This window comes from Neobacillus sp. plas4 (assembly GCF_057221695.1).
This window is the reverse complement of record NZ_CM170152.1, coordinates 5,966,566-6,024,236: the sequence shown is the minus strand read 5'-3', so window position 1 is coordinate 6,024,236 and position 57,671 is coordinate 5,966,566. Positions and strand designations below refer to the sequence as shown.

Sequence of the window (57,671 nt, the reverse complement as noted above, 5' to 3'; positions counted from 1 at the left end):
AATTAAAAAAGATATCAGGGATACGACCATTCCATTGGGAGCTGCCTTACATAAAGATGGTTCAGTTATTGGCGGCGTACTGAAAATTATCTTTTTGTTTGGTATTTTTGATATGAATAGTTCAGGTATTGGGAATTTCTTTTTAATTATTAGTGTTTCACTTCTAGTCGGAGCCGTGATGGGGGCCATCCCAAGCGGCGGAATGATTGGTGAAATGTTAATCCTAAGTTTATTTGGATTCCCGCCAGAAGCTTTACCGATTATCGCAGCGATTAGTACACTAATTGACCCGCCGGCGACCATGCTGAATGCCAGCGGAGATAATGTTGCCGGGATGATGATTTCGCGATTGGTAGAGGGTAAGAATTGGCTGAAAAAAGCGTCATAAAAATAAAGGGTGCTCCCATTCGGAGCACCCCTAAATTTATTAGATTACACCTTGTGCAATCATTGCGTCTGCTACTTTTAAGAAGCCAGCGATATTTGCACCGACAACAAGGTTGCCAGGATATCCATATTCATCCGCTGCTTTCATACTGTTACGATAGATGTTAGTCATGATTTCATGTAGCTTCGCATCAACTTCTTCAAATGTCCATGCTAATCTTTGGCTATTTTGAGCCATTTCTAGAGCAGAAACCGCTACACCGCCGGCATTTGCAGCTTTCCCTGGTGCAAACAGGATATCACTTTCTAAAAATATTTCAACAGCCTCAAGTGTAGATGGCATGTTTGCACCTTCACCAACAGCCTTTACTCCGTTTGAAACAAGGACTTTTGCTGCTGATTCATCAATTTCATTTTGAGTAGCGCAAGGTAGAGCAATGTCACAAGGAATGGACCAGATACCGCTGCAGCCTTCGAAATACTCGGCTTCTGGGTGCTCAAGAACATATTCACTGATTCTTTTTCTTTCTACTTCTTTTATGCGTTTAACAGTGTCAAGCTTAATACCGCTTGGGTCATATATATATCCGTTTGAATCGCTGCAGGCAACAACCGTTGCACCAAATTGGAGTGCTTTTTCCATCGCATAGATTGAAACATTTCCTGAACCGGAAACGACTACGGTGCTTCCTTCAAAGCTTAATCCTTGGTCCGCTAACATTTCCTGAACAAAGTAAACTGTTCCATAGCCAGTTGCCTCTGTACGTGCCAAGCTTCCGCCATAACCAAGTCCTTTACCTGTTAACACACCTGCTTCATAGGCACCGCGAATTCTTTTGTATTGTCCAAACATATAGCCGATTTCTCTAGCGCCTACTCCGATATCCCCTGCAGGTACATCGACATCAGGGCCGATATGTCGGTAAAGTTCGGTCATGAAGCTTTGCGTAAAGCGCATGATTTCTGCGTCTGACTTGCCTTTAGGATCAAAATCAGCTCCGCCTTTACCGCCGCCGATAGGCTGGCCGGTTAATGAATTTTTAAAAGTTTGCTCAAAGCCTAAGAATTTAATAATGCTGGCATTAACCGATGGGTGGAAGCGTAAACCTCCTTTATATGGGCCAATCGCACTGTTATACTGTACACGAAAGCCACGGTTTACTTGAGGCTTCCCATTATCATCTACCCAAGGAACTCGAAAGGAAATGACTCTTTCAGGTTCAACAATTCTTTCTAGGATACTTTGTTCCATGTATTTAGGATGTTTAACAAAAACAGGAATAAGTGAGTCGAAAATTTCCCTAACCGCTTGTTGATACTCGGATTCATAAGGATTGCGGATCATTACTGTATTGAACACTTCATTTACATATTGAAGTGCTTCACTTTGATTATCTTGTTTCAGTTGCTCGATTGTTTTCATTGCAACCCCTCCAAATTTTTTAAATTATTAGATTATCGAATAAGGTTATTTTATAATTAAATAATAATCTAAACAATCTTGATTATAGATAAAATCCATCTCACAATGAGATGAATCGAGGTGAGTACGTTGGAATTACGCCAAATTCAATATTTTATGGAAGTTGCAAAGCGTGAGCATGTAACGGAAGCCGCATTAGAGCTGCATGTAGCCCAATCCGCTGTTAGCCGGCAGATTTTTAATTTAGAACAAGAGCTAGGTGTCGACTTGTTTATTAGGGAAGGGCGAAATGTTAAGCTGACGCGAATCGGACAGATATTTTTAGAACATATGGAACAAGCCATGAAGGTAATAGATGAAGCGCAACGGGAAATTGAGGAATACTTAGATCCGCTGAAAGGTACAATACGCATAGGATTTCCAACGAGCCTTGCTTCTTATACACTTCCAACCACCATTTCTGCCTTTCGGGAGCACTACCCTCAAGTGAAATTTCAATTAAAACAAGGCTCATATAAAGAGTTAATTGAAGGTGTCAACCATGGCGAATATGATATGGCATTAATTGGTCCTGTACCAAAACATGAGAAGCACCTGACCGGCACAACCCTTTTTACAGAAAAAATTGTTGCCTTACTGCCTTTAAGTCACCCTCTATCCGACAGGAATTCAATAAAATTAAGCGAATTGCGTGAGGAATCCTTTGTACTGTTTCCAAAGGGATTTGTTTTACGGGAAATCATTGTCAATGCCTGTGAACAGCTAGCATTTCAACCCAATGTGTCATTTGAAGGGGAAGATATTGACTCGATAAAAGGATTGGTATCAGCAGGGCTCGGAATCACGTTAATCCCTGAAATCACACTAGTTGAGGGAATCCCGAGGTCTACTGTTAAGGTTCCGATTACGGAGCCTGATGTCACCCGTACGGTCGGTGTCATTATTCATAAGGAACGGAAAATGCTCCCTACGGTTAAGCTTTTCTATGACTTTCTCAAGGATTTCTTCTCGATTCTGGACCGTTACCAGAGATAAAAAGAAGCCAACCTTAATCGGTTAGCTTCTTTTTTTGATTATGCTTTTTGTTCAGTCAGTTTCGTAATTTCGATAATCGTGTTGGTGGCTTTGATCATGTTATCGACGGATATAAACTCATACTTGCCGTGGAAATTCTCCCCGCCTGTAAAGATATTTGGTGTTGGCAGTCCCATATAGGATAGCTGGGAACCATCCGTACCGCCGCGGATTGGTTTGATCAGCGGTTTAATATCAAGGTTCTCCATTGCCTGCTGGGCAATGTCAACAATCTCCATGACAGGTTTGATTTTTTCACCCATATTGTAGTATTGGTCTTTCATGTCTAGTTGGATCGTATCTTTGCCATGCTTTTCATTTAGTTGGTTGACAATGGTTTGGATGGTCGTTTTTCTGTTTTCAAAGATTTCTTTGTCATGGTCGCGAATAATATAGTACAGCTTCGTCTGCTCGACATCACCGTTAAAAGAAATCAAGTGATAGAACCCTTCATATCCTTCTGTATGCTCCGGCGCTTCTAAAGCGGGCAGTTGGCTATGTAATTCCATGGCGATTTTCATTGAATTTACCATTTTGTCTTTTGCTGAACCCGGATGAATATTGGTTCCTTTAATGGTAATTTTGGCTGCGGCCGCATTAAAGCTTTCATATTCTAGCTCCCCAAGCGGTCCACCATCAACGGTGTAGGCATACTTGGCATTGAAGGCTTTAACGTCAAATTTATGCGGGCCTCGGCCAATTTCCTCATCCGGCGTGAACGCAACGCGGACCTTGCCATGTTTGATTTCTGGGTGCTGGACCAGGTAAGCCATTGCGGTCATGATTTCGGCGATTCCTGCCTTATTATCAGCACCGAGAAGTGTTGTGCCATCCGTAGTGATAAGCGTATGCCCTTTATAGCTTGCAAGTGCAGGGAAATCCTTTGTCGACATGGTGACAGTTGGGTTTAGTGTGATGTCGCTGCCATCATAGTTTTCTACGATTTGCGGGTTCACGTTTTTGCCGGTAAAGTCGGTTGCCGTATCGACGTGCGCGAGGAATCCAATCGTTGGCACCTCTTTATCCGTATTGGACGGTAACGTCGCCATGACATAACCATTTTCATCAATCGTAACTTCCTGCATTCCAATCGACTTTAACTCCTCCACCAACATATTGGCTAATGTGAGTTGGCCCGGTGTAGAAGGACAGTTTTCATTACTCTCATTCGACTGCGTATCCACCTTCACATAGGAAGTAAATCGTTCAATCATCTCATTCTTCACGTATGCAGCACTCCCTTTTGATTTTTTACAACCTTATAATAGCATTTTTATGGGGGTGGGCGGAAATTTGTATGAGGGGGGGGTTGGTTGGATGGGTTTGCTGAAAATAGGTATCCTGTTTTTTCAATACTGGCGGATAGCGAGAAATACTGGCGGATGTCGGGAAATACTGGCGGATGGCAAGAAATACTGGCGGATGTCGAGAAATACTGGCGGATGTCGAGAAATACTGGCGGATAGCGAGGAATACTGGCGGATGTCGAGAAATACTGGCGGATAGCGAGGAATACTGGCGGATAGCGAGAAATACTGGCGGATAGCGAGAAATACTGGCGGATAGCGAGAAATACTGGCGGATGTCGAGAAATACTGGCGGATGTCGAGAAATACTGGCGGATGGCAAGAAATACTGGCGGATAGTACGAACTACCGGGAGAAAACAACATATGATACCTATTTTTCATTAAAATCCATCCTATATGTCCTGTCCTTAAACGTTCCACAGGTAATATAATTCATACTTTGCAGAATACGCTTAGCTGTATGAATGTCCACCCCTAAAAAATCCCGGCACTCCCTATTCGTGATACTCCTCTTCACTACTAAAAACCACTCTAACAATGTCTTCTCATGTGCAAGATGATTATTGACCTTGCAGTGTGGACAGTGCCATGTTCGTGGCAGCTTAGTCATCCCTATCCTACCACAGTCTAAACATCTTACACCCGGTATGATGTCACTAGCTGGAATTTGATATGATTCACAAATCGGTTTTGGAATATAAGTACGATCGCATTTCTTCATTTCCGCATACAGCCAGTTAAAGGTGTTACTAGAAAGCTTGTCCCCTTGCTGTGAAAGGCCTTTAAAGTATGGTGGAATCATTTTAGGAAATAGCAAGGTTGTATTCGCTGGGGGGATTTCCACATGTTGTTTCGGATAGGCTAAGACAATAGCACCAAATAGAGGTAAATGGATATTCCTTTCCTCTAACCAGGATTCTAATAGTTCAAGATTCCGTTCCAATTGAACAACTGGACTTTCATAATAGTTTATTTGCCCATTTTCTTTTCTTTGGATCAGTTGAGGGGGATTTTCCTTGAATTCTAGGGTGCCGGCCATGTTTTTGGTTTCTAAAACAAGGCCAAAGTAAGGTGTTTTTAATAAGTGGTCGATTTGAAAGTAGCTATCTGAAGAGAGTGATAAGTCGTGGAAAATGTTGTTTTTAAAAGGAAAAGTATACTTTTCAAGAACTTCGGCTACCTGTTTCTCTCCGCCAATTCCTGCTTCAATTGAAGCTTGTTTCCCAGATAATACAGAAACTGTAGGGTGAGTGTTCGGTAACCTTCCCTGTGCATAAATCAGCCCTGTTAATGTAAGTGAATCAGATCGATTTATTGTACTAATATTTTTCACCTCCACCCGCATCCTAGCACATCTCCACAGGTAAATATATAAACTTCATAATTTTGTAAAAAATATAACTTATCCACCATTGACCAGTGTAGTCAATGGGAGTACACTGTGATTGACTACACTGGTCAACGCTCGTGATGAAAGGGGGCTGCTAATTGTTTTCGAAGTTTTTTAACCTGGAAAAGGAAAAACAAGATCGAATTATAAATGCAGCAATAAAGGAATTTGCCCAGAAGGGATATGACAATGCCTCAACCAATGAAATCGTTAAGGAAGCAGGTATTTCAAAGGGACTTCTTTTCCATTATTTTAAAAACAAAAAGCAGTTATTCTTCTTTCTGTTTGACTATTGCTATAACGTGGTTGCGGATGAATTTTATCAAAAAGTTGATTTAACCGAAAGAGACTTTTTTAAAAGAATTCGCCAAGCTGTGAAAATAAAAATGAATCTGCAAAGTGCATACCCTGATATCTTAACCTTTATCCAAGAGGCGTTTATGCAGGATTCCGCTGAAATAAAAGTAGAGTTTGATAAAAAGAAACAAGAACTGAATGCAATTAACACAGAAATCATCTTCGAGGGGATTGATTTGTCAAAGTTTAGAGACGATCTCGATGTTAAGAAAGTCTTGAAGATTATTTCGTGGACCTTTGAAAAAATGAGTGATGAAGAGCTTGCCAAGGCAAAACAATCACCTGGACATCAAATCGATTACCAAAACGTCTATAAAGAAGCTGAAGAATATTTTGAGATTTTAACAAAATGTTTTTATAAATGATAGGGGGCTGTGACGATGAATGTGATTGAGATTAAGAATCTAACAAAGACGTACGGCACATCAAGAGGAATCAGCAATGTCAGCTTTCAAGTTGAAGAAGGGGAGATTTTTGGTTTTATCGGGCCAAATGGTGCCGGGAAATCAACGACCATAAGAACCCTCCTCTCACTTATTTACCCTACCAGCGGCAGTGCGACGATTTTTGGTAAAGATTCCGTTCAATTTGCTCCGGAAATTAAAAAGGAAATTGGTTATTTACCTTCTGAAGTTTTTTACTATGACAATATGAAAGTAAAGGATCTATTAAACTATTCAGCTAGTTTTTATAAAAAAGATTGCCGTAAGAGAATAAAGGAATTGGCTGAAATCATGGATTTAGACCTCAGTAAAAAAATTGACGACCTTTCACTGGGAAATAAAAAGAAGGTCGGAATTGTTCAAGGTCTGCTCCACTCACCAAAACTGATTATACTGGACGAACCAACAAGCGGACTAGATCCGTTGATGCAGCAGAAATTCTTTGAATTGCTCGAAGAGGAGAACAAAAAAGGTGCCACGATCCTCTTATCCTCTCATATCTTATCCGAAGTTCAACGGCTATGTAATCGGGTTGCGATCATTAAAGAAGGACAGATTGTTACCGTTGAGAAGATAAGCACCCTAAAAGAAAACACCTATAAAAAGTTCAAAATAGAAACAAAAGCGGAGCTGGACTCGGATTACTTCAACCTAACCGGAGTAAATAAATTAGAGGTGAAAAACAGCGTAACAAGTTTTTTATTTAAAGGGAATATTAACGACGTTATGAAAAAAATTGCTGCAATTGATATTACGAATCTATGGATTGAAGAGCCGGACCTTGAGGAGATTTTTATGCACTACTACGAAAAGGAGGCCTAATGCCATGAATATTTTGTTGCATGAATTGAGGGCGTACCGAAAGTCGACTATCATTTGGACGATATCTCTGGTGGGCATTGCGGCGCTGTTTATGTCATTTTTCCCTTCCTTTACAAAGGATACAGAGGAATTTACAAAGCTGCTTGAAGGGTATCCTGCGGCACTCCGAGAAGCATTTGGGATTAATCTTGAAAATTTCTTTTCCATTCTTGGTTTCTACTGCTATGGGCTATCGTTTGTTACACTCTGCGGCAGTATCCAGGCTATGAATCTAGGTACTAGCATTGTCAGCAAGGAAGTCAGAGAAAAAACAGCTGATTTCCTGCTGACTAAGCCTGTAACCCGTACAATAGTTTTGTCGAATAAATTATTGGCGGCACTGATTTCCATTATACTAACGAATATTATATATATCGGGGCTGCAATCCTGCTCGCCTTCCAGGTAACAACAGAGGATTTTAGTATTGAAACATTTATCCTGCTTTCCCTGACCGTGTTTCTTGTACAGCTAATTTTTCTAGCAATAGGAATATTTATTTCAGTCGTCGTTCCAAAGATTAAATCGGTGTTGACGGTGTCACTCGCGACTGTTTTTGCCTTCTACTTTTTGGGGATGTTCAGTTCTGGTGATGAAGCAAAACGATATCTTTCTCCATTTAAATATTTTGACACTGCCTACATTATGGATAATTCAGGCTATGAAGCTTCCTTTTTGGCAGCAGGAGCAGTTGTGATCGTGACAGCGATCGTGGCAAGTTATTTTATTTATGCCAAAAAGGATATTCACTGTGTTTAACATGCCCTAAGGAGAGTGATGGAAGGATGAATATTTTTTTAAAAGAAATGAGGGCTCATCGAAAGTCCCTGTTATTTTGGTGCATTGGTGTTTTTCTCATGGTTGCATCGGGGATGGTGAAATATGAGAGTTTAGCTTCCTCTGGCCAGCCCATGAATGAAATGCTGGCTGGAATGCCAAAATCACTGCTCGCTGTCTTAGGAATCGGCGAATTTGATATTTCAACAGTAGCTGGTTATTATGGCCTTCTATTTATCTATTTGTTACTAATGGCAACCATCCATGCGGCAATGCTGGGAGCAACAATGATTTCAAAAGAAGAGCGGGATAAAACGTCGGAGTTTTTATTTGTAAAGCCTGTTTCTAGGAATCAAATTATTACAGCAAAATTGCTGGCAGCATTCGTAAATATCCTCCTTTTAAATCTAGTTACCTTGCTATCATCACTTGTATTGGTTGGAAAATACAGCAACGGTGAAGTGGTTTCCGGCGATATAGCCATCACCATGGCAGGTATGTTTATTTTACAAACATTGTTTCTAGTAATAGGTACTTCGCTTGCTGCAGTAATAAAGAAATCCAAAAGATCTGCCTCCATGGCAACCGGGATTCTTTTGCTTACGTATGTGATTTCGGTGGCGATTGATTTAAATGAACATTTCGAAGGGTTGAAATACCTTACTCCATTTAAATATTTTGAAGCAAAAAATCTGATGATTGAAGAAGGGTTTGAGTTAATCTTTGTTATTTTGTCTGTTGGATTGATTGCAGGACTTACCGTTATAACCTTTGTCTTTTTTAAAAAACGAGATTTAAATGTGTAAGAAGTTTTAATAATGTAGTGATAGTGTTAAAATGGTAAAAACCGAATTGGTATAAGGAGGAAATTACTATGCAAAATGAAAACAATACACTGCCGCCAAAAACTTGCTCGATTGAAAGATTGGTTACGATGGAATCGGATGTTAAAAAGGTGCTCGCAGGAGAAAAGACTGCTACACGCCGGAATGGCAGATATGCCGATCCAGGAGAGATCATGACGCTCGAAGGACGTCAATTTGTCGTGGAGCGTGTCTATTCGCAAAGCTTGGGGGAATTGACGGATGATGACGCACGCCGCGAGGGCTACCCTACGGTTGAAGAGTATAAGCAATCGATTCTTGCCTACCACCCTGGAATGCCTTGGCTTCCGCAAATGCGTGTTTGGGTCCATGAATTTCGCCCTGTCCAAGAATAAGAAAAAGTATGGGTTCTATTCATAGGACTCATACTTTTTTTGCTATAATAGCCTTATTATCGTTTAAATTGGCTTTAGAATTTTAACAACAATTCTTAACATAACAGCCTTATCAAAAGATTTCCAAACAAATGTCGGGGTGAAAGGATTTATGGGGTTTTTGGCAAAATACATAAGAAAATATTGGAAGTCTTTTAGTTTAGCAGTTTTATTTTTAACCTTTGAAGCCATTAGTGATTTGTTAATGCCAACAATTATGGCGAAAATCATTGATGTCGGTGTTGCAGGGAGAGACTTGGATTATGTGTTGAAAATGGGCGGTGTCATGCTCCTGATCACGTTGTTTGGTGCCGTTTCTGCCTCGATTAGAAGTATCCTTGCCAGCACGGTTTCCCAAAGCTTCGGTGCGGAGTTAAGGTCTGATTTGTATAGAAAAATTCAAACCTTATCGTTCAAAAATATTGACCGCTTTGAGCGTGCTTCCTTAATTACGAGATTGACCAATGATGTGACACAGATTCAAGTTTTTGCAAACGGTTTAATGCGTATTTTTGTTAAATCCCCGCTATTAGCCATTGGGGGCTTAATCATGGCAACGCGGTTAAATATCCATTTATCGGTTGTGTTGGCAGTAGTGGTTCCCATTGTTGCTGTTTTTATTGTTCTAAATTTACGGCTTGGGTTCCCTCGATTTGCGAAGGTTCAGAATGCGCTCGATCGAGTTAACAGTGTGATGCGTGAGTATTTATCTGGCGTGCGTGTGGTGAAGGCGTTCAACCGCTTTGATGTCGAAGACGGCAAGTTTGACTATGCAAATGAAGAATTCAAAAAGCAATCGATAGCCGCTACAAGGCTGATGGCAGTGTTCAGCCCTGCGATTATGCTTACAGTCAACCTTGGGATTGTCGCCGTTCTCTGGATTGGCGGCTTTGGCGTTTCCAATGGCAATGTTCAAGTTGGACATATAATTGCCTTTATTAACTACATGACCCAAATTCTGTTTTCTTTAATGATGATTTCTATGGTGTTTAATATGTTTGTTCGTGCAAAAACGTCAGCTGTAAGGGTGAGTGAAGTATTTGCCCTGGAGGATGACCTCACATGGAATGAAGAAGGATCCCTCCCTCCTCTTGAAAAAGAAAAAGGAAGGATTGAATTTAATCATGTCTTTTTTTCCTATGAAGGAACAAGTGGTGAACCCGTATTAAAAGATATAAACCTTACATGTCTGCCGGGAGAAACCATTGGTATTATTGGCTCGACAGGCTCGGGAAAAAGTACATTGGTAGGGCTGATACCACGCTTTTACGATGTGAGTGCGGGAAGTATAAAAGTGAATGGTGAGGACATTCACCTTGTTGACCCTAAAGTGCTTCGAGACAAGATTGCCTTCGTCCCGCAGAAAACGATTCTTTTTACCGGGAGTGTGGAGGAGAACATTAAATGGGGGAAAGAAGACGCCTCAGTAGAAGAAGTTGAAAGAGCAGCAAAGATTGCCGGAGCACACGACTTTATTAGCGCTTCCCCTGAAGGGTATCAAACAAGAATTGGTCAGGGCGGGGTAAACTTTTCTGGAGGTCAAAAGCAGCGATTGTCGATTGCCAGGGCTTTGGTCAAAAATCCGCAAATTTTAATTTTAGACGATAGCACCAGTGCTGTTGATGTTACCACGGAGGCCAGAATAAAAGCTGGACTAAAAAAATATGCACAAGGGCTAACCTGTCTCCTCATTGCTCAGCGGATTACTTCAATTATGGACGCGGATAGAATTGTTGTCATGGACCACGGGGAAATCGTTGGAATGGGGAAACATGAGGAATTATTAAGAGACTGTAAGGTTTACCAGGAAATCTATCAATCCCAAGTTGGTAAGGAGATGGCGCTCTAATGTCAGCACAATCAGATCAAGCACGTAATACGCCGCCTCCACTATCGATTCCGGGAAGGCCAATGGGAGGCGGCCACCGCCGAGGAGGACCGGTTGTAAAACCGAAGAATTTTAAAGAGACGATACGAAGGTTATGGCATTATTTTGGCAATGAAAGAAAGATGCTTAGTCTTGTCTTTATCTTTATTCTTTTTAGTTCAGCATTAGCTCTGCTCTCTCCTTTTTTAATAGGAAAAGCTGTTGATGCCATTGGGTTGGATAAAAAGGTAGATTTTCAATTCCTTGAACTGATGGTGATAATTTTAATAACAGCTTTTATACTAGACGCAACACTCTCCCTTTTGCAGGGCTGGTTAATGGCGGGTGTCTCGCAGCGGATTGTGAAAAGATTGCGCAACGCCCTTTTTGTTAAGCTGCAAAAGCTTCCTGTTGCTTTTTTTGACAAGCGGACACATGGAGAATTAATGAGCCGGCTTTCAAACGATATCGATAATGTCAGCAATACGATTTCTCAATCGACGACTCAGCTAATGTCAGGGGTTATTGTCATTATCGGTTCATTTATCATGATGTTAATATTGAGTCCAATTTTGACTTTGGCAAGCTTGCTTACGGTGCCCCTTGTCTTTTTCTTAACCCGCACGATTGCAAAAAGAACGAGTGTTTATTTTAAAGCACAGCAAATTGAGCTGGGAAAATTGAATGGACAAATTGAGGAAACCATCTCGGGTATTGAAGTCGTAAAAGCGTTTAATCATGAAGAAAAAGCGATTACTGAATTTGAGGATGTTAATCAGAGGCTGCGTGAGGTTGGCCTTAAAGCGCAAATTTGGTCCGGTTTTCTGATGCCGATTATGAACGTGATCAATAATTTGGGCTTTGCGATTGTGGCAGTCACCGGAGGTTTTCTTGCGGTCGAAGGCATGATTACGGTAGGTGCAATTGCGAGCTTTATTACCTATTCACGGCAATTTGTCCGGCCTCTTAATGACCTCGCAAATATTTTTAATATGCTGCAGTCAGGTGTAGCAGGAGCAGAACGGGTTTTTGAGATACTGGACGAGCAAGAGGAACCCGGTGATTTGAACAACGCGGTGGTTTTAGACAAGCCAAAAGGTCATGTGGTGTTTGAAAATGTCAGCTTTGGCTATCGCGGCGATGTACCGATATTAAAAAATGTCAGTTTTGAAGCTGAAATTGGCAGCAGTACGGCACTAGTAGGGCCTACGGGAGCAGGGAAAACGACGATTGTTAATCTGTTGACCAGATTCTATGATGTGACGGAAGGCAGGATTTTGTTAGATGGACATGATATAAGAGAATATACTCGGGACAGCTTAAGGAGCTGTTTTGGCTTTGTCCTTCAGGATACCTATCTTTTTTCAGGTACCATTAAGGAAAATATTAAGTACGGCAAGCCTTCGGCAAGTGATGAGGAAGTAATCCATGCCGCTAGGATGGCGAATGCCGACCCCTTTATCAAGCGGCTGCCCCATCAATATGAAACGCTTCTATCCGAAAACGGCGGTAACCTGAGTCAGGGGCAGCGTCAGCTGATTGCGATTGCCAGGGTAATCCTAGCAAAACCTGCCGTGTTGATTTTAGATGAGGCGACAAGCAGTATTGACACCCGCACAGAGCTTCATATTCAAGAAGCGCTGCTCTCTTTAATGGAGGGAAGAACGAGTTTTATCATTGCCCATCGTTTGAACACCATCCGTGATGCAGATGCCATCATGGTCATCGATAATGGAGAAATTGTGGAAAATGGAAGTCACAGTGAACTTATGAATAAACAAGGTAGGTACTATAGCATGTTTTTTAATCAATTTAGTAATGTTGAAACGGCAGTTGATAAATAAACAGTTTCCATTAGGGGATAATGAAAACATGGGTACTCTTGAAGGAGGCTGGTTATGAAAAAAGAGATTTCAAACCGGAAATTGCTTTGGGTTTCGGGTACAGGATGGATGTTTGATGCAATGGATGTAGGGATGCTTTCCTTCATTATTGCGGCTTTAAGTGTTGAGTGGAACTTAAACGCTGAGCAAATGGGCTGGATCGGAAGTATTCAATCGATCGGGATGGCCGTGGGGGCACTCTTATTTGGTTTAATGGCAGACAGAATCGGCCGAAAGAATGTTTTTATTATTACATTATTAATGTTTTCAATTGGAAGCGGAATTTCTGCATTTGCTACCTCGATTACTGTTTTTCTTATACTAAGATTTTTTATCGGGATGGGTCTTGGCGGTGAGCTTCCGGTCGCATCGACACTCGTTGCTGAAAGCGTACCTGCTGAAAAACGAGGACAAATCGTGGTTTTACTAGAAAGCTTTTGGGCGGCTGGGTGGTTGATTGCTGCCGTTATATCTTATTTTATTATCCCAAAGTTTGGCTGGTCAGTCGCTTTGCTTATTAGCGCAACGCCGGCAATATATGCTTTATATTTACGAATGAGTCTACCGGATTCACCGAAATTTGAAGCGATTAAAGAGAAGGAGAAGATTTCTGCCTTTCAAAGTATCGCTAATCTATGGTCGAGTGAGTATCGTCGGCGAACAACGATGTTGTGGATTGTTTGGTTTTTTGTGGTTTTCTCCTACTATGGCATGTTCTTATGGCTGCCAAGCGTGATGGTATTGAAAGGTTTCTCCTTAATTAAAAGCTTTGGGTATGTGTTGATTATGACTCTTGCCCAACTGCCAGGTTATTTTACTGCAGCATGGTGTATTGAGAGATTTGGACGGAAATTTGTTTTGTCTGTCTATTTAATTGGAACGGCTATTAGTGCTCTATTATTTGGAAATGCAGAGTCAACGGCAATGCTAATCACAGCGGGAGTTCTGTTATCCTTCTTTAACTTGGGGGCATGGGGCGGATTATATGCCTATACACCAGAACAATATCCTACTGTTATCCGCGGAACGGGTTCAGGATCAGCAGCCGCATTTGGCCGCTTAGGAGGGGTGCTTGGACCATTATTAGTCGGGTATTTGGTAGGGCAAAATACTTCAATTTCCACGATATTTACGATCTTTTGTATATCCGTTTTCATAGCTGCTTTAGCGGTTATCTTTTTAGGAAAAGAAACAAAAAATAAAGTATTAGTATAATGTTTAGCTGAGAGAGATTTCCAATGGAAATTTCTCTTTTGTTTTTTAATACAGTATGGTTTTAGTCCTTTAGTCGGGTAAATTCTATTAAACCCCGCTTAAATACTATGTGGATAGTAGGAAGCTAAAGAATAAAAAATATTTTCAGAATTATGGCAAAATAGCACAGATAAAGACTAGACGGAAAGAAAATTATTATGTACAATTGTTTTCAGAATATTATCTTTTTTTGGACATCTCAGGGATATACAACATGTATAAAAGAGAAATTTTATTCGAAAATAGGGGGTATAGACGTGAGACAGAAGAAATTAGCAGGTATTTTTATGTCGTTCATGATGGCGGCAGGTATGTTAGCTGGCTGTGGCGGCGCATCCAGTACAAGCGGTGAAAAAGACGGTGAAACCATTAAAATTGGTGCCAACCTTGAGCTTTCCGGCGGGGTAGCATCCTATGGCCAATCCATTAAAGAAGGTGTCGATTTGGCACTTGAAGAAATCAACAAGGAAGGCATTGATGGCAAGAAATTGGAACTTGTTACATTTGATAATAAATCAGATGCGGCTGAGGCAACAAGCGGTACGACGAAGCTAATCAGCCAAGATAAGGTATCAGCCATAATCGGTGCGGCTACTAGTACGAATACATTAGCACAAGTTCAAATTGCGCAGAAAAACAAAATTCCATTATTGACACCAACCGGAACCAATCCGACGATTACAAATAAAGATGGCGTGCTTAACGACTTTGTTTTCCGTACTTGCTTCATCGACCCATTCCAAGGGACGGTAGCAGCTAACTTTGCTTCAAAGGACCTTAAGGTGAAAAATGCAGCAATCATTATTGACAGCTCGAGTGATTATGCAAAAGGACTAGCGGCTGCTTTCCAAGAGAGATTTGAAGCAAATGGCGGAAAAGTCATCAAGGAAGAAGCTTATATTGCAAAAGATACAGACTTTAATGCGATTTTAACAAATATTAAATCTGCAAATCCTGATTTCATCTTCCTTCCAGGATATTATGAAGAAGCTGGTCTAATCATTAAACAAGCTCGTGCCCTTGGTATTGAAGCTCCAATTATGGGCGGCGATGGCTGGGATTCTCCTAAACTAGTAGAAATCGCGGGTGCTGATCCATTAAACAACACATTCATTACGAACCACTATTCTTCTGGTGATTCTGATCCAAAGGTTCAAGATTTCGTTAAAGCATTTGAAGCGAAATATAATGGTAAATCTCCTGATGCGTTCAATGCATTAGGATATGATTCACTTTACTTCCTTGCGGATGCAATTAAGCGTGCGGGAAGCGGTGATCCTGAGAAAATTCAAAAGGCACTTGCTGAAACAGATGGTCTTGAATTAGTATCTGGAAAAATGAAGCTTGATAAAAACCATGATCCAATCAAATCTGCTGTAATCCTTGAATATAATGGCGGAAAGCAAGAATTTAATACGAAAGTAGATCCAGAATAAAATAATAAACAAAAAGAATAGGGAGCCATTTTGTCTCCCTATTCCTATTTAGATAATATTTTCCTAATTTTAGGGGGAACTAGACATGGAATTTTTACAACAGCTAGTAAACGGGGTGTCATTAGGCAGTATTTATGCGTTAATAGCCCTTGGTTATACAATGGTCTATGGAATTGTAAAATTAATTAACTTTGCCCATGGAGATGTCTTCATGATCGGTGCATTTATTGGTTTTTATTCGATTACAATTTTAGATTTAGGATTTTTCCCTTCCTTGCTTATTTCCATGGCAGCTTGTTCGATTTTAGGGGTTCTTATTGAGAGAATTGCCTATAAACCATTGCGAAATGCCACTAGGATTGCAGCATTGATTACCGCAATTGGAGTATCCTTACTGATTGAATATGGTGTCATTTATGTCCGCGGTGCACAGCCTGAGGCTTATCCTGGAGATCTGATTCCGGCCAAAAGCTTAGAATTTCTTGGAGTAAATGTGAGTAGTCAGTCTGTATTGATTTTAGGTACATCAGTTGTACTGATGATTTTACTGCAATTTATTGTACATAAAACAAAGATTGGAAAAGCAATGCGAGCCGTATCCCACGATATGGATGCAGCAAGACTGATGGGAATTAACGTAAACAATACCATTTCAGCTACCTTTGCCATTGGTTCAGCTCTAGCAGGTGCAGCTGGTGTTGCATTTGGTATGTACTATACAAAAATTGAGCCATTAATGGGAATTATCCCTGGACTTAAAGCATTCGTTGCTGCTGTACTAGGCGGTATTGGAATTATTCCAGGGGCAATGGTTGGTGGATTGTTATTGGGCGTCATTGAGTCACTAGTGAGTGCGGCAGGTTTCTCTCTATGGCGTGATGGTGTAGCGTTCGTTGTCTTAATCCTAATTTTGATTTTCCGTCCAGCCGGTCTATTCGGCAAAAATGTACGGGAAAAAGTGTAAGGGGGGTGCGTAGCTGCAATGATGGAAATTCTCAGGGATTCAAAAGGTTTTTGGTCATCAATCGTATTAGCCATTGTTTTTGGTGTAGTCATGCAATTTTTAATTACCGGAGAAATTATTAATTTTTTCTATGTGAACACTCTGTATTTTATTGGGATTAACATTATTCTTGCTGCGAGCTTGCATTTGATTATTGGTATTACCGGACAGTTTTCAATTGGACATGCCGGCTTCCTTGCAGTGGGTGCTTATGCCTCTGCGATTATTACGATGAAATTGGAGCTTCCCTTCTCGTTGGGTATCGTTGCGGGCGGATTGGCTGCTGCGATTGCTGGTTTAATTATTGGAATTCCTACCCTTCGGCTAAAAGGAGATTACCTAGCAATTGCCACACTTGGGTTTGGTGAAATTGTTCGGATTGTCTTTTTGAATATTGATTATGTTGGCGGGGCGAGCGGAATGACTGTTACCCAGTTAACTACTTGGCCATGGATATTTGGCAGTATCCTGCTTACCGTTCTGGTAATAAGAAACTTTACGAATTCAACACATGGACGGGCTTGTATTTCTGTCAGAGAAAATGAAATTGCCGCTGATGCCATGGGAATCAACACTACGTATTATAAGGTCGTTGCCTTTGCCATTGGTGCGTTTTTTGCTGGGGTGGCTGGTGCCTTATATGCGCACAACTTTTTCATTATCCAGCCGACAAACTTCGGTTTCTTAAAATCTTTCGATATCTTAATCTTTGTGGTGCTTGGTGGATTAGGAAGTCTTTCAGGGGCGGTACTGTCAGCCATCCTGCTCACAATTGTTTCAACCTTCCTGCAAAGCTATCCTGAACTGCGAATGATTATTTATAGTTTAGTGTTGATCTTCATGATGCTTTACCGTCCACAAGGAATAATGGGAACAAGAGAATTGACCTCATTGTTTACGTTTGGAAGATCAGCAAAAGGTGGTGTTCCACGATGATAGCAAACACACCGTTGCTTAAAGTAGAAAACGCTGGAATCAGGTTTGGCGGATTAAAGGCCGTTTCAGACGTGAACCTTGAATTAAGACAAGGAGAATTGGTGGGATTGATTGGACCAAATGGCGCCGGGAAAACAACTTTTTTTAATTTGTTAACCGGAGTTTACGTTCCTACTGAAGGTAGTATTGAATTAGACGGGGATAGATTAAATGGATTAGCACCCTATAAGATTACAAAAAAGGGGATCAGCCGGACCTTCCAAAATATTCGTTTGTTCAATGAATTATCGGTTCTTGATAATGTAAAGGTTGCCTATCATTCCTTAGCGAAGCATTCCATTATGAGTTCAATCCTCCGCCTTCCTAAGCACTTTTCAGAAGAAAAGTATATGGAGGAAAAAGCGGTAGAATTTTTAAAGATTTTTAATTTAGATAGTGTAATGCATGAAACCGCGAAGAATCTGCCGTACGGGCAGCAGCGCCGTCTAGAGATTGCAAGAGCATTAGCAGCCAATCCGAAACTACTGCTTCTGGATGAACCTGCGGCAGGGATGAATCCGCAGGAAACAGAAGAACTAATGAATTTAATTGCACTTATTCGTAAGAAGTTTGATCTTACGATACTTTTGATTGAGCATGATATGCTACTCGTAATGGGTGTATGTGAGCGAATTTATGTACTTGACCACGGTCAGCTGATAGCGGATGGGACTCCCGAGCAAATCAGAAATAATCCAAAAGTCATCGAGGCGTATCTTGGGGAGGAGGTTTCGTAATGCTGAAAATCGAAGATATCAATGTCTACTATGGTAATATTCATGCCCTAAAAGGTGTTTCTCTTGAAATCAATGAAGGGGAAATTGTTACCTTGATTGGAGCAAATGGTGCCGGGAAAAGTACATTATTAAAAACGATTTCTGGATTACTTAAGCCTAAAAATGGTTCTATCTTGTTTGAAGGACAGTCAATTTCAGGCAAGGTAGCTCAAGCGATTGTAAAACAAGGTCTTTCCCATGTCCCTGAGGGGCGCCGTGTGTTTGCCAATATGTCTGTAGAAGAGAACCTTGAGTTAGGGGCTTATTTACGTAAAGATAAACAGGGAATTAAGGAGGACTTCGAAAAGGTCTATAACCTGTTCCCAAGGCTGTTAGAGCGGCGTAAGCAGCTGTCTGGTACGTTGTCAGGCGGAGAGCAGCAAATGCTTGCCATGGGGCGCGCGTTAATGGCACGGCCGAAGCTCTTGCTATTGGATGAGCCTTCTATGGGCCTTGCTCCCCTTTTAGTAAAAACAATTTTTAGGATTATTGAAGAAATCAATCAGACAGGCACGACGATTCTGCTGGTAGAACAAAACGCAAACATGGCGTTATCGATTGCGGACCGTGCCTATGTGATTGAAACAGGAAAAATCGTCCTATCCGGTTCTTCCAGCGAGTTAAATCAAAGCGATCAGATAAGAATGGCGTACCTTGGCGGACATTAATAGCGGTAAAAAGACGTGTGAGGCCGACCTCACACGTCTTCTATGTTATATTTTTGCTTTCTCTCGTTGTGTTTCTAATTTAAATTGATGACGAAGTTTTGGCTGAAGTGCATGTTTGACCTTTCGTACATACTCTTCATACAGTTGTTCTAAACCAACTAATGCCAGCGAGAAGAAGTTTGCATAATTCTTTTGTACTTCCCACTTTAATTCGTTCTTTCCGCAAATACTGTATTTATTTAATTCTTCTATTTCTTTTTGGAGTTTTGATAATTCCACTTGCTGCTCAGCTTCTGGTAGAGATAGAACATAATCAATTTTCTCAATGTAGTTTTGCGATTTTGCGATTTTCCCCTCAATTTCTTCGTAGCCAGCTTGATCTATCAGACCGTACTTTAATTTAAATTCGTTTAACTTTTGAGCAGAATCATACGTTGATTTTACAATATCATCACGGGTCATTTGTGTCGTCTCATAGCTGAGCATATGCTTCCACGATGGCTGGGTGATCGCCTTGCGGTGGTCCTCAAGCGTATGACAGAACTTCTTAAAGCCGTGCAGTTCAGGATTTTCAAACGCAGGGCTTGCAGGATCAAGGAATGGTGCGAGCGGCGCTACAAAGTAGAAAAGTCTAGGGTCCTGATTGCAGGCAAGATGGATTTCTTCACAGAAATCAATGTTTTCTAGCGCGCTTTGGTATGTCTGGCTGGGAATACCTGTCATGAAGAATAAATCGATTTTCTTTGCACCATGCTTTAAAGCGAAAGTAAGTGTTTCGATTACTTTAGGATTTGTACAATTAAACTTCCCGTTATAGCGTCTGATTTTTTCATCATGGGTTTCAAGGGTAATTTCAATACTGTATTTTGGACAGCTTTCATTCATCATCTTGAAGAATTCTTCCCCTGCATATTGGAATAATTCAAAGACGATTTCATTTTTAAGATTAAGTTCTTTAAGACGGCTGAAAAACTCCTTTACATACTCCCGGCCTCCCTGGCGAAGGTCATGGAGGATAAAGATGGGTGCGCGGCTGAAACGGGAAATAAATTGGATGTCTTCGATTAGCTTTTCAGGTGATCGTAACGCAAGTGAACTTCTGCCGCAGTTTTGATCGTAGGCATCTTTTGAGCCGCCGCAGATGAGACAGTTTTGCGAACAGCCTCTTGCTGTAAGCAGCGCTGTATTCGGATATTGCAGCCAGCCATTGTATGGCAGCGGGTCTAGGAAATTTCGATATTTAAACACAGAGCGGATGGTATAGCGATAGCCCGGTACATCAATATCATCTAAATCCTTTGGTACATAGGTGAGAGGATTATAGCCAATTTCAGTTCCTTTTTTCCAGGTTAAGTTAGGAATGTCAGCATAGTGAGTATTTCCGAGCTCTAATTTATTCATTAACAGTAGTGTTAACTTCTCAGTTGAGTCACCACGTAAAACGAAATCAATAAATGGATATTCAATTAACTCTTTATGATAATAGGTAGCGGATAAACCTCCAAATAAAACCGGTGTATCTGGGTGGAGCTTTTTTACGATTTTTGCTAGTTCAATACTGCCATGAGCATGTGGCAGCCAGTGCAGGTCGATTCCAAACATACGAGCTTTGATTTTCTTAAGCTTCTTTTCGACATCAAATTTTTCACTCATCAACATCCTGTTTGCAATGTTGATAATTTTTACCCGCAGTCCAAATCGTTCTAAATAGTCAGCAATACTGGTTAAGCCGATTGGATACATTTCAAATACTGGTGAAGAAGGTACAACATCGCTAATGGGGCCTGCCAGCAGGGGATTTTTTCTAAAGTCATAAACACTCGGCGCGTGTAAAAGGACTAAATCATATTTCATATAAGCCACCCTTTTCATTTTTCTAAAATTTATAGTAGTTATTGTGAATGTTTTCACATATATTCTTGGATTTAATTGTGTCTGAGCAGAGCGATAAACGGGATAAATGTTTATCGTATACACTTCTGTAAGTATTTTCTAACTACTTTTATTTTACTATAATGATGGTTTGATAGAGTGACAAACGGGTGACAACAATGTGGAGATTCCGTGGAATTCGTAATGGCACCCTTACTTTAACCCAATGATATTTCCAGCATAAAGTATAGGGAAATAGATTAAAGGAGGAATATGTCCGTGAATGAATATGGTTATCCCGAATATTACGGAATGTCATCGATTCAAGAACAGAGTCAGCTGCCTCGATTTGGCGGAGGGCAGCAAGGGATGCCGCCGTTTGGCGGAGGGCAGCAAGGAATGCCGCCGTTTGGCGGGGGGCAGCAAGGAATGCCGCCGTTTGGCGGAGGGCAGCAAGGGATGCCGCCGTTTGGCGGAGGGCAGCAAGGGATGCCGCCGTTTGGCGGAGGGCAGCAAGGAATGCCGCCGTTTGGCGGAGGGCAGCAAGGGATGCCGCCGTTTGGCGGAGGGCAGCAAGGAATGCCGCCGTTTGGCGGAGGGCAGCAAGGGATGCCGCCATTTGGCGGGGGGCAGCAAGGAATGCCGCCATTTGGCGGGGAACAACAAGGGACGGCGCCGTTTGGCGGTGGCCAGCAGCAAGGCGGGGCACCCTCTACACCACCACCTTCGTACACGCCGCAAGAACAAGCCTCTGCATTCGCTGTTGATCCAGGAGCGATTAGAGGCTGCCTTTACCGCTTTACCTATGTTTGGCTAAATAGTGGCAGCAGTTTCTGGTTCTACCCAACGTATGTTGGAAGAGACTCAGTGGCTGGATATCGCTGGAGAAATTTCCGCTGGGTATATTATGGAACAGACTTAAGGAGAATTCGCTCATTTAGATGCTCGTGAATTTTAATACGCGGGTTTGAACCAAATGGTTCAGCCCGGTTTTTTCGTACAAAAAAATTGATATAATTATTGTAAAAATAATAAAGGATGAGGATTATGGCCAAGGTGAAGACAAATGCCATCCGGATACTTGACGCAAAAAAGATAGCCTATGAGGTGCTTACATACGATAATCAAGATGGGAAAATAGATGGTGTTTCTGTTGCCGCAAAGATTGGCAGAGATCCCCGTGAAGTCTATAAGACGCTTGTCGCGCAAGGAACCAGTAAAAGTATCTATGTTTATGTGATACCAGTAGAGGCGGAATTAGACCTAAAGAAGGCTGCAAAGGCAGCTGGTGAAAAGAACGTGGAGATGATTCCTGTTAAGGATATTTTGAAATGGACAGGCTACATCCGCGGCGGCTGCTCACCGATTGGGATGAAGAAGGAATATAAGACGTTTTTAGATAAAAGCTGTCTGGAACTCGAGCATATGGTTGTCAGTGCTGGGAAAATAGGTGTTCAAATTGTAATCGAGCCCAAATGGTTAGCGAATCTGACAAAGGCAGAAAGTGCTGATATTAGAAAATAAAGTAATAGGCATTCACCTATAAACTCAGAATGCATAAGATAGAGTGAAATGAAAAGCGGAAGTGCATTGAACAGGGAAAAAGGCAGTTCATTTTTCCCCTAGGAAAAAAGGCAGTTCATTTTTTCCCTAGGAAAAAAGGCAGTTCATTTTTTCCCTCTAGGCGCTGCAAGCTGGACAAATGAACTTTGCTTTTGTCACGAAAAGGAGAGTGGGTAGAGTGGCAGGAAAGATACTAAATTATTTTGCGGGCGGTAATACAGCTAGGGGATTCCATAGCCTATATGATTCAAACCTCCAAGGACTTGAACGGGTTTATATTCTAAAAGGTGGTCCCGGTACAGGCAAATCCTCGCTGATGAAAAGGATTGGTAATGAATGGGTCGAAAAAGGATATGATATCGAGTTCTTACATTGCTCGTCAGATAACAACTCGATTGATGGAGTAATCATTCGCGCTTTAAAAGTAGGGATTGTGGATGGAACTGCTCCGCATGTTATAGAACCAAAAACCCCTGGTGCTGTAGAACAATATATTAATCTAGGTGAGGCATGGGATGCGAAGGCACTTGCTGTTGAGAAGAAAAACATACAACGTTTAACAAACCGTATTAGTGCTTCATTTAGCCTAGCGTATTCGACCTTTAAACAGGCTTTGGATGTTCATGATGACTGGGAGAAAATTTATATTGAAAATATGGATTTTGAAAAAGCAGATCAGTTGACCAATAAGTTAATTCAGTCCTTTTTTGGCAAGTTAAAAATAAATAAGCAATCCGATATCCGCCATCGATTCTTAGGTGCAGCAACACCAAAAGGTGCCGTTGATTTCGTTCCGAATTTAACCGAGGGGATCGAAAAGCGTTACTTTATTAAAGGGCGCCCTGGTTCTGGTAAATCAACCATGCTGAAAAAGCTGGCGGCGGCGGCAGAGGCGAAAGGAATCGATGCAGAGGTTTATCACTGTGGATTCGATCCTAACAGCTTGGATATGGTTATATATAGAGAGCTAGGCATTGCCATTTTTGACAGTACGGCTCCGCACGAGTATTTCCCAAGCCGTGCCGGGGATGAAATTATCGATATGTATGAACATTTGATTACACCCGGAACAGATGAAATCTATGAAGATAAAATCAAACCAATTGCTGAAAGCTACAAAGGGAAAATGAAGGAAGCAATCTCGTATTTAGCGAGAGCGAAAGAACTTCATGACGAACTTGAAGCTATCTATGTTCCAGCGATGGATTTTACCGTTGTCGAGCACATTCAATCAAGAATTGCAGACGAAATAAGGGCTTTAGAATTAGACTCTATTGTAAGCAATCAATAATATGGAAATCTCCACTAAGACGACTGTCCTACTAGGGGCAGTTTTTTTATGTGATACGGTAGAGGTGATTAGGGGAAGATAAACGTATTGTCCTATAATTTTGTATAGAAGGAGCTAGAACTCATGAAAAATAACCAAGATTCAACCAATGACACAATCGAAGCGAATATTGCGATCAATAAACAATTAGAAGATGGAAAGGTTCATGAACCCATACAAGCGGAGTCAGAAGCAGAAAGAGCAAACATAGAGTTACAGAATCAAATCAATAATGATGAAAGTAAAGATTTACGTACCTCCCCTGCAGCCATTTCCACCCCGCAATAGATACAAAAAAAGTCAGGCTCCCTAAATGGAAAGCCAGACTTTTTGGTTTAATGAGGATTGGTTTTGCTTTGTTGCCCTTTATTTCGCTTATTTCCCTTGCTGTTGTCTCCACTGACAAATTCACTAGCAAATTCTGCTTCAGCATGTCCTGCTTGCGGAGAATTTTGATTGGAGCTTCCCTTGTTAACTTTTTTTGTCATCGTGTTTTCTCCTTTCTACATTAGGTACAGTATAGTTTGGCATTTGTGACATTCTTTATTCGTTAAAAAAGGGGATAAATAGAGTGCGGCGAATTTTATAGAAGGGATTCTAGCAAAAAAGCACTCTCCTAATTAACGGAGAATGCTTTTGGAAGCTTATTTCTTTTCAGATAACCATGTAGCCAGGATTTTTGCGTCGGTTTCGTCAACAAGTCCGCCTGGCATCATCCCTTTACCGTTCTGAATGCGATCGAGAATTTCTTTTTTCGATTTTTGGGCGCCGATAGCTGTTAAAGAAGGCCCAGCCTTACCTTCGAGTTTATCACCATGGCAAGAAGCACAGCTATCTTTGTATAAAAGTTCTCCAGCTTCTGCAACAGAATGGGTTCCTTGGGAGTGGACCTCTTCGCTGCTTAAAGGCACCTCATCAATGAGCGCAGTATAAGGGACAAATTGAATTTCATGTGGTACACCCTCTGCTGGGATTTCAGTAATTAATTCGCCTGTCTCCGTGTCCCAAATTTGAACACCAGAAACGGCTTCACCGCCAAGCTTGTAAGGATAACGCTTATCCATTCCGTGATTTAATGTCCAGAGTTCCTTACCATCTGGGCTGATACCGGTATGAGCAGGTATGGTTGTCCCAGTTGATTCCCATAGTTTTTCGTACGTTTTCGTATCAAGCTTGAATATCTTGTTGCCACCAGTTGTAACATAAGCAAATTTGCCATCGGGGCTAAGGGATATGTGGATTGGACCGCCTTCAAAGGAAATACGTTTTGTAATCTCGAGTGTGGCAACATCAATAATCACCGCTTCCTTTTTACCTCCAACCGCTACCCATACTGATTTACCGTCTGGAGTAATATTAACACCATGGAGACTGCCGCCTACAGGTATATCTTTCACAATTTTATTATTTTTCCAATCTAGGACAGCAACCTTATCTTCCTTGTCAATACTGATAAATAAATAAGGGGAGTCAATGGCATTTCCATCCCAGTACATAGAAGGAGAAATATAGTCTGTCCCTTCACCTGTAGGAATATCTGCTATTTTCTTGTGTGAATGAACATCTACAACGGAAACCGTACCACCGTATTGGTTTGCAACATAAAGATATTTATCATCTGGGGAAAGTGCTGAGTGATGGCCTCCCTTGCCTACGGGTACTCTCCATAATTCTTTGAAGGTAACAGGGTCAAGTGCAATGGCGTAGGAAGTATCTTCATATTCAAACCAATCAACCGTAAACATTGTTTTAAAATCCTTTGTAAAGGTCACAGCATGCGTGTCGTGAAGATTGGGATACATTTGTTGCGTTCTTTCATTTTTGGGACCTTCGATATCAATGGCTGTCAGCATTTTATGGTATTTTGCGTCAATAACCCATATTTTATTGCTAGAGCCTCCGCCTACATAAGCTAGACTTTCACTGCCGAGCTTGCCGCCAGCTAATTTTTCATCAAAACTAATTTCGGTGGTTTTAGGTGAAGATGCTTTCTCTGCTGGTACTGCCTCTTCCTTTTGGGCACAGCCGCTGATCAAAAGGGCAGAGAGAACAGCGGTAGCAATGCCGGCTGTTGTGATTGTTTTTCGTTTTACCATGGTGCTTTCCTCCAATTATATTAATGAGTAAAGAATACAGAGGACATGTATAGATGATATGAAGAAATAGAGTCTATTTTATGACAGTTGAATATAAAAAGGAGAGGTGCTGGATGAAAGAAATAGGGGTTCTTACGAAATTATATGAACAGAACCGGAATGAAAAAAATGCTGGTCCGATGAAAAAGTATATGAAGGACCACTTCCCATTCTTAGGAATTAAATCGCCGTTACGAAAAGAGCTTGAGAGGCAGTTTTTCAAAGAAACTGAGATTTTAAAGAGGCCATTTAGTGAAGATTTCGTGGCAGGACTTTGGGAAAAGGAGGAAAGAGAATATCACTATACCGCCATTACATATATGGGTAAATTCATAAAGAAATTGCCTAAAGACATCATACCTTTTATAGAAAGGTTAATTGTCAACAAATCCTGGTGGGATAGTGTGGATTCAATTGCCCCTTTGGTGGGAGAGCTGGCAAGGATATATCCTGAGATTGTAGAAGAAAGTATTAACGGTTGGTCGACAGAGGATAACCTTTGGCTGCGGAGAGCGGCGATCCTTTTTCAATTAAAATATAAGGGGCAGACAAACGAAGCACTTTTATATGACTATATTGGTAAGAACGCTGATAGTAAGGAATTCTTTATTCAAAAAGCGATAGGCTGGGCGTTGAGAGAATACTCTAAAACAAACCCTGCGTCTGTTAAGGAGTTTATCGAAGGACACCTTCTAGCTCCATTAAGCGTAAGAGAAGGCAGTAAGTATCTATCGTGAGCAAAGTGGTAAAAATTAGTCGTGGAGTCGTGTTAGAATGGCAGTAACTTAAAAGGAAATTAGGTGGGCAGCATGATTAAGTGTATTGCAACAGATATGGATGGTACGTTATTAAATTCGGTTCAGCAGATTAGTTTGGAAAACAAAGAGGCAATTTTAAAAGCTCAGGCACGGGGGATTGAAGTGATTGTTGCTACCGGAAGATCCTATCAGGAAGCTCGGTATGTATTGGATGAAGCGGGGCTGACATGTCCTGTTATTGGTGTTAATGGTGCAGAGGTCCGCTCAAAAGAAGGTGAAGTGTTATCTGCCATTCCGATTGATAAACAGGTGGCAAAAAGAGTGGCAGACAAGCTTGAAGAGCGTGATATCTATTTTGAAGTGTATACAAACAAAGGAACATATAGCATCGATCTTGAAAAAGCAGTCTCAATTCTGGTTGATATCGTTGTCAGTGTCAATCCAGATGTTAATCAGGAGGATGTGGTTTATGCTGCAGGGGCCAGAGTGAGGGATGGTTTAGTACATCCGATTGAAAGTTATGATCTTCTTTTTACAAAAGAGGAGATTCAAATTTATAAATTTCTAGCATTCTCCTTTGACTCCGAGCGGCTTGAATCCGTTACACCGGAGCTTCATGAGTTAGGCGAGCTTAGTATTTCCAGCTCTGGACATGAAAACCTTGAAATTACCAATAAAAATGCGCAAAAGGGAATTGCTCTAGAAGCCTTTGTGAAAGTAAAGGGAATTGAGTTAGCAGAGACCATGGCAATGGGTGATAGTTTTAATGACGTATCAATGCTGGAGAGAGTCGGCAGAGCTGTTGCAATGGGGAATGCGGCCTATGAAATTAAATCACTTTGTGATGCGATTACTGCAACCAATGATGAACATGGAGTAGCTAAAGCGATATTGGAAGTTTTATAGGAAGGCTGATTTCGTAATGATGGTTGTTAAAATCTTAAAGCCGATTTTAACGTGGCAATAGTTATTTTGCCCCTTTGAATAGTTCGCAAGCTCTTTTCTTATTAAATTTTTGCTGTTTTCTACGTTAGCACAGTACAATCAATAATTTATTGTTACAAAAAGCAACGAAGTTTAAGAAAAGAGCCTAAAGGAAAGGGAGAGATAAATGGTCAAAGTTTGTTCCATTTTCGTAACGATGCTTCTTTTAATTTCGGGTTGTTCTCTATTTGAAAAAGAAAATACGCCGCCAAAAGGCCAGCATGAGGACGAAGCGATTGTCCTGCAGCCAGGGATGGAAGTAATTGCAGAAAGTCTTCGTGTTCCTTGGTCGATCAATCAGGTGAACGGGGTCTTCTACCTTAGTGAACGAACAGGGAATATCGTGAAAATTGAGAATGGAAAAATGGAGCGCCAACAAGTTGATTTGGAGAAAAAACTTGCTAAAGCAGCGGAGGCTGGACTGCTTGGCTTTGTCCTAGATCCGGGGTTCCCTGATAATCCAAAGGCATTTGCATATTATACGTATGAAAATGGACAGGGTCAGTTTAACCGAGTTGTTACCTTGAGCCTAGCAGGCGGCAAGTGGACGGAGGAAAAGATTCTTCTTGATACAATTCCGAGTGCAGCCTTCCATCATGGCGGCCGTTTGAAGATTGGTCCTGATGGGAAACTCTATGTTACGACAGGCGATGCGACTGCCCCAGAACTTTCGCAGGATCTTAGGTCCTTAAATGGGAAAATTCTTAGAATGAATTTGGATGGAAGTATTCCTGCGGATAATCCATTTGAGAATTCCTATGTCTACAGCTATGGACACAGAAATCCACAGGGGCTCGTCTGGATTGGGGATACGTTATATGCGAGTGAGCACGGTCAATCAGCACATGATGAAATCAATTTGATCAAGCCAGGCGCAAATTATGGATGGCCGTTGATTGAAGGGACAGAAACGAAAGCTGGGATGGAGACACCGATATTTCAATCAGGTGAGGAGACCTGGGCACCATCTGGTTTGGCGGCCTACAATGAAAAGCTGTACGCAGCGACCTTAAGAGGAAATGCAGTCAGAGAGTTTAACTTAGAAAATCGTACCACAAATCCTGTCATTACTGGACTAGGGAGAATACGCGATGTCTATGTAGATGGAGAATACCTCTATTTTGTCAGTAACAACACAGATGGCAGGGGAAATCCTGACGAAAAGGATGATAGACTTTATAAAGTGTTGCTGCGGTGACAATTGCTGCGGTGACAATTGCTGCGGTGACAGGCACCAAATATACAAAAAAACGCTGTTATGCAGCGTTTTTTGTATACACCATTTATGCAAAATGGACTGAATAATTAGCAGATTTTGCATAAATGGTGACAGGCACCCATTAATGTCACCCATTAATACACCCATTAAAGAATATCTATTTTCAAAGAGTTAACCTGTGAGACGAGGAGTTCTTCGTATTGTTTTTGGGCTTGGAAGTAGATCTCTTGTTGGCCCATTTTTGGGTTTTCTTTTTTTACTTTTTCAATGATGTCTTGCTGCACTTTTTGAGATAGGACGATTAGCTGATATTGCTGCTCTTCGATTTTCCAAAACTTCTCTTCTCCGTACTCGTTGATCATCGCCTTAGCTGATTCAAATTGGTTGTATTGATCGCGAACCTTATTGATTTCTGCTTGGACTTCCGCTTCGCCAGCGGTGTGCCCCTTTTCTTTTGCGAGCATGGCCATGGAGCGGAGGCGAATGATTTGTGTGAGTAATTGATTTTGATCATCCACCATCTTTTCTTGTGAATCCCAGTACGATAATGCTTCCTTTAATTGATCACCTGTGTAACGTTTTTGATCGGTTTCACGATTGATGGCAAGCTGGAGATAATTAATAAACTTGTAAAAATCCATATCTTCGTTGGTAATCCATTCTCCATTAATTGAAGCAACACCTTCTGGTTTTACAATATCCTGCGTGATAACCTCTTCACCCTTTTTTCCATCATTATCCAATGTAAAGATTATTTCATATTTACCAGTCATCGGGAGCTCAACATTACCTGTATAGGTGCCATCCTCTCCTTCAGTCAGGTCTACCTCAGTGGTGCCGTGGTCCATATTGGTCATGGAAAAAACAGCTGAAACATCAAGCCCTGTTACGGCTTTATCGTTTTCTGTTACTTTGATTTCAAAGGGCATTTCCTTATCTGGCTGTTGGTAGATCGGCTTTGTTACTTCAATCGTATATTCAGGGTCGGCACTACAGCCTGCAAGTGCAGCTAAGAATAGCAGTACGGTCAGCCTCATCGCTTTTTTCATGCTTCAATCCCTCCAAGATTATGTGTTTGTAGGAATTCTCCTACAGTGTATTTCTCCATTTTTCCGTTATTTAGATAGGCAACATGTGTACAAACCTGTTTGATTTCATCAAGATGATGGGAGGAAAGAAGGATGGTTTTATCATGAAGCGACTTTAGCACTTCTAAAATTTCCTTACGTCCCATTGGGTCAATCCCACTTGTCGGTTCATCAAGAATCAAAATGCTGGAATCCTGATAAAGAGTAATCGCTAATCCAAGGCGCTGCAGCATCCCTTTAGAGTACTTTTTCACCTGTACATCGCGGTCATCCCACAAGCTAACCGATTTAAGAACAGATTCTATACGATTTTGGTCAGCGGTCTTTGCGACTGCTTCCGCAAAAAAGGTGATATTCTCAAGGCCAGTCAGCATCGGATACAGCTGAAATTTTTCAGGAAGATAGGCAATCGCCTTTTTCCAATCATGATTCTTCTTCGTCACTTGAACACCATTAATAGCAATTGACCCTTGTTTAACAGGAAGAAGGCCCAGAAGGCTGTTAATAAACGTCGACTTTCCAGCACCATTACGGCCGACCAATGCACATATTTCATGTTTGTTAATTTCGATATTGATAGACTCGAGAATTACCTTTTTCCCGAAGGATTGGTTTAGATTGGTTACTGTAATCATTCAAAGCCCTCCTTACGGTGAAACACAATCGCTGTCGAGATGGACGCGATCAGCCAGAATATGAGATTTCCAATCAAAAAGAATACCGGTTTGGTCCACATAAAGGCTTGAAGCAGCCGGGACATGTGACCAAAGGAATAAACACCCATGCCGGTCTCAAGGAACATCCGAACAGACTGTAATGGATTTAAGAAGTACCCCGCTGAAAATATTTTTACATTTTCATAGGTAACATCCGGTAAAAAGGACAGCAAGATAAAGTCATGTAAGAAGAAAAAGTAAAACCAGACAAAAATCGTGTAGCCAATAATTTGCATTCTCGAACGACTAAAGCTGCCTATCGCCGCCCCGATTTGCAGAAACACAAGTGACATGATTACGATTGCCAATATAAACGTAATATAGGCCTTCATATCAAGTTGAAAATTAAACTTTAGGAATAATAAATAGAGAAAAAACCAAGCTAATATCGGAACAAGAACGATGGTATACAGCCCGAGACTTTTTCTTAGCAAAAAGCTGGTATAACTATCTTTCTTTGTTAATAACATGATCAGCGTCTTTTGTTCTTTTTCCTGAAAGATAGAAAAGGCGCCGATGAACAAGCAAAGGATCGGAATAAAATAAATAATCGTATCAAACAAATTCAGTAAGAGGACATAAAAGCCTTTATCAAATGAAAGGGCAGTGGAACGAAACAAGATACTGACTGAAATGAGAACAATGATACTTAAGGCGAGCCATAATCCTTTTCCTCTTATATTTTCTTTCCATTCCTTCCAAATGTAATGCATGGTATTTGTCTCCCTTTTAGTAAGTCTCTTTTCTCAACATTGTAACTATTTGAATATCATTATGATGGTTTAGATTATCCTCATTGAATTATGTGATAATTAATGAGAAAAGAGCATGCAAACTCAACAACGTCGCTAAAATACTATTTCCACGTTAAAATCGGCTTTAGGATTTTAACAATAAATTACGATAACATGCCCTTATTAAAATCAGCACCGCGGCTAGCCCTAAGGCTAGGTAAAGTATGATATTCTGTTTTCCTTTTGCGGCAGCCAGCGGATGCGGGTCATTAAACATTACTTTTTCGTCCACCAATACTGCATTCATTTTTTCATAGATAGCAAGTGCTGGACTTTTTAAAAATAAATAGGATAGTTCTTGGTCTTCCATTAGTTGATAGAGTGATGAGCGGTAGGTGATCGGAAAGTCTCCAATCCCATCCTGGTTCAAGTCTGTGAGCGGGAAAGAATCTCCCCAGTCATTTCCTTTACCGTGCTCACTCCAGAAATTTGTTTCACTGGTTCCTCCTATTGTCACAGCTGGAATAGTGTTTTCTGTGATTAGGTTTTCCGTAAAAATCTGATCATTGGAGCTGGCCCAAAGCTCAATCCCGATCTGATTTTGTGAAATTTTATTGCCTTTAAGGGTATTCCTTGTTGCTTGATCAATGTAAATACCGCGTTGGTTCATGTAAAATGTATTGTTAATTATTCGGTTATCATTTGCCTGAAGCAGCAATAATCCAAATGATTGGTTTCCATAGTTGACGATAAATTGATTATCTTTTAGCAGCAGTCGGTTCGAATTCATGACCGCAGCGCCGCCCGTATTCATCGTAAAGGTATTGTCCCTAAATATGTTCTCATCGGAATACATGTAATGCAGACCGTACCGTGTATCACTAATATTATTTTGATAGCTTTCATTGTTGTTCGCATAGTCAAAGAACATGCCATCACGAGTACCCTCAATGGTGTTATGAGCTAAGATGTTCCTGTTAGAATAATAGACATGAATCCCATTGCCTTGTGCAGCAATTTCACCTTTGCCCATTCCAGTTATATCAACATGTGTAATTTTATTATCATGTGCCTGGCTTAAATAGATTCCGTGAAAGGAATTAGAAATCTTGATGTGTTCTAACACATTGCCGTCTGTATGAATTTTAATCCCTGCATACTCCTCAGCAGAGTTGCGATCCATGCTGCTGTTGGAAACGTTCAGTTTACGAAGGGTCACGTTTGGTGCCTTAATGGCGATAACGCTGCCCGTACCGTCGCCCTTAATCACGGTTTTGTTCGAGCCAATGATGGTAAGGGGGTTGTTGATGACAATATTCCCTTCATACGTTTTATCTTCAAGCTTCAAAACTGCTCCTTCTTCCAAGCTGTCGATCATGGCTTGCAAGTTTTCGGCAGCACTATTTTCCTCGGGGTTCATGATAAATGTGATAGAGAAAATGAATAGAAAGAGCAGTAACTTTTTCATCTTTTTCGATCCTTCCATAACGGAATCAATAATAAAATAAAGGCTGCAATCAAGAAATAGGTACCGTATCCAAGAATACTTTCAGTAACAAAGTTGGCAACTGTATTATGACCTAAAATCGGCGGTACAAATGGGTCGATTTTGATAGGAGCCATTGGATCTAAATTGGTCCCGAACTTTTTAAGGGCCCGGCTGAGGTCATACACTCCGAGAATACCGAGAATCCCAAATAGACCAATAACACTATAAAGTATTACCTTTTTTCGAAGGATAGCGGTTATAAGCGTAATAACGGCTAAACCAATCATAATATAGATAAGATAGTTCAATTCAGGGAAATTCTCTTCACTGAAGTTTTCCATGCCAATATAGTGATTCAATCCGTTTACAATATCAATTTCACCTTCAAGCTTGTTTGGAAAAACAATAATATTTAAACCTTCCGGGTATTGAGGAGCATAGAAGACCATTTTCCAATAAGGAAAAAAAACAGAAGCAACAATTAAGACCGCTGCCAGCGCAATCAGTAAGGAAGAAAGTAGCGATAATTTTTTGCCTTTCATGTAAAACAAGTCCTTTCTAAACGGAGAAGGGTACCAATTGAATCAATTGATACCCATCAACGTTTTTGTCTAGCTGCAGCACCAAGGTGCTGCAGCTTTTCGGATTAATTCTTAGGCTTTACAAGGAAGTAGCCGGTCATTTCTTGGTGTAATGCAGAACAGAAGTTAGTACAATAAAGCGGGAATGTACCTGCTTTATCCGCAGTAAATTCTATTGTGTTTGTTTGGCCAGGCTGAACTTCGATGTTCAGGTTATAGCTGTTGATGGCAAATCCATGGGTAATATCCTCATCAAAATCCGTATTCGTTAAGTGGATAAAGACCTTATCTCCTTGATTGACTTCAATCACATCAGGACGTTTTGCTTTCGCGTCAAAGATAAATTTCGAACGCATGGCGATGCCATAGACATGAATTTCGTTTCCATTACGTTCAATTCTCGCCTGATCCTGCTTATAAGTTGCAAGCTTATTACTTTCATCCTTCGGGTATACTTCAATCGTTTTAATCTTATCGGCTTTAATAATTTGAGCGTAGTGCGGCTCTGGGTTAACTGGTGAAGATTGAATCACCTTCATTTTGCCGCTAATATCAATCAATTGCATAGACTCAGGATGTGATGGTCCAACTGATAAATAGCTGTCTTTTGCAATTTTGTTCAAGGCAATCAGCCATTTTCCATCAGGTGAAACTGTATCACCTTCAGCGGCTACAGAATGTCCTGGTGAATATTGAACAGGTACACGATCTAATGTTTCACCTGTTTTTGGGTCCCATTTTACGATTTCTGAAGAAATGAACATGGTTGTGTAAGCCATGCCTTTATCATCAAATTGAGTGTGAAGCGGTCCTAACGCGTTTTCAGGGTTTACTTCTTTTTCCATAACAGATTCATATTTTAAGATTGGAATACCGTTACGTTCGCCAGAGAAATCTTGGTTTTTAACAGCTTCAAATGCTTTTTCAAAAGAGAATACTGTCATCGAAGGTGCAAGTTTACCAGAAGCAATAAAATGTTTTCCATCAGGTGTTACGTCTACGCCGTGCGGTGATTTCGCAACCGGTACAAGGTAAATGCCACCTTTATGCTTTTCAGGGAAAATCATTTTTTGTCCAGTTACTTCATCGTATTGCCCGTCTGCGACCATTTTCTCAAGCTCTTTCCAGTTAAAAAGAACAATATAGTCACGGTCAGCTTGTGAAGCGTTAATTTCTAGATTCGTTGTTGCTTCTTCTGTGTTGTAAGTAGTCATAACTGCCCAATCCGCAGAGCCTTTCTTACCAGCGTCTGATAAGTCGTATGACCATGGCGGCAGAGCCACTTGGTAAGCGATATTCAGTTTGTCCTTGTCTTGATCAAACGTTACGGCTGACATGACACCGCGGTACTGCTCGCTGTAATCGTCTAAAGACTTGTATTCAGAGCCGATTGGAACGGCAAAACGTGTCGGCAGGAACATGTACTCAGTATTTTGCGTAACGAACGCCGCACAGTGCGGGCCGCTTGTGTTCGGAACATTAATGATGTCTTTTACCGTGAACGTTTCTAAATCCATGGCGGCTGCACGGCTGTTTCCTACGTCCGTTGCAAACATATACTTACCGTCATAATCACCATTTGTTTCGGAGAATGCCGGGTGATGAAGGTCTCCCCACGTATAGTCACCCATCAATTTTTTTGTGTGCTCGTCAAATCCATATCCTGTTGCAGAGTCTGGTGAGAAAACCGGTACTGTTCGAATATGCCGCATGGATGGAACACCATAGATAAACATCTGACCAGAGTGTCCGCCTGATGCGAATAAGTAGTAATCGTCTTTTTCACCGAAAGGAACATAAACCTTCTCAGCGTCACTTTTGTTGCTGCTAGAGGCAACTTGAGTGTTCGTACTCTTTGAAAAATCAGCAAATGTAATCGTTGCTGCTACAAAGCCTGCTAGTAAACCAGAGGCAATTGGAACCCATTTCTTCATTTATTACACCACCTTATTATTTTTCAGATGCCTGCTTCAACATATCCAATATTTGCGTACGTTCATCATCTGTTAATGGGTTACCGCCAATAACAGAGGACATAACCGCAGATGTTGGTTCTTTTAAGAATTCATCAAGTGACTTTCCATGTTTTCCTTCAACCTCTGTAAAAGCTTTTGAAAGGTCTGGACCCGTTGCCCCGCCTTCTAATCCAAGTTTATCAACAGCGTGACAGCCTAGGCAGCCTTTACTATTAAGGATATTGGCTTCATCGACTGCAACCGTTTCTGGTTCTTTCTTTTGGTCATCCGTTGTGGCCGGTTCTTCCGTTGCTTCTGTCTGCGCGACCTGGGGCTGTTTATCGGAATCTCCCAAGACAACACCAAACACCAGGTAACCAAGACCAAAACCAATAATAATACTAGCGACAAAGCTGATAATCGCCTTATTCATACTTCCCCCTCCTTCTGTCTATTCAACAACTTCATCCTAATAAGAATTCAAGCTTTAAAATGTGATGTACCGCACATCTTTTTGCTCAACTTTGAACGTTTTGTGAAGGGGCTTGAAGTGACAAGGGTTTAAAAAATGAACGTTTTGTGAAGATAATCACTTCGAGATGTGAAAATAGTAACTACAATAAAGATACATATATGTCCAATCACAGCAATTTAAATGAAGGGAGGAGCAAAATGAGACCTGTACATGCTTTACAAGAACAGACGTCAGGTAGAGTAAAGGAGTTTAAAATGGAAGATTTTTTGCGGAAAATTGTCATTTTTAAGGATCTATCCGCAAACTCCATTCATCTTGTAGCAAATCGGATTCAAACGTTAAATGTTAAAAAAGGAATACAAGTGATTTGTGAAGATGAAGCGGCCAAAGGGGTATTTTTTATTCATTCCGGGGCGGTCAAGCTGACAAAGCAAGATGAAAGTGGAAATGAAATCATTGTTTGTATGAAACAAAAGGGGGATGTTTTTGCGGAGGCTTGTCTTTTTTCTAAAACCTCTGAGCTCTATCCAGCAACCGCCACCATGCTCGAAGATGGCCAGCTTTTCTATTTAGATAAAGGAGAACTAGAAAAGGGGCTTCATGAATACCCTGAGCTTGCTGTCCAAATGATCCAATACATGAGTGATTCGCTGCGTGAAATGACCTCAACCTTACGGGACGTGGCTTTATTAGATGTCTATGCGAAGACAATAAAGACGCTGGAGCGGTTAGGAAATAAATTTAATACCAGCTCTACGAGATGGAACATTGAGATTCCTTTGACTATACAGGAGTTTGCGACAGTAGTAGGCACGACACGCGAAAGCGTAAGCCGCATCTTTTCGAAGTTAAAAAAAGAAGAAATCATCGAAATGAAATCAAGGAAAATTATCATCCTGGATATGTGTAAACTATGTGCACTGATGAAAACAGCCTATTAAAAAACCCCTTCGTCTATGTTTTTGGCGAAGGGGTTTGATTTATAGGGGGCTCTGAAGGACAAAACTCGATGAAACCGCAGGGGATTTGTCCTTCATCAAGGCCCTTTATGAAAAAGGCAAATTTATTTATCAAATTTATACGTCCAAAACCGTTCATTATTAATCCACACCATCATTTGTGGATCTTGGTTTTTCAATTTTTCGGTTACGTCGCCAAACATTTGCTCCGTCTGGGAACGGTGAGCACGAATCGCAGCGAGCTTTTTGTCGGCAACGGCACTAATATCATAGACGATGTCCGCCTCGCCAAGCTCCTCCACACAATTATTGGAAAAAGCAACACAGTGCAATTTCGGCCTTGCGGCTGCAGGCATTTTCTCCACTGCCCTAACGACCGCGCTGCCTGTGGCATCGTGGTCAGGGTGAACAGAATAGCCAGGATAGAATGTGATAATCAGCGATGGATTTACATCATTAATGAGTGACAACATAGCGTCTGCCAGTTTTTCATCATCCTCAAATTCAACGGTTTTATCACGGTAACCAAGCATTCGTAAATCCTGAATACCTAAAGCCGCAGCAGCTGCTTTAAGCTCTTCTTTTCTAATTTTTGGGAGATTTTCTCGATTAGTAAAAGGGGGATTCCCCATATTGCGCCCCATCTCGCCTAGTGTTAAACAAGCATAGGTAACAGGCGTACCATTTTGAATATGTGTGGCGATGGTTCCAGATACTCCAAAAGCTTCATCATCTGGATGTGGAAAGATGACTAATACATGACGTTCTTTTTCCATATAAGGCTCCTCCTTTCCTCTACTCAAATGGGGTAGGGCTGATTTCAAGGGCAACTGCGAGTTTTCCTTTGTTATCATGACCCGCTAGCAGCAAACGATCTTGCTCATCGATTTCAAAATGAGTCAAGCCTTCCGCGTAAATCCAGCCAAGATTTATTTTTAATCCAACACGATAGGGGTCTGTCCCAATGATTTTTCCTAGTTCATAGCGAACAAGGGCATTTCGGATATAAGCACCTGCTGAAAAGAAGGTTTGATCATGATGGGATGCATAGGCACCGTTGGTTGTTTCCAGGTGAATATAAACATCCTGATTCGCGTATCTGTTAATCGCTTCTTGAACCTGGAGGTGATTTTTAATGGGCTCCATAACTTCTTTCTCCTTTCCCCATGCGGTATGTAATCAAAAACAAAGTGTATTTAATAATGTATCTATCATACTAAAATCACTTAAAAAAAGCGAAATCTATGCATTAGGCGAAATATTAAAAAGCCATTCGATGGGAATGGCTTAAAATATTAACAATCAGTACAGTATTCAGTTTTTGCCCTGCGGTAGGCACCATGCCAAGTTGGTCCAACGAATTCATTTAAACGGAAGCCTTGGCTGATAGCGGCAGAAATGAAGTCTTTTGCAACCTCAACTGCTTCTACCACAGAATTACCTTTTGCCAGTTCTGCTGTAATCGCAGAGGAGAAGGTACATCCTGCACCATGGGTAAAGTTCGTTTCAATCTTCTCTGATTCAAAAATAGTAAAGTCCTTACCATCATATAAAAGATCAATGGATTTTTCTTCGGTTAAAAGCTTGCTGCCGCCTTTAATAACCACATATTTTGCACCTAGGTCATGAATTTTGATAGCAGCTTCCTTCATTTGTTCCAATGTTTTAACTGGGCCTGTTTGTGCTAATTGGCCAGCTTCGAACAGGTTTGGTGTCACAACCAAGGCACGCGGTAGAAGCAGCTCACGCATGGCATCAGTTGTTTCTGGATTTAATACCTCATCCTCGCCTTTACAAACCATGACAGGGTCAATAACCACGGTTTTCAATTTTTGTTCATCGATGACTTTTGCTACTAGCTCAATGATTTCAACAGTACCGAGCATTCCTGTTTTCATCGCGTCGATTCCTACAGACAGGACGGTATCGATTTGTGGTTTTAACGTCTCAACGGAAATGGGAAACACACTGTGGTGCCAATCCTTTGGGTTCATCGTAACGATGGTCGTTAAGGCAGTCATTCCGTACACGCCTAGCTCTTGGAATGTTTTTAAATCTGCTTGAATCCCTGCGCCCCCGCTGGTATCAGAACCGGCAATGGTCATAACTTTTTTTATTGTCATATGTATAATCCCCCTAACAATTCTTGAAAAACACTATTCATTATTATAAATCAAACCTGAAAATATAGTAAAAAATTAATTTGAATGATTTTGTCAAATGAATGACAATTAAGCGCTTTTCTGGTCTTTAGTTGGTTATATGTGATAAATCTTACTTCTGAGAAAAAGGACTCATCGTAGGATGGTACTAAGGATACAGAGGGAATAATTGAAAACGCATACATATGTTGGTTTAACAATCCTTTGGTAGTAATAAGGTAGTTTTTTTACAAAAAAGTTCGTTAATTCGACACAAAAATGACTTAGTACCGACAAAGTCTCGTGATAAAGGCATCCATATTTATTATAAATTTAAAGAGTAGAGACTATTACAATTTTTGTGCAGACTGCTGTGACATTTGTCGCTGAGAAGGCATGGCAACATGAATACAATTAAAACGCTAAGCAGGTTATTCCTGAAAGGAGGGAAAACAATGCACCGCAAAGGATGTCCTGATGAATATCCCATCACCTTAGTTTTAAATGGGTATGAGATTGCTGTATTTCAATTGACGAAACACGATTTAGAGGATTGGGCCTATGGTTATTTGTTTTCTGAAGGTTTTATTCAGGAAGCGAGTGAGGTTGAATCAATCCATATAAATGAAGAAATAGGCAGTATCCAGGTCTCACTTCTGAATGGTTTTAATGAAGAAGAGTTATTTACTAAGAAGAAACACTACACGGCTGGCTGCGGACGCGGCGTAACATTTTTCTCGATGACAGATGTTAAAAACTTTCAAAGAGTTTCTTCCGAGCACTGTTATAAATTGAGCTATTTATTAAAAAAACGAAGTGAATTTGCTCAAAATTCACCGTTTTATTTAGAAACTGGCGGAATGCATGGAGCCTGTATTGTAGATGAAGCAGGCAATATTACCGTCCGTGAAGACATTGGCCGGCACAATGCAGTCGATAAGATCATTGGCCACACACTCCGAAATGGGTTACAGCCTGAACGGTTGATTTTACTAACAACCGGAAGGGTTTCATATGAAATGCTCTCCAAAGCAGCGAAATTTGGTTTTCCTGTTATTGGCTCGCGAACAGCAGCCACCAAACAGGCTGTTCAACTGGCAAAATATTTGAATATCGAGGTAATTGGCTATTTACGAGGGAAGATGGCCAATATTTATACCTCAACAGGTCGAGTTCAAAATGATTTAGTGGAAGTACCCGCTGTAGAGCTGCATTGAAGGGAGCTCGAAACAGTCAGTGAAAAATCGTAACAAAATGATCTAAATCATACTAAAATGAAACCCAATCATTTTGTATGAGACTGGTTCGTGCTCTCAAGCCTAAGTGAGTGTAGTTTCTTGAAAAGGGAATAGCACGATGAACTTCGTTAATAGATAAGGTAAAGAAACACCTGTGGATGTGACCGCCAGTCCGCTGCTCTGTTAGCTATAAGGAAGACCGTTTCCTAGGGTTTGGAAACCAAACACCGAAATAGCATGTCCTGTCCATTGACTTTGGCAAGGAGGAAAATACCCGTAATGGAGGCTGGTCAGAAATGACCCATTGTTTTGTGTTAGATGCGCAAGGCAACAAGTTATCTCCAACAAGAGAAAATCGTGCATGGTATTTGATTCGGAAACAAAAAGCAATCTTGAAAAACAAATTACCAATAGTTATCCAACTGAAAAAGGAAATTCCTATAGACAAAATCGATTCTACGCCCATTCATCTGGGAATTGATGATGGTTCGAAGTATGTAGGTATTGCTTTGGTACAAGAATGTAAAAGAAAAAACAAACCCCTTTTCAAAGGGACGATTGAACTTCGAACAGATGTAAAAGAAAAAATGACGGTTAGAAGAGGGTATCGCCGTTTCCGAAGATATCACAAAAAGTATCGACCAGCGCGGTTTAACAACCGATTCTCTTCTAAAAAAGAAGGACGGCTTCCTCCTAGTATTAGGCAGAAGAAAGATTCGATTTTACGAGTGGTCAACCAACTCCAGAAATGGATCCGAATCGATCATATTTTTTTAGAAGATGTCTTAATCGATATCCGCTTATTGGAAAAGGGTCATAAACCCTACAAATGGGAATATCAACGGAGCAATCGATTAGATGAAAACATTCGAAAAGCAGCTGTACTTCGCGACCACAACTGTTGTCAGAATTGTGGAATGACAAACGCGAGAATGGAAGTTCACCATATTATTCCAAGACGATTAAATGGCGGTAACTCTATTGATAATCTTATAACCCTATGTAGAACATGTCATGATTATGTAACCGGCGATGAGTTAAACCATAGTGAAAGGCTCCTTAAAAAAATAAAGGGCAAAAATATCTCATATAACGATGCCATGTATGTCATGCAGGGAAAATTCTATATCCAGAGAGAGTTAATAAAAATAGCCCCTTTATCCCTTACAACAGGAGGGAACACAGCTAATAAACGGATTGATTGGGGCATTGAGAAGTCGCATGCAAATGATGGCATTGTTATTTGTAATTTAAAGGTACAGTCTGATCAATGTGAATTGAAAAATTGGATCATAAAAACCATGAGAAAAAGGTCTAGTAAAAAGGTAGAATCTGTAAATGGTTTTCATCATCGAGATTTTGTTAAATATACGAAACGGAATGGTAAAACCTATCTGGCGTATATCACAGCTTTCTATCCGAAAAAGAATCAATGTAATATGACAACGATAGAAGGAAAGATTTTGAAAAGATATGGTCTATCAAGACTATCTTTAATATGGCGCTTTTCAAAAATCTATTGGTTATAAAAATCAAGTAAAGGAGGTGGACCTGGTAACAAATAAGGAATTGTTACGTTTTGTTACGATTTTTTGTTACAAAGGAATAACCGAACAAGCTGTAACTAGATAAAAAAAGGGATGTTCTTATTCAATTCTGGGAAGGAGATAGAAAAATGGTTGAAATCAACTTAAACCGCAGGCAATTTTTAAAGTTGTCAGGAGCTACTGCGGCAACATTGGCTGTTGTTGAGCTAGGCTTTGATAATAAAAAAGCCCATGCAGCGACAAAAGAATTTAAAATTGCCAAATCAACTGTAACACCAACCATTTGCTGCTTTTGCGGCGTGGGCTGTGGAATCTTAGTCCATACCAAGGACAACACCGTGGTTTATACGGAAGGGGATCCGGATAACCCAATTAACGAAGGTAAGCTATGCAGCAAGGGTACAACAATTAGACAATTATATACTTCTGAAAAACGTATTAAGAAACCGCTTTATCGTGCACCAGGCAGCAATAAGTGGGAAGAAAAAGATTGGGAATGGATGTATGAAACCATTGCCAAACGAGTGAAAGAAACGCGTGACAAGACATTTGTCGTCACGGAAGATGGCATGACTGTAAATAAGACCGAGGCAATTGCCAGCCTTGGCGGAGCAGCTCTTGATAATGAAGAGACATACCTGCTTGCAAAAATGATGAGAGGGCTTGGTGTTACCTATTTAGAGCACCAGGCACGAATATGACATAGTTCTACGGTTGCCGGTCTGGCACCTTCATTTGGTCGTGGAGCAATGACGAATAGTTGGAATGATGTGCAGTATACCGATTGTGCGTTGATTATGGGTGCAAACCCTGCGGAAAACCATCCTATCAGCTTTAGATGGTTAACAAAAGCAAAAGAGAATGGTGGAAAGATTATCAGTGTTGACCCTCGTTATACAAGAACATCGTCAATGTCTGATATTTATGCACCATTACGCTCAGGAACTGATATTCCGTTTATGGGCGGAATGATCAAGTATGCGCTTGACAATAATCTTTACCACAAAGAGTATGTTGCTAAATATACAAACGCTAGCTTTATTGTAAACACTAGCTTCAACTTCGAAGACGGCTTATTCTCAGGATATAACGCAGATAAGCGCGCTTACGATAAAACACAATGGGCGTATGAAAAAGACGCCGAAGGAAATCTGGTGAAAGACTTCACCTTAGAACACCCAAGATCCGTTTTTCAATTAATGAAGAATCACTATTCACGCTATGATGTTGACACCGTTGTAAAAGTTACAGGAACACCAAAAGAAGACTTATTAAAAGTATATGAGGCGTTCTGTGCCACTGGTCAAGTCGGTAAAGCAGGAACCATCATGTATGCAATGGGTACAACCCAGCATACAGTTGGTACACAAAACGTTCGTGCATTTGCCATCATTCAACTTCTACTAGGGAATATTGGTTTGCCAGGCGGCGGAGTGAACGCAATGCGCGGTGAATCTAACGTTCAAGGTTCAACAGATTTCGGGCTGCTATATGGTAACTTAACAGGATATTTGAATGCTCCTACCTCTACAGATGTTAAGAATGCGACATTAGCAGGACATTTAGAAAAAGAAACACCAAAAACAGGTTACTGGAGCAATAAACCGAAGTTCATTGTCAGCTTGTTAAAAGCATGGTATGGACCGAATGCTACAGCAGAAAATGAATTTGGTTATCAATACCTGCCAAAAGGCAATAAAAACTATTCACATATTAACCTGTTTAAGGCAATGTATGATGGTAAGCTCGAAGGAGCATTCTTATTTGGAACAAACCCAGTTGTCGGCGGTCCGAACGCGGGTAAAGAAAAAGAAGCTCTTGGCAACTTGAAGTGGTTAGTGGCAGTTGACCTTTGGGAGACTGAATCTTCAGCGTTCTGGCAAAAAGAGGCTGGCAATGACCCATCTAAGGTTAATACAGAAGTATTCTTACTGCCAGCATGTTCTTCTTATGAAAAAGAAGGAAGCGTATCGAACAGTTCTCGCTGGATGCAGTACCGCTGGCAGGCCATTAAGCCGCTTGGCGATTCAAAGGCTGACTTGGAAATCATCCATGAGCTTGCAACAAAAATTAAAGGTTTATATAAAAATGAAGCGGGTCCAGTAGCTGCCCCTATCCATGCACTTTACTGGAACTATGGTGAAGGGCACCATCCTGATATCGATTTAGTATGTAAAGAAATTAATGGCTATGATGTGAATACAGGAAAGTTAATCGCGGGCTTTGGTAACCTAAAAGATGACGGTTCAACATGTTCAGGCAACTGGATTTACTGCGGTTTCTACCCTGAAGAAGGAAAGAACCGTGCGAAAAACCGTGATAAAAAAGATACAGGAATGAGTTTGTACCTAAACTGGTCATATGCTTGGCCGATGAACCGCCGTATTCTATATAATCGCGCTTCATGTGATCCAAACGGGGTGCCATATAACAAAGATAAAGCGGTTGTCTGGTATGATGCTGTCCAAGGTAAATGGACTGGAGTAGACGTACCTGACTTTGTGGCAACAAGAAAGCCTGGCGATGCAGGTTTTGAAGATCCATTTATCATGATGAATGATGGCGTAGGAGGAGTTTTCGCTCCAACATTAAATGATGGTCCATTGCCAGAACACTATGAGCCATTTGAGAGCCCAATTAAGAATCTGTTCTCCAGCCAAGAGATTAACCCAGCCATTCAATTATTTGACGGTAAATTCAATGAGCGCGGCTTTAAGGCCGACTTCCCGATTGTTGCAACAACCTACCGGGTAAGTGAGCATTGGCAGTCTGGAACGATGACACGTAACCAAGAATGGTTATCAGAGCTTGTACCACATATGTATATCGAAATAAGCGAAGAGTTAGCCAAAGAAAAAGGTATCAAGAACAAAGATAAAGTGATTGTCAGCTCCGCCCGCGGCGAGGTAAAAGCGTACGCGATGGTGACAAAACGCTTTAAGCCTCATAAGATCGATGGCAAAAATGTCCATCAGATCGGAATGCCATGGCATTTTGGTTATAAAGGAATCGCAACTGGGGATACAGCAAATCGCCTGACGCCTCATATCGGGGATGCAAATACGACAATTCCTGAATATAAGGCATTCCTCTGTGACGTAAGGAGGGCTGACTAATGGCTACTGAATATGTAAAGTTTGTTGACGTAACCAAGTGTGATGGCTGTCGCGCCTGTATGGTGGCCTGTAAGAACTGGAATGACCTTCCGGCTGAGCCGCAGGATTTCCTAGGCAGTGCTCAATCACATGCGAAGACAACAGCTTATACCTGGAACGTATTACAATATATCGAGCATGAAAATTCAAAGGGCGGCCTTGATTACCTATTCCGTCACTCAGCATGCTTCCACTGCACAGATGCTGCTTGTGAAAAGGTCTGCCCGGAGGATGCCATTAGCTACACTGAATTTGGTACAGTGGTGATTGACCATGAAAAATGTGTAGGCTGTGGATATTGTGTTAATAACTGCCCATTTGAAGTCATTTCACTTAAGGAATATGTCGATAAAAATGGCGACAAGTACCGTAAGGCGAATAAATGTACAATGTGTACAGACCGTTTGGAAGAAGGCTTACAGCCTGCCTGTGTAACAACCTGTCATACAGGAGCCATGGAATTCGGCGACAAAGCAGCTATGATCAAGAAAGCAGAAGAGCGCGTGAAACAAATTAAAGACCGCTATCCAAACGCTCAAGTGTATAATCCACAAGGCGTTGGCGGTACACATACGGTTTATGTATTAGCAGAAAAGCCATCTGTATATGGCTTACCTGAAAATCCAAAAGTGCCTACATCTGCTGTTATCTGGAAAGACTATGCGCAGCCAATTGGTAAGATGATGATTGGGGCTACCACAATGGCAGTTGTCGGAGCTTTCATTACGAATACGATTATTAGTAAGAAGAAAAACGGTAAAAACGAAGACGGAGGTGAACACCATGAGTAAACCTCAAAAGTCGACAGTTAAAGTAAGGCGTTTCTCTAAAGCGTTTGTTTGGGCGCATGCCGTAAATGCAATTTCATTCTTTGCCCTTTACATCACTGCACTGCCAATGTATACAGAGTTTTTCGACTGGCTGTATCCTGTTCTTGGCGGACCAGAAGGAGCACGCCTCCTTCATAGAATATTTGCCGTAGCGTTCATTTCACCAACGTTCATCTGGGTTATTTTCGACTTCAAAGGCTTTAAATTTTGGATGAAGGAGCTTGTTACTTGGAAAAAGCGAGATCTTGAGTTCTTTACTGAATTCGTAAAGGAGCTTTTCGGTTTCAATTTCAAACACGTAAGGCAAACATTCTTTAATGCGGGTGAAAAGATTAACTCAATCATCCAGATTGTCACGGCGATCTTAATTATCGGCTCAGGCTTTCCAATGTGGTTCCCGCAATTTTTCCCTAAAGCTGTAGTACAATGGGGATATTTACTGCACAACGTTGGTTTCGGCCTTGCTATAGCGGTAGTCGTAGGACATGTTTATCTATCTGTTATTCACAAAAACTCTAAACCGGGATATTCTGGTGTTATTACTGGGGAAGTACCAGCTTGGTGGGCACACGAACACTATCCAGACTGGTATGATGAAGAAGTAGCAAAAGGCAACTTCCCTAAACTAGACGATTCACACCATCCAACCACACCTGGAACACCAGGTACACCGAACAAGAAAAAGAAAAAAGGCGCGTGAAAACGAAAAGCGGAAGCGCCTTGACCAGGGGCGACAGGCATAAGACGAGCCGGCGAGAAGGTTGCTCTTTAACCTTCTTGATGGATTGTCGGAAATGTGGAGGCGACTGCTCTGGGACGAAGGCATAAGACGAACCCTGCAAGAAGGCGCTCTTTGCCTTCTTCAGGGGGCGGCTTATGACTCGAGTCCCAAGGAGCCGAAACTAGACAAGCTTATGACCCGAGCCCCTAGGCGCTGTAGCTAGACAAACAGCCATTGAAAGAATGAATAAACAAAATGGCTGTCTGTAACAGGACAGCCATTGCTTTATAAATTTTAAAAGAGGTGCACAACGATGAAAAAATCCGTTGTTTCAAAAGAATATCAGAAGTTACAGAAGGAAATTATAGCACTTCAAGCGAATTGGAAAGAGAGTATTAATCCAGAATCGATTATTCCTAACCTCGATAAAACAGCTATGTCAGCAGGAGTGCCTGCAGCGGCATTAACGTCTATTAATTTCGAAATTACACTATTCCAACAGTGGATAGAGGAGATAAATGAGCTTTTAATCAAACATAATCCTGAACTTGAAACAAAACTTGCTGGGGTAAGTGCCCTATTAAACGAAGCAACAGTCATACGTTGGATTGATGAAGCTTTTTCGTTTAACAGTGTTTATTTTGCTAGTTTTGCTGAAGAAAATGGGCTGGAAGAATGGATTCCGCAATTTCTTGCTGAGACCGCACTCCGACCATATTTGCAGTTAACAGCAGAAAAAATTCAGCACGAAATTACTCATGCTGTCCCTGGGGCTGGCTGCCCAGTTTGCGGTGAGCCTGCACGACTTGCGGTTCTTGAGGATGAAGGGAAAAAAGTAATGACATGTCCGCGCTGCCTTGCTCATTGGAATGCCAAAAGGATTGAATGTGTACACTGTGGTAATGACGATCATAAAACCATTCAGTTCTTAACGATTGAGGGCGAAGCTTCCTCCCAAATCCAAGTCTGCGACAAGTGCACAGGTTATATTAAAGTAATTGATACAAGACAATACCTCAGCAAGCCGTCAGCTGCAATGCTGGATTTAAACAGTATTCATCTTGATTTTGTAGCCCAAGAACAAGGCTACCAAGCAGTGGGTGAAACCAAACAAACGAATTAAGAGGTGCATGTTCATGAAAGCAGCGGCTATTATTTTATCAGGTGGAAAATCAAGCAGAATGGGCACGAACAAGGCTCTCTTAAAATTAAATGAGAAGACAACCATCGAAAGAATTGTGGAGACACTTAAGGTATATTTTGATGACATTATTGTAGTTACCAATGATAAGGACGCCTACGAATGCTTAGGGGTAAAAATGGTGTCCGACCACTATCAAGAAAAGGGACCGCTGGCTGGATTTCATGCTGGCTTATCTGCTTCTAACTATGATGTGAATTTCATTGTAGCGTGTGATATGCCGTTTGTGTCTGGAGAACTTGCAGCGGCCCTTGCGGAAAAGATTGACCATTATGATGCCTTAGTGCCCGTTATTAATGGGAAAATGCAAACCTTATGTGGTGTTTTTCAAAAGAAGACAGTAAATCAAATTGAAGAATGTATTGAAAATGGACATCTTCCGATAAAACATCTGCTCGAGCATTTAAACGTTCTTTATTTATCTGAAAAAGATTTACAGGATTATAGTAATATAGACATAGAGCGTGTCTTTTTCAATATGAATCATCCACATGAATATGAGGACGCAAAAAAGTGGCTAGAAGCTGATTAGATGGGAAGGGTGTAAAGCACAGTGCAATTTTTCAAGGTAAAAACAGTCGAAGAAACCATTGCAATGATAGAAGAAAAGATCCCCCACATAACACATACGGAAGAGCGTTCATTAGAAGACGCACTTGATTATATTTTAGCGGTGCCTGTCACCGCGAAGGAAAATGTCCCAGGCTTTGACCGCTCAACGGTTGATGGATACGGAGTTAAAGCAAAAGACACTTATGGCTCATCCGATTCGATGCCGGGATTTCTAACGGTGGTGGGCGAAGTGAAAATGGGTGAGTCTGCTTCTATACCTGTTGGTCAAGGGGAAGCGGTTTACGTCCCGACAGGCGGAATGATTCCACCAGGTTGTGACAGCGTCATCATGATTGAACATTGTGAAGACCATGATGGTTTATTAAATACCTATAAGCCGGTTGCACCTGGTGAAAATATTATTCGTGCAGGTGAAGATATCACTGAAGGAGAAATTCTTCTTTCGGAAGGAACAAGACTTCGGCCCCAAGAGCTAGGCGCGATTGCTTCACTAGGAATTAGCTCTGTTACAGTTTATAGGAAACTAAAAGTTGGGTATCTATCATCCGGTGATGAAATTGTGCCTTATCAAACAGAAAAACTAGCAGAAGGACAAATCCGGGATATCAACTATTTGACAATTGCAGGTCTCGCAAAACAATGGAATATTGAAATTGTTTATGGCGGAATCGTCAAAGATGACTATCAAGAATTTCAGCAAAAAGCACAAAGCCTATATGATGAAGTGGACTGCTTAATTCTCTCAGGAGGAAGCTCGGTCGGAGCAAAAGATTACACGACAGATGTCATTCAGTCCCTAGGTACACCGGGTGTATTTGTTCATGGCATTTCTATCAAACCAGGCAAACCTACGATTTTTGCGATGGCAAATGGAAAACCTGTAATTGGTTTGCCTGGCCACCCAGCTTCAGCGATGATTATTTTCATGCTGTTTGGTGAAAAAATCCTGAGAAAATTAAAAGGTGAAAAAATAGAGAAGAAACCTGAAAGAATTTTTGCCCGGATCACGAAAAATATTCCTTCTGCAGCAGGCCGGTCCGATTATATTCGGGTCCGTTTGTTCGAGAAAGAGGGAGAATGGTGGGCTGAGCCAATTATCGGGAAATCAGGTTTGATTACGACACTAGTAAAAAGTGATGGAATTGTTGAGATTACTTCTGAAAAAGAGGGTATTTCACAGGGAGACTATGTACCTGTGATTGCAACACGATAAGGGGGAACGTGTAATGAACCAAAAACGCTATAAACGGAAAATATATTTAGAGGACAAACCCCGATCGGAAGCGAAGCGAGAAATTCTCGATGCTTTTCAGCTGCCCCTTGAAATCGAAATGATCCCAACAAGTGATGCCCTTGGACGTGTAAGTGCTGAGCCGATTTTTGCCAATGTATCGACACCGCATTACCATGCTTCCGCAATGGATGGGATTGCGGTAATCGCTGAAAAAACATACACCGCTCATGAGCAAAGTCCATTACAGCTTAAGCTTGGAACTGATTTTATTATTGTGGATACAGGAAATGCCATCCCTGCTCCCTATAATGCCGTCATTATGATCGAACACGTCGATATGATTGATGAAGAAACGATTGAAATTATTGAACCGGCAATACCTTGGCAGCATATCCGCCCAATCGGTGAAGATATTGTTCAGGAGGAAATGCTGTTTCCACAGGGACATATTTTTAGACCTGCAGATTTAGGTGTACTGTTAGCCAGTCAGCAGCTTATAATTCCGGTTATCAAAAAGCCAATTGTCACGATTATTCCAACAGGAAATGAGCTTGTTGAGGCGAATGCACAGCTTTCTTCAGGAAACATTATTGAATTTAACGGAACCGTATTTGCGAACTTTGTAAAAGATTGGGGCGGGGAGCCAAGACTTCATTCCATTGTGAAGGATGACCCAGAGAAGATTAAGGCTGTTTTATTAGAAGCAGCGGAAACCTCGGATATTATCGTGATTAATGCAGGGTCGTCGGCAGGCTCCAAAGATTATACCGTCCATATCATTGGCGAAATTGGCACGGTGTTTACCCATGGTGTGGCAGCAAGACCAGGTAAACCCGTAGTGTTAGGGAAAATAAATGAGAAAATTGTTGTTGGTGTACCAGGATATCCGGTTTCGGCCTATTTAGCATTAGAATGGTTTGTACTTCCGTTAATTTGCAAGTATTTGCAGCTACCTGAGCCACAGCGACAATCCGTAACTGTTAAGCTTGGCCGCCGCATTGTTTCAGGTATGGGTGCCGAGGACTTTGTACGAATGAATATCGGCTATGTGAATGGACAGTTTGTTGCCAATCCGCTGACACGAGCCGCGGGTGTAACCATGTCCTATGTTCGGGCAGATGGCCTTCTTGTCGTACCAGCGAACATAATTGGCTATGAACAAGGTGATTTTGCCGAGGTGGAGCTGTTTCGGCCATTAGAGGAAATTAAAAATGCGATTATGTTCTGCGGCAGTCATGATATGACAATTGACCTTTTATCATCACAGTTAAAAAGAGTACGTGCTGACATGAAGATAGTCTCTGCACATGTTGGAAGTATGGCTGGGATTATGGCGATTCGAAAAGGAGAGGCCCATGTAGCGGGTATTCATTTGCTTGACCCCATTACAAAGCAATATAATCTCTCATATGTAAAGAAAATTTTAGCCGGTACCGATGTAGTCCTTTATCCCTTTTTAAAAAGGAAGCAAGGATGGATTTTACCAAAAGGAAATCCACTTGGGATTGAAGCAGTTACCGACATTGCCGAGAAAAAAGCGAACTTTGTTAACCGCCAAAAAGGGGCAGGCACAAGGATTCTCTTTGATCTTCTCCTAGAGGAGAATGGTATTTCCACTGAAGAAATTACAGGGTATGACCGTGAAATGTTTTCACACTTAGCTGTAGCGGCGGAAGTAAATGGGGATATCCGGGGAGCCGGACTGGGGATATATCCAGCGGCAAAAGCCATGGACCTTGATTTTGTTCCCGTTAGCGACGAAGAGTATGATTTATTGATGACAAGAAGCTTTTATGAAAGTGAAAGCGGCAAACAATTGATAGAAATTATCCAATCCTTTGAGTTTAGGCAGAAGGTCGAGAAAATTGGCGGATACGAAGTAGTTGAAAATGCCGAGCCAAAGAGTTTGGACTAAAGAGGTGCAGAAAATGAATTTTCAAATTTCGAAAGAACCGATTGATATCCAATCTGTTATTGATAAAGTAGTTCAGCGGAATGCAGGAGCGATTACCACGTTTATCGGAACGGTTCGTGAATTAACAAAAGGAAAGAAAACACTTTTCTTAATTTATGATGCGTATGAAGCGATGGCTGTGAAGAAACTAGAGCAAATTGGCAGGGAGATTGAAGAGCGCTGGGAAGGTGCCCAAGTTGCGATTACCCACCGAGTTGGCAGACTGGATATCACGGATATTGCTGTTGTCATTGCCGTTTCTACCCCACATCGTAACGATGCCTATGAAGCGAACCGCTATGCGATTGAAAGAATAAAGGAAATCGTTCCAATTTGGAAAAAAGAACATTGGGAAGATGGCGAAGAATGGATGGGCAATCAGCTCGAAACCGTAGCCTACCCAAGCGGAAAACCAGAGGAGGCCGATTTAAATGAATAAAGTATTGTTTTTTGCTCATTTGCGGGACGTAGTTGGAGAGGAATTTCTTAAGGTAGATGCGGCGGGTAAGACGATTCGAGAATTGAAAGAGGAATTGGCTGCGGGCTACGATCTTCCTAAATTGGATACTGTTATGACCGCTGTGAATGAAGAGTTTGCGCAGGATGATGAAGTGATTCAAGACGGTGATGAAATCGCGTTTATTCCGCCTGTTAGCGGTGGATGATCTGAGCTGTGGAGGGTAACTCTTGGATGAGTGGGGTTACTCTCGGATAAGTGAGGTTAACTCTCGGATAAGCGAGGTTAACTCTCGGATAGTCGGGATTAACTCTCGGATAAGTGGGATTAACTCTCGGATGAGTGGAAATACTCTCGGATAAGCGAGGTTAACTCTCGTATGAGCGGAATTACTCTCGGATAAGCTCACTTAACTCTCGGATGGAGAATTCTCCTCCGGAATAAGGTCGATTTTGGAAAGGGGAAAACAGAATGGATGAACGATATTCACGGCAAGTCCTCTTTCCAGGGATCGGAAAAGAAGGACAAGATAAAATCAGATCGAAGCATGTATTAATGATTGGAGCTGGGGCCCTTGGGTCAGGTAATGCAGAAGTGCTTACTCGAGCAGGGGTTGGACGGCTTACAATCGTCGACAGGGATTATGTTGAGGCTAGTAATCTTCAACGCCAGCAGCTATATACCGAAGAGGACGTGGCTGAAAAGCTTCCGAAAGCAGCGGCCGCTGAAAAACGCCTTAAGGCAATCAACTGTGATGTAGAAATAAATGCAATTATCGGTGATGCCACCCCGGCTATGCTGGAGGATATGGTGAGGGATGTTGACCTCATTATTGATGCAACAGATAACTTTGAAACGCGGATGACAATCAATGATGTCTCACAAAAATATAAGATTCCTTGGATATATGGCGCATGTGTTGGCAGCTATGGGATGAGTTTTTCGATTATACCGGGTAAAACACCGTGTTTAAACTGTCTGTTACGGAGTATTCCAATGCAGGGATTAACCTGCGATACCGGTGGAATTATCGGTCCAGCGGTCCAAATGGTCATAGCTCATCAAAGTGCAGAAGCCCTCAAAATGCTTGTCGAGGATTGGGAAGCGGTCCGAACCTCGTTTGTCAGCTTCGATTTATGGCGAAACCAATATACCAGTTTAAAAATGGGGAAAGCCAAATTTGCCAGCTGTTTATCCTGCGGCGAGGAAAGGACCTATCCATACCTAGATCAGGAAAACATGACAAAGACGACAGTCTTATGCGGCAGAGATACGGTCCAAATTCGCCCAGCCAAAGAAGGAGCTATTTCACTTGAACAGTTAGCAGGGCAGCTAGGCTCGCTTGGCTATACAGTAAAGGGGAATCCCTACCTCTTATCAGTAGAAATGGGAAGTGAGCGAATGGTCATTTTTAACGATGGCCGTGCTCTTATCCACGGCACAAAAGATTTAACCCATGCAAAATCGATTTACCAAAGAATTTTAGGATAATAGGTTTACACCAATCGCCAATCATTTTGAAAGGCGATTTTTTTGTTGCTGGCAAAAAAGGATATTTCCCGTCTAAGAAGTGTAATGGTGTCAGTATTTAACGGTAGATAGATTATTTCTCGGGTAGTTGCAGGGATTTTCACAAAACGACATGTTTCACGTGAAACATTTGAAAAGTGTCGAATTTTTAAATGTGTTTGGAATTTGGTATGATGAGTAAGAGATTGAAATAGAGGAGTTATAAATCGTGAATATTTCAGTAGATAAATTATTAAGAAAAATCGAAGACGAATTACATCTTGCTAAAAATAGCCCGAAGCAAGAAAACTTGCGGGAAAAAGTCTACTCTATTAAAATATTATGCGAGTTGATACTAGATGAAAAGCAAAATCTGCAAGTACCATCACCACCTACTACACCTGTTTATCAGCCTGTGATGGCACAGCCATCTTTTCAACAGCCAGTATCATTAAATCAACCGAAGAAACTAGAAATGGAAGATGAAGCAAACGGAGATTCGTTATTTGACTTTTAATACGAAAAGCGGAAGTGCCTTCGGAACAAGCACTGCTTGTTCCTGTGTGGATTAATCTAAGGGGATTTCCTTAGTGCACAGGGGCTCTCAGCTAGACAAAGAAAGGAGATAGTATGATGAAAACCTTTATCATTATTGGTGCGATTAACGCCTTTTTAGCAGTCGCACTGGGGGCATTTGGAGCCCATGGTCTTAAAGATAGGCTAGACCCGTATTACTTAGATATTTGGAAAACGGGCGTTCAGTATCAAATGTTCCATGCGGCAGGACTGTTGGTAATCGGAATTCTGCTCGGGAAAGTGGATGCAAGCTCATTTTTCACCTGGTCAGGTTGGTTATTCTTGATTGGAATCATCTTCTTTAGTGGCAGCTTGTATATCTTAAGCTTGACGAAGATAGGGGTTCTAGGAGCAATTACCCCAATCGGAGGCGTGTGCTTCCTTGCCGGTTGGGTTCTAATGATCATCGGGACAATAAAAGATTTGTAAAAGAGTAAAAGGCATTGGAAGCTCCAATGCCTTTTATCTTTACCTTGGTGGAAAAGTACTTAAACCAGGTGAAGATCCCGGATATTCATATTCGAGTTCTTCATCAAATGTAGCATAATCGAAGGCCACCATTGGAATAAGGGTGCGCCGACCAGATTGTGGATCACTTAAAATCAGATGATCCCTTCCTGCCGCTTCAATAATGCCAACAAACTGTTTTGCATTCCATTGGCTGTTACCCTCGAAAGTTGCATATACCGTAGCTAATTTCCCTTTGTTTAACCGTAAAATATTTTCGATGTATGATTGTTCGAGTGGCAGCATTCCTTGCGGCTGTATCGTTCCAGGGGGTGATTGTGGTGCACTTGCTGGCGGAAACTGTGGAAACTGCTGCTGCCCGCCAGGGAAATACCCTTGCCCCTGACCTTGATATGGACTGGCTCCCTGCTGTCTAGCGGGATAAGCTTGATACCCTTGCTGATTATAAAATTGACTCATCTTTTCCCCTCCTAAAAATAACTGAACCAATGGCCCAACAGTTTATTCATACTCCAAAACTCCTAAATGATGACAATCGGAATAATCCGATATGAGAAAAACGGAGCTAAAATTAAGACTCGCTGATTTATTAGTATGAGGAGAAAAGTTGAAATATGACATCTGAAATTTACAAAAAAAGTCCTCAGCATAAGCCGAGGACAATGAATTTAAACATGCAAAAATTCGGATACTCTTTCTTCTTCTAAAAGGTTGCCAACAAAGAAGGCACCAAATTCGCCGTAGCGTGCACTTACTTCATCAAAACGCATTTCATAGACGAGCTTTTTGAATTGAAGAACATCTTCTGCAAAAAGAGTTACGCCCCACTCGTAGTCGTCAAAGCCAACGGAACCAGTGATAATTTGTTTCACTTTTCCTGCATATGTACGTCCAATCATTCCATGGCTGCGCATCATATTACGGCGCTCTTCCATCGGAAGCATATACCAATTATCATTGCCTTCACGTTTCTTGTCCATTGGATAGAAGCAAACATGCTTCGTTCTTGGCAATTTCGGATATAGACGGGCAAGTATTTGCGGATTTTGGTAAGGATCCTCGCCAGCAGGCAAATAGTTACTTAATTCCACAACGGATACATAGGAATGAGCAGGAATTGTGTATTCTGCTAATTTAGATTTATTAAATTCTGTTTCAATTTCATTTAGCTCTTCCATTGTTGGGCGTAAAATCATCATCATAAAATCAGCCTTTTGACCAACAATTGTATATAAGGCATGACTGCCTTCGTTACTTTCTTGCGTGTGATTCCACTTTTCAACTAGACTTAAAAACTCGTGAATAGCTTCCTCTCGTTCTTCACTTGAGAGCATCTTCCAAGTTGTCCAATCAACGGTGCGGAAATCATGCAAACAATACCAGCCATCAAGCGTTTGAGCTGCTTCACTCATTATAATCACTCCTAGATAATCATTCTTATTATTTACAATCTTTACTATATCATAGTTTGACCAAGTGAAGCTCGAATAAACACCATGGATATTTTTTTAAAAAAAGGTAAATAGTAAAAGGGTAGTGTGAGTTTTTTGAATAGAAGAACATTTACGGTGAAAACGCTGCCTTAGTTGAATTTTTCAACAGGTAAAGTATGCTAAAAGAGGAAGATTTATTAGGGAGGATTTAATGTGGCAGATTTATTTGAAGGCTTAAAACAAAAATTAGCTGGCCGGGATATGAGGATTGTTTTTCCTGAAGGCTTGGATGAACGGATTGTGAGAGCGGCAAGCAGACTTGCGGAGGAAAAGAGATTAATTCCTATTTTAATTGGGAACATTGAACAGGTTCAGTCAAAGGCCGCAGAGCTTGGTGTTTCCTTAGAGGCAGCGGAAATTTATGACCCAGCTAATTATGCAGGTATGGACGAGCTTGTGGCTTCGTTTGTGGAACGTCGTAAAGGGAAAGCAACAGAAGAAGAAGCACGTAAAATTCTATTAGATGAAAATTATTTTGGCACTATGCTTGTACATACAAATAAAGCAGATGGCTTGGTAAGCGGTGCAGCTCATTCTACCGCAGATACGGTTCGTCCGGCATTGCAAATTATTAAAACAAAGGAAGGCGTCAAGAAAACATCCGGTGTCTTCATCATGGTTCGTGAAAATGAAAAGTATGTTTTTGCCGATTGTGCGATCAATATTGCTCCTGATAGCAATGATTTAGCGGAAATCGCGGTGGAAAGTGCAAAAACAGCGAATATGTTTGATATCGAACCGCGGATTGCCATGCTAAGCTTCTCAACAAAAGGTTCTGCGAAGTCTCCTGAAACCGAAAAAGTTGCAGGGGCAGTAGAAGAAGCAAAACGCCGTGACCCATCTTTAGTGATTGATGGCGAGTTCCAATTTGATGCAGCGTTTGTACCTTCTGTTGCCAAGAGTAAGGCACCAGATTCACCGCTTCAAGGGGACGCGAATGTGTTTATTTTCCCGAGTCTTGAGGCTGGAAATATCGGCTACAAAATTGCTCAGCGTTTAGGCGGATTTGAAGCAGTCGGACCAATCCTTCAAGGATTAAACCGCCCTGTTAACGATCTATCACGCGGCTGTAATGAGGAAGATGTATATAAACTTGCATTAATCACTGCAGCGCAGGGATTATAAGCAGTGTTTTGAGGTCAGTCCACCGTTGTGGGCTGGCTTTTTTGTGGTGGGTATTTTTGTTTTGGACAAATTTTCGTAGGTTATGGACATTTTTGGTGGGGGTTTGGACTTTTTTAAAAGGTTATTGGACAAAATCCACTGACTTTTGGACGTTTTTTCAACTGTTTTAGACAATTAGACATTGATTGGAAAAGTCCTGCAGTATCAGGAACTATTTTAAATGGATTCATTTTGCTAAAATATATATATTATTCATTTTGAGGAGATAAACACTATGGAAGGTTTGCTTCAACAGCACGAATGGCGAATAATTGATCAGTCTTCGTTAGGCAGCCAATTTCACGCCTTACAGTCATTTGGCACCGATGATACCTTGTGTGCTTCTGTTGGGTCGGGGCAGGCACCGGCAACTGCCAGAACATGGGTCCATCACAATACGATTGTCCTTGGGA

The 57,671-nt window shown here is 41.3% G+C and carries 58 protein-coding genes and 1 pseudogene (2 of these 59 only partly in view); 40 read left to right on the top strand and 19 right to left on the bottom strand.

Annotated elements, in window-relative coordinates; translation table 11 throughout:
- On the top strand, positions 1-388 hold the end of the coding sequence (locus AC2TFD_RS29975) for a dicarboxylate/amino acid:cation symporter (protein WP_484674707.1). It extends 833 nt beyond the left edge of the window; only the last 388 of its 1,221 coding nucleotides appear in the window; the start codon falls outside the window, past its left edge; the stop codon is at positions 386-388.
- Between the two features lie 39 nt (positions 389-427).
- On the opposite strand, the gene gdhA is transcribed toward AC2TFD_RS29975, so the two are convergent.
- Positions 428-1,810, bottom strand: a complete 1,383-nt coding sequence (gene gdhA, locus AC2TFD_RS29970; RefSeq protein WP_335508732.1) for an NADP-specific glutamate dehydrogenase — start codon at positions 1,808-1,810, stop codon at positions 428-430.
- A gap of 129 nt (positions 1,811-1,939) precedes the next feature.
- Between gdhA and gltC the strand changes: the two genes are divergently transcribed.
- Positions 1,940-2,845 carry a glutamate biosynthesis transcriptional regulator GltC gene (gltC, locus tag AC2TFD_RS29965; protein ID WP_335508734.1) on the top strand — a complete coding sequence of 302 codons (906 nt, stop codon included), beginning with the start codon at positions 1,940-1,942 and terminating at the stop codon, positions 2,843-2,845.
- Positions 2,846-2,883: 38 nt separating this feature from the next.
- Here the strand turns inward: gltC and pepT are convergent, their stop codons facing one another.
- From pepT to AC2TFD_RS29950, 3 genes are read right to left on the bottom strand one after another with little or no spacing between them, the layout of a single operon-like run.
- Positions 2,884-4,110 (bottom strand): peptidase T, encoded by a 1,227-nt coding sequence (pepT, locus tag AC2TFD_RS29960; protein ID WP_484674706.1) that lies wholly within the window; start codon positions 4,108-4,110, stop codon positions 2,884-2,886.
- 47 nt (positions 4,111-4,157) lie between these two features.
- A complete protein-coding gene (locus tag AC2TFD_RS29955) occupies positions 4,158-4,574 on the bottom strand; it encodes a hypothetical protein (RefSeq protein WP_484674705.1) in 417 nt (138 codons plus the stop codon).
- Positions 4,564-5,538: a nuclease-related domain-containing protein gene (locus tag AC2TFD_RS29950; RefSeq protein WP_484674704.1), complete on the bottom strand. Its 975-nt coding sequence runs from the start codon at positions 5,536-5,538 to the stop codon at positions 4,564-4,566. The genes AC2TFD_RS29955 and AC2TFD_RS29950 overlap by 11 nt, the downstream gene beginning before the upstream one ends.
- 143 nt (positions 5,539-5,681) lie before the next feature.
- Here AC2TFD_RS29950 and AC2TFD_RS29945 point away from each other — a divergent pair, with 143 nt between their 5' ends.
- The 13 genes from AC2TFD_RS29945 to AC2TFD_RS29885 all read left to right on the top strand — a co-directional run bounded on the left by AC2TFD_RS29945 (position 5,682) and on the right by AC2TFD_RS29885 (position 19,139).
- Positions 5,682-6,305: a TetR/AcrR family transcriptional regulator gene (locus tag AC2TFD_RS29945; RefSeq protein ID WP_484674703.1), complete on the top strand. Its 624-nt coding sequence runs from the start codon at positions 5,682-5,684 to the stop codon at positions 6,303-6,305.
- Between the two features lie 15 nt (positions 6,306-6,320).
- The gene (locus AC2TFD_RS29940) at positions 6,321-7,205 is read left to right on the top strand and encodes an ABC transporter ATP-binding protein (RefSeq protein WP_335508742.1); all 885 of its coding nucleotides are present in this window, start codon (positions 6,321-6,323) and stop codon (positions 7,203-7,205) included.
- Positions 7,206-7,209: 4 nt separating this feature from the next.
- Positions 7,210-8,001, top strand: coding sequence for an ABC transporter permease subunit (locus AC2TFD_RS29935; protein ID WP_484674702.1), 792 nt, complete (start codon positions 7,210-7,212; stop codon positions 7,999-8,001).
- Between the two features lie 26 nt (positions 8,002-8,027).
- Complete coding sequence (locus AC2TFD_RS29930; protein ID WP_484674701.1) at positions 8,028-8,825, top strand: ABC transporter permease subunit; 798 nt, start codon at positions 8,028-8,030, stop codon at positions 8,823-8,825.
- Positions 8,826-8,887: 62 nt separating this feature from the next.
- Positions 8,888-9,238, top strand: a complete 351-nt coding sequence (locus tag AC2TFD_RS29925; protein ID WP_335508951.1) for an ASCH domain-containing protein — start codon at positions 8,888-8,890, stop codon at positions 9,236-9,238.
- 151 nt (positions 9,239-9,389) lie between these two features.
- Positions 9,390-11,126, top strand: coding sequence for an ABC transporter ATP-binding protein (locus AC2TFD_RS29920; protein WP_484674700.1), 1,737 nt, complete (start codon positions 9,390-9,392; stop codon positions 11,124-11,126).
- Entirely contained in the window at positions 11,126-12,988 is a 1,863-nt protein-coding gene (locus AC2TFD_RS29915) for an ABC transporter ATP-binding protein (protein ID WP_484674699.1), read from the top strand. Before AC2TFD_RS29920 ends, AC2TFD_RS29915 begins: the two co-directional genes overlap by 1 nt.
- A 54-nt stretch (positions 12,989-13,042) precedes the next feature.
- On the top strand, positions 13,043-14,242 hold the full coding sequence (locus tag AC2TFD_RS29910) for an MFS transporter (protein ID WP_335508754.1): 1,200 nt from the start codon (positions 13,043-13,045) through the stop codon (positions 14,240-14,242).
- Positions 14,243-14,538: 296 nt separating this feature from the next.
- Positions 14,539-15,717, top strand: coding sequence for an ABC transporter substrate-binding protein (locus AC2TFD_RS29905; protein ID WP_484674698.1), 1,179 nt, complete (start codon positions 14,539-14,541; stop codon positions 15,715-15,717).
- A gap of 85 nt (positions 15,718-15,802) precedes the next feature.
- Positions 15,803-16,681, top strand: a complete 879-nt coding sequence (locus AC2TFD_RS29900) for a branched-chain amino acid ABC transporter permease (RefSeq protein WP_335567080.1) — start codon at positions 15,803-15,805, stop codon at positions 16,679-16,681.
- A 21-nt stretch (positions 16,682-16,702) separates the two neighbouring features.
- A complete protein-coding gene (locus AC2TFD_RS29895) occupies positions 16,703-17,656 on the top strand; it encodes a branched-chain amino acid ABC transporter permease (RefSeq protein ID WP_484676390.1) in 954 nt (317 codons plus the stop codon).
- The gene (locus AC2TFD_RS29890; protein WP_335567081.1) at positions 17,653-18,432 is read left to right on the top strand and encodes an ABC transporter ATP-binding protein; all 780 of its coding nucleotides are present in this window, start codon (positions 17,653-17,655) and stop codon (positions 18,430-18,432) included. Before AC2TFD_RS29895 ends, AC2TFD_RS29890 begins: the two co-directional genes overlap by 4 nt.
- Positions 18,432-19,139, top strand: a complete 708-nt coding sequence (locus AC2TFD_RS29885) for an ABC transporter ATP-binding protein (RefSeq protein WP_335508764.1) — start codon at positions 18,432-18,434, stop codon at positions 19,137-19,139. The genes AC2TFD_RS29890 and AC2TFD_RS29885 overlap by 1 nt, the downstream gene beginning before the upstream one ends.
- A 45-nt stretch (positions 19,140-19,184) precedes the next feature.
- Here the strand turns inward: AC2TFD_RS29885 and AC2TFD_RS29880 are convergent, their stop codons facing one another.
- A complete protein-coding gene (locus AC2TFD_RS29880) occupies positions 19,185-20,993 on the bottom strand; it encodes a TIGR04190 family B12-binding domain/radical SAM domain protein (RefSeq protein WP_484674697.1) in 1,809 nt (602 codons plus the stop codon).
- A gap of 297 nt (positions 20,994-21,290) precedes the next feature.
- Here AC2TFD_RS29880 and AC2TFD_RS29875 point away from each other — a divergent pair, with 297 nt between their 5' ends.
- From AC2TFD_RS29875 to AC2TFD_RS29860, 4 genes are all read left to right on the top strand, one after another.
- Positions 21,291-21,962 (top strand): proline-rich domain-containing protein, encoded by a 672-nt coding sequence (locus AC2TFD_RS29875; protein ID WP_484674696.1) that lies wholly within the window; start codon positions 21,291-21,293, stop codon positions 21,960-21,962.
- A gap of 96 nt (positions 21,963-22,058) precedes the next feature.
- A complete protein-coding gene (ybaK, locus tag AC2TFD_RS29870; protein ID WP_484674695.1) occupies positions 22,059-22,535 on the top strand; it encodes a Cys-tRNA(Pro) deacylase in 477 nt (158 codons plus the stop codon).
- A 217-nt stretch (positions 22,536-22,752) separates the two neighbouring features.
- Positions 22,753-23,865 (top strand): PRK06851 family protein, encoded by a 1,113-nt coding sequence (locus AC2TFD_RS29865; RefSeq protein WP_335508771.1) that lies wholly within the window; start codon positions 22,753-22,755, stop codon positions 23,863-23,865.
- 123 nt (positions 23,866-23,988) lie between these two features.
- Positions 23,989-24,192, top strand: a complete 204-nt coding sequence (locus AC2TFD_RS29860; RefSeq protein WP_335508773.1) for a hypothetical protein — start codon at positions 23,989-23,991, stop codon at positions 24,190-24,192.
- Between the two features lie 47 nt (positions 24,193-24,239).
- Here the strand turns inward: AC2TFD_RS29860 and AC2TFD_RS29855 are convergent, their stop codons facing one another.
- The gene (locus AC2TFD_RS29855; protein ID WP_335508775.1) at positions 24,240-24,392 is read right to left on the bottom strand and encodes a hypothetical protein; all 153 of its coding nucleotides are present in this window, start codon (positions 24,390-24,392) and stop codon (positions 24,240-24,242) included.
- Between the two features lie 156 nt (positions 24,393-24,548).
- The gene (locus tag AC2TFD_RS29850; protein WP_484674694.1) at positions 24,549-26,000 is read right to left on the bottom strand and encodes a c-type cytochrome; all 1,452 of its coding nucleotides are present in this window, start codon (positions 25,998-26,000) and stop codon (positions 24,549-24,551) included.
- Between the two features lie 113 nt (positions 26,001-26,113).
- Between AC2TFD_RS29850 and AC2TFD_RS29845 the strand changes: the two genes are divergently transcribed.
- The 3 genes from AC2TFD_RS29845 to AC2TFD_RS29835 all read left to right on the top strand — a co-directional run bounded on the left by AC2TFD_RS29845 (position 26,114) and on the right by AC2TFD_RS29835 (position 28,979).
- Positions 26,114-26,776 (top strand): DNA alkylation repair protein, encoded by a 663-nt coding sequence (locus AC2TFD_RS29845; RefSeq protein WP_484674693.1) that lies wholly within the window; start codon positions 26,114-26,116, stop codon positions 26,774-26,776.
- A gap of 72 nt (positions 26,777-26,848) precedes the next feature.
- On the top strand, positions 26,849-27,703 hold the full coding sequence (locus AC2TFD_RS29840; protein ID WP_484674692.1) for an HAD family hydrolase: 855 nt from the start codon (positions 26,849-26,851) through the stop codon (positions 27,701-27,703).
- A 205-nt stretch (positions 27,704-27,908) separates the two neighbouring features.
- Entirely contained in the window at positions 27,909-28,979 is a 1,071-nt protein-coding gene (locus tag AC2TFD_RS29835) for a PQQ-dependent sugar dehydrogenase (RefSeq protein WP_484674691.1), read from the top strand.
- A gap of 167 nt (positions 28,980-29,146) precedes the next feature.
- On the opposite strand, the gene AC2TFD_RS29830 is transcribed toward AC2TFD_RS29835, so the two are convergent.
- The 7 genes from AC2TFD_RS29830 to AC2TFD_RS29800 all read right to left on the bottom strand — a co-directional run bounded on the left by AC2TFD_RS29830 (position 29,147) and on the right by AC2TFD_RS29800 (position 35,996).
- Complete coding sequence (locus AC2TFD_RS29830; protein WP_484674690.1) at positions 29,147-30,049, bottom strand: FixH family protein; 903 nt, start codon at positions 30,047-30,049, stop codon at positions 29,147-29,149.
- Complete coding sequence (locus AC2TFD_RS29825; RefSeq protein WP_484674689.1) at positions 30,046-30,723, bottom strand: ABC transporter ATP-binding protein; 678 nt, start codon at positions 30,721-30,723, stop codon at positions 30,046-30,048. Before AC2TFD_RS29825 ends, AC2TFD_RS29830 begins: the two co-directional genes overlap by 4 nt.
- Entirely contained in the window at positions 30,720-31,517 is a 798-nt protein-coding gene (locus AC2TFD_RS29820; protein WP_484674688.1) for an ABC transporter permease, read from the bottom strand. The genes AC2TFD_RS29825 and AC2TFD_RS29820 overlap by 4 nt, the downstream gene beginning before the upstream one ends.
- A 166-nt stretch (positions 31,518-31,683) precedes the next feature.
- On the bottom strand, positions 31,684-33,006 hold the full coding sequence (gene nosD, locus AC2TFD_RS29815; RefSeq protein WP_484674687.1) for a nitrous oxide reductase family maturation protein NosD: 1,323 nt from the start codon (positions 33,004-33,006) through the stop codon (positions 31,684-31,686).
- Entirely contained in the window at positions 33,003-33,569 is a 567-nt protein-coding gene (locus AC2TFD_RS29810) for a hypothetical protein (protein ID WP_335508792.1), read from the bottom strand. The genes nosD and AC2TFD_RS29810 overlap by 4 nt, the downstream gene beginning before the upstream one ends.
- Before the next feature lie 104 nt (positions 33,570-33,673).
- Positions 33,674-35,542 carry a Sec-dependent nitrous-oxide reductase gene (nosZ, locus tag AC2TFD_RS29805; protein WP_484674686.1) on the bottom strand — a complete coding sequence of 623 codons (1,869 nt, stop codon included), beginning with the start codon at positions 35,540-35,542 and terminating at the stop codon, positions 33,674-33,676.
- Between the two features lie 16 nt (positions 35,543-35,558).
- A complete protein-coding gene (locus AC2TFD_RS29800; RefSeq protein WP_484674685.1) occupies positions 35,559-35,996 on the bottom strand; it encodes a cytochrome C in 438 nt (145 codons plus the stop codon).
- A gap of 239 nt (positions 35,997-36,235) precedes the next feature.
- On the opposite strand from AC2TFD_RS29800, the gene AC2TFD_RS29795 reads away from it, so the two are divergent.
- Complete coding sequence (locus AC2TFD_RS29795; protein WP_484674684.1) at positions 36,236-36,979, top strand: Crp/Fnr family transcriptional regulator; 744 nt, start codon at positions 36,236-36,238, stop codon at positions 36,977-36,979.
- Positions 36,980-37,101: 122 nt separating this feature from the next.
- Here AC2TFD_RS29795 and bshB2 read toward each other — a convergent pair whose 3' ends face one another.
- The 3 genes from bshB2 to pdxK all read right to left on the bottom strand — a co-directional run bounded on the left by bshB2 (position 37,102) and on the right by pdxK (position 39,120).
- The gene (gene bshB2, locus AC2TFD_RS29790; protein WP_484674683.1) at positions 37,102-37,773 is read right to left on the bottom strand and encodes a bacillithiol biosynthesis deacetylase BshB2; all 672 of its coding nucleotides are present in this window, start codon (positions 37,771-37,773) and stop codon (positions 37,102-37,104) included.
- Positions 37,774-37,792: 19 nt separating this feature from the next.
- Positions 37,793-38,143: a YojF family protein gene (locus AC2TFD_RS29785; RefSeq protein ID WP_335508802.1), complete on the bottom strand. Its 351-nt coding sequence runs from the start codon at positions 38,141-38,143 to the stop codon at positions 37,793-37,795.
- A gap of 149 nt (positions 38,144-38,292) precedes the next feature.
- Positions 38,293-39,120: a pyridoxine/pyridoxal/pyridoxamine kinase gene (gene pdxK / locus AC2TFD_RS29780; protein ID WP_484674682.1), complete on the bottom strand. Its 828-nt coding sequence runs from the start codon at positions 39,118-39,120 to the stop codon at positions 38,293-38,295.
- Between the two features lie 473 nt (positions 39,121-39,593).
- On the opposite strand from pdxK, the gene fdhD reads away from it, so the two are divergent.
- The 15 genes and pseudogenes from fdhD to AC2TFD_RS29705 all read left to right on the top strand — a co-directional run bounded on the left by fdhD (position 39,594) and on the right by AC2TFD_RS29705 (position 54,562).
- The gene (fdhD, locus tag AC2TFD_RS29775; RefSeq protein WP_484674681.1) at positions 39,594-40,355 is read left to right on the top strand and encodes a formate dehydrogenase accessory sulfurtransferase FdhD; all 762 of its coding nucleotides are present in this window, start codon (positions 39,594-39,596) and stop codon (positions 40,353-40,355) included.
- Between the two features lie 317 nt (positions 40,356-40,672).
- Entirely contained in the window at positions 40,673-41,905 is a 1,233-nt protein-coding gene (gene iscB, locus AC2TFD_RS29770) for an RNA-guided endonuclease IscB (RefSeq protein WP_484674680.1), read from the top strand.
- A gap of 146 nt (positions 41,906-42,051) precedes the next feature.
- The gene (locus tag AC2TFD_RS29765) at positions 42,052-42,624 is read left to right on the top strand and encodes a twin-arginine translocation signal domain-containing protein (protein WP_484674679.1); all 573 of its coding nucleotides are present in this window, start codon (positions 42,052-42,054) and stop codon (positions 42,622-42,624) included.
- A 12-nt stretch (positions 42,625-42,636) separates the two neighbouring features.
- Positions 42,637-45,039: pseudogene (gene fdnG, locus AC2TFD_RS29760) on the top strand (formate dehydrogenase-N subunit alpha); the annotation flags it as partial.
- Positions 45,039-45,869, top strand: a complete 831-nt coding sequence (locus AC2TFD_RS29755) for a 4Fe-4S dicluster domain-containing protein (protein ID WP_484674678.1) — start codon at positions 45,039-45,041, stop codon at positions 45,867-45,869. The pseudogene fdnG and the gene AC2TFD_RS29755, both read left to right, overlap by 1 nt.
- Complete coding sequence (locus AC2TFD_RS29750) at positions 45,862-46,608, top strand: formate dehydrogenase subunit gamma (protein ID WP_484674677.1); 747 nt, start codon at positions 45,862-45,864, stop codon at positions 46,606-46,608. Before AC2TFD_RS29755 ends, AC2TFD_RS29750 begins: the two co-directional genes overlap by 8 nt.
- A 334-nt stretch (positions 46,609-46,942) precedes the next feature.
- Complete coding sequence (locus AC2TFD_RS29745; RefSeq protein WP_484674676.1) at positions 46,943-47,752, top strand: formate dehydrogenase accessory protein FdhE; 810 nt, start codon at positions 46,943-46,945, stop codon at positions 47,750-47,752.
- A 13-nt stretch (positions 47,753-47,765) separates the two neighbouring features.
- On the top strand, positions 47,766-48,362 hold the full coding sequence (mobA, locus tag AC2TFD_RS29740) for a molybdenum cofactor guanylyltransferase (protein ID WP_484674675.1): 597 nt from the start codon (positions 47,766-47,768) through the stop codon (positions 48,360-48,362).
- Between the two features lie 21 nt (positions 48,363-48,383).
- Positions 48,384-49,616, top strand: coding sequence for a molybdopterin molybdotransferase MoeA (locus AC2TFD_RS29735; protein ID WP_484674674.1), 1,233 nt, complete (start codon positions 48,384-48,386; stop codon positions 49,614-49,616).
- A 13-nt stretch (positions 49,617-49,629) separates the two neighbouring features.
- Complete coding sequence (locus AC2TFD_RS29730; RefSeq protein WP_484674673.1) at positions 49,630-51,552, top strand: molybdopterin biosynthesis protein; 1,923 nt, start codon at positions 49,630-49,632, stop codon at positions 51,550-51,552.
- Between the two features lie 13 nt (positions 51,553-51,565).
- Positions 51,566-52,030 carry a molybdenum cofactor biosynthesis protein MoaE gene (locus tag AC2TFD_RS29725; protein WP_484674672.1) on the top strand — a complete coding sequence of 155 codons (465 nt, stop codon included), beginning with the start codon at positions 51,566-51,568 and terminating at the stop codon, positions 52,028-52,030.
- Entirely contained in the window at positions 52,023-52,256 is a 234-nt protein-coding gene (gene moaD / locus AC2TFD_RS29720; protein ID WP_484674671.1) for a molybdopterin converting factor subunit 1, read from the top strand. Before AC2TFD_RS29725 ends, moaD begins: the two co-directional genes overlap by 8 nt.
- 263 nt (positions 52,257-52,519) lie before the next feature.
- The gene (locus AC2TFD_RS29715) at positions 52,520-53,539 is read left to right on the top strand and encodes a thiazole biosynthesis adenylyltransferase ThiF (RefSeq protein ID WP_484674670.1); all 1,020 of its coding nucleotides are present in this window, start codon (positions 52,520-52,522) and stop codon (positions 53,537-53,539) included.
- A 247-nt stretch (positions 53,540-53,786) separates the two neighbouring features.
- On the top strand, positions 53,787-54,074 hold the full coding sequence (locus tag AC2TFD_RS29710; RefSeq protein WP_484674669.1) for a YwdI family protein: 288 nt from the start codon (positions 53,787-53,789) through the stop codon (positions 54,072-54,074).
- 116 nt (positions 54,075-54,190) lie between these two features.
- Complete coding sequence (locus AC2TFD_RS29705) at positions 54,191-54,562, top strand: DUF423 domain-containing protein (protein ID WP_335569576.1); 372 nt, start codon at positions 54,191-54,193, stop codon at positions 54,560-54,562.
- A gap of 39 nt (positions 54,563-54,601) precedes the next feature.
- Here the strand turns inward: AC2TFD_RS29705 and gerQ are convergent, their stop codons facing one another.
- Positions 54,602-55,060, bottom strand: coding sequence for a spore coat protein GerQ (gene gerQ, locus AC2TFD_RS29700; protein ID WP_484674668.1), 459 nt, complete (start codon positions 55,058-55,060; stop codon positions 54,602-54,604).
- Between the two features lie 209 nt (positions 55,061-55,269).
- Complete coding sequence (gene hemQ / locus AC2TFD_RS29695; protein WP_335508832.1) at positions 55,270-56,013, bottom strand: hydrogen peroxide-dependent heme synthase; 744 nt, start codon at positions 56,011-56,013, stop codon at positions 55,270-55,272.
- A 234-nt stretch (positions 56,014-56,247) separates the two neighbouring features.
- On the opposite strand from hemQ, the gene pta reads away from it, so the two are divergent.
- Both pta and lipL read left to right on the top strand, forming a co-directional pair.
- Positions 56,248-57,219, top strand: coding sequence for a phosphate acetyltransferase (pta, locus tag AC2TFD_RS29690; RefSeq protein WP_484674667.1), 972 nt, complete (start codon positions 56,248-56,250; stop codon positions 57,217-57,219).
- A 274-nt stretch (positions 57,220-57,493) separates the two neighbouring features.
- A protein-coding gene (gene lipL, locus AC2TFD_RS29685; protein ID WP_484674666.1) for an octanoyl-[GcvH]:protein N-octanoyltransferase crosses the window boundary here: on the top strand, positions 57,494-57,671 show its 5' end (the start). Its footprint extends 653 nt past the window's final position; only the first 178 of its 831 coding nucleotides appear in the window; its start codon is at positions 57,494-57,496; its stop codon lies beyond the right edge, outside the window.

Excerpts from the sequence above, each read along its gene's own strand:
- AC2TFD_RS29955 (WP_484674705.1), bottom strand. The coding sequence starts at position 4,574 with ATGAAAAATAGGTATCATATGTTGTTTTCTCCCGGTAGTTCGTACTAT.
- AC2TFD_RS29765 (WP_484674679.1), top strand. The coding sequence starts at position 42,052 with ATGGTTGAAATCAACTTAAACCGCAGGCAATTTTTAAAGTTGTCAGGA.
- nosD (WP_484674687.1), bottom strand. The coding sequence starts at position 33,006 with ATGAAAAAGTTACTGCTCTTTCTATTCATTTTCTCTATCACATTTATC.
- moaD (WP_484674671.1), top strand. The coding sequence starts at position 52,023 with ATGAATAAAGTATTGTTTTTTGCTCATTTGCGGGACGTAGTTGGAGAG.
- AC2TFD_RS29850 (WP_484674694.1), bottom strand. The coding sequence starts at position 26,000 with ATGGTAAAACGAAAAACAATCACAACAGCCGGCATTGCTACCGCTGTT.
- AC2TFD_RS29900 (WP_335567080.1), top strand. The coding sequence starts at position 15,803 with ATGGAATTTTTACAACAGCTAGTAAACGGGGTGTCATTAGGCAGTATT.
- AC2TFD_RS29880 (WP_484674697.1), bottom strand. The coding sequence starts at position 20,993 with ATGAAATATGATTTAGTCCTTTTACACGCGCCGAGTGTTTATGACTTT.
- hemQ (WP_335508832.1), bottom strand. The coding sequence starts at position 56,013 with ATGAGTGAAGCAGCTCAAACGCTTGATGGCTGGTATTGTTTGCATGAT.
- AC2TFD_RS29920 (WP_484674700.1), top strand. The coding sequence starts at position 9,390 with ATGGGGTTTTTGGCAAAATACATAAGAAAATATTGGAAGTCTTTTAGT.
- AC2TFD_RS29930 (WP_484674701.1), top strand. The coding sequence starts at position 8,028 with ATGAATATTTTTTTAAAAGAAATGAGGGCTCATCGAAAGTCCCTGTTA.
- gerQ (WP_484674668.1), bottom strand. The coding sequence starts at position 55,060 with ATGAGTCAATTTTATAATCAGCAAGGGTATCAAGCTTATCCCGCTAGA.
- AC2TFD_RS29750 (WP_484674677.1), top strand. The coding sequence starts at position 45,862 with ATGAGTAAACCTCAAAAGTCGACAGTTAAAGTAAGGCGTTTCTCTAAA.
- AC2TFD_RS29830 (WP_484674690.1), bottom strand. The coding sequence starts at position 30,049 with ATGAAAAAAGCGATGAGGCTGACCGTACTGCTATTCTTAGCTGCACTT.
- AC2TFD_RS29950 (WP_484674704.1), bottom strand. The coding sequence starts at position 5,538 with ATGCGGGTGGAGGTGAAAAATATTAGTACAATAAATCGATCTGATTCA.
- AC2TFD_RS29910 (WP_335508754.1), top strand. The coding sequence starts at position 13,043 with ATGAAAAAAGAGATTTCAAACCGGAAATTGCTTTGGGTTTCGGGTACA.
- AC2TFD_RS29745 (WP_484674676.1), top strand. The coding sequence starts at position 46,943 with ATGAAAAAATCCGTTGTTTCAAAAGAATATCAGAAGTTACAGAAGGAA.
- AC2TFD_RS29725 (WP_484674672.1), top strand. The coding sequence starts at position 51,566 with ATGAATTTTCAAATTTCGAAAGAACCGATTGATATCCAATCTGTTATT.
- iscB (WP_484674680.1), top strand. The coding sequence starts at position 40,673 with ATGACCCATTGTTTTGTGTTAGATGCGCAAGGCAACAAGTTATCTCCA.
- AC2TFD_RS29890 (WP_335567081.1), top strand. The coding sequence starts at position 17,653 with ATGATAGCAAACACACCGTTGCTTAAAGTAGAAAACGCTGGAATCAGG.
- AC2TFD_RS29820 (WP_484674688.1), bottom strand. The coding sequence starts at position 31,517 with ATGCATTACATTTGGAAGGAATGGAAAGAAAATATAAGAGGAAAAGGA.
- AC2TFD_RS29825 (WP_484674689.1), bottom strand. The coding sequence starts at position 30,723 with ATGATTACAGTAACCAATCTAAACCAATCCTTCGGGAAAAAGGTAATT.
- AC2TFD_RS29940 (WP_335508742.1), top strand. The coding sequence starts at position 6,321 with ATGAATGTGATTGAGATTAAGAATCTAACAAAGACGTACGGCACATCA.
- AC2TFD_RS29755 (WP_484674678.1), top strand. The coding sequence starts at position 45,039 with ATGGCTACTGAATATGTAAAGTTTGTTGACGTAACCAAGTGTGATGGC.
- AC2TFD_RS29885 (WP_335508764.1), top strand. The coding sequence starts at position 18,432 with ATGCTGAAAATCGAAGATATCAATGTCTACTATGGTAATATTCATGCC.
- ybaK (WP_484674695.1), top strand. The coding sequence starts at position 22,059 with ATGGCCAAGGTGAAGACAAATGCCATCCGGATACTTGACGCAAAAAAG.
- nosZ (WP_484674686.1), bottom strand. The coding sequence starts at position 35,542 with ATGAAGAAATGGGTTCCAATTGCCTCTGGTTTACTAGCAGGCTTTGTA.
- bshB2 (WP_484674683.1), bottom strand. The coding sequence starts at position 37,773 with ATGGAAAAAGAACGTCATGTATTAGTCATCTTTCCACATCCAGATGAT.
- AC2TFD_RS29715 (WP_484674670.1), top strand. The coding sequence starts at position 52,520 with ATGGATGAACGATATTCACGGCAAGTCCTCTTTCCAGGGATCGGAAAA.
- mobA (WP_484674675.1), top strand. The coding sequence starts at position 47,766 with ATGAAAGCAGCGGCTATTATTTTATCAGGTGGAAAATCAAGCAGAATG.
- AC2TFD_RS29860 (WP_335508773.1), top strand. The coding sequence starts at position 23,989 with ATGAAAAATAACCAAGATTCAACCAATGACACAATCGAAGCGAATATT.
- AC2TFD_RS29835 (WP_484674691.1), top strand. The coding sequence starts at position 27,909 with ATGGTCAAAGTTTGTTCCATTTTCGTAACGATGCTTCTTTTAATTTCG.
- AC2TFD_RS29800 (WP_484674685.1), bottom strand. The coding sequence starts at position 35,996 with ATGAATAAGGCGATTATCAGCTTTGTCGCTAGTATTATTATTGGTTTT.
- AC2TFD_RS29895 (WP_484676390.1), top strand. The coding sequence starts at position 16,703 with ATGGAAATTCTCAGGGATTCAAAAGGTTTTTGGTCATCAATCGTATTA.
- fdhD (WP_484674681.1), top strand. The coding sequence starts at position 39,594 with ATGCACCGCAAAGGATGTCCTGATGAATATCCCATCACCTTAGTTTTA.
- gdhA (WP_335508732.1), bottom strand. The coding sequence starts at position 1,810 with ATGAAAACAATCGAGCAACTGAAACAAGATAATCAAAGTGAAGCACTT.
- AC2TFD_RS29845 (WP_484674693.1), top strand. The coding sequence starts at position 26,114 with ATGAAAGAAATAGGGGTTCTTACGAAATTATATGAACAGAACCGGAAT.
- pdxK (WP_484674682.1), bottom strand. The coding sequence starts at position 39,120 with ATGACAATAAAAAAAGTTATGACCATTGCCGGTTCTGATACCAGCGGG.
- AC2TFD_RS29840 (WP_484674692.1), top strand. The coding sequence starts at position 26,849 with ATGATTAAGTGTATTGCAACAGATATGGATGGTACGTTATTAAATTCG.
- AC2TFD_RS29730 (WP_484674673.1), top strand. The coding sequence starts at position 49,630 with ATGAACCAAAAACGCTATAAACGGAAAATATATTTAGAGGACAAACCC.
- AC2TFD_RS29705 (WP_335569576.1), top strand. The coding sequence starts at position 54,191 with ATGAAAACCTTTATCATTATTGGTGCGATTAACGCCTTTTTAGCAGTC.
- AC2TFD_RS29855 (WP_335508775.1), bottom strand. The coding sequence starts at position 24,392 with ATGACAAAAAAAGTTAACAAGGGAAGCTCCAATCAAAATTCTCCGCAA.
- AC2TFD_RS29810 (WP_335508792.1), bottom strand. The coding sequence starts at position 33,569 with ATGAAAGGCAAAAAATTATCGCTACTTTCTTCCTTACTGATTGCGCTG.
- AC2TFD_RS29935 (WP_484674702.1), top strand. The coding sequence starts at position 7,210 with ATGAATATTTTGTTGCATGAATTGAGGGCGTACCGAAAGTCGACTATC.
- AC2TFD_RS29785 (WP_335508802.1), bottom strand. The coding sequence starts at position 38,143 with ATGGAGCCCATTAAAAATCACCTCCAGGTTCAAGAAGCGATTAACAGA.
- AC2TFD_RS29915 (WP_484674699.1), top strand. The coding sequence starts at position 11,126 with ATGTCAGCACAATCAGATCAAGCACGTAATACGCCGCCTCCACTATCG.
- AC2TFD_RS29795 (WP_484674684.1), top strand. The coding sequence starts at position 36,236 with ATGAGACCTGTACATGCTTTACAAGAACAGACGTCAGGTAGAGTAAAG.